Here is a 57,671-nt window from a genome sequence, read left to right as displayed (position 1 = left end):
GAAGGAATTAAACGTCGATATCGTATTAGAATGTACGGGTTTATTCACTTCACGTGAAGCAGCTGCAAAACACATTGAAGCCGGTGCTAAAAAAGTAATCGTTTCTGCGCCTGGTACTGATATGGATGCAACGGTTGTTCATGGTGTTAACAGCGAAGTTTTAAACGCTGACAGCAACATCATTTCAAACGCATCGTGTACAACAAACTGTTTAGCACCGATTGCAAAAGCAATCAACGACACAGTAGGTATCGAGCAAGGTAGCATGACAACCATTCATGCTTACACAAACGATCAAAACTTATCTGACGTTTATCACCCTGACTTATACCGTGCACGTAGCGCAACTCAGTCAATGATCCCAACTAAAACAGGTGCAGCTAAAGCGGTTGGCTTAGTGCTTCCTGAACTTGCGGGTAAACTTGACGGCATGGCAGTACGTGTGCCAACAATCAACGTTTCTTTAGTAGACTTAACGTTCGTTGCTAAGCGTGAAACAACTGCAGCAGAAATCAACGAAGTCGTTAAAGCTGCATCAGAAGGTGCAATGCAAGGTATTCTTGAATACAACGAACTACCGCTTGTTTCTATCGACTTTAACCACAACCCAGCGTCTTCAATCTTCGATTCTACACAAACGAAAGTAGATGGTAAGCTTGTTAAAGTGATGGCTTGGTACGATAACGAGTGGGGTTTCTCAAACCGCATGTTAGACCAAGTTAAAGCGCTAGGTCAGTTCTTATAATAGAACAGTAAAAGTTTAAGCTTTATCCAACAAAGCCACGTTTATCGTGGCTTTTTTGGTTTTTACTGGATAAAAGCATTTATTCACAGTATCTTGTCTTTAAACATTTTTAGGGACAGATGATGAATAAATTTTTAATACCTTTATGCCTCTTGTTAGTGTCTTGCTCATCAACACAAGATAAAAACCTACCAGATTTTAATATTCCCAAAGATGTGATAACAAAAGCAAAAGACGACTTCAGACGATCTGATGATAAAATTTTATTTATGATGATGGTTAATCAAGCGGGTGATGTTGTCAAAGTCAGTGTATTGGATAATAAGCTGCAAAATAAGCAATTCTTAAATATGTTTAAAAAGAATATGTATAACCTTAAATATCCAAAAGCTCAGCAAGGGGACCCTGAATTTAGAGAATTCATTTTACCATTTGGTGTAAAAACTGAAGTAGAATTCTATGGTTAATCCCAGTTTATGAGGAAAATAATGAAAAAAATCTTATTAACTACTTCATTCTTTGTAATGTCGTTACTGCCTAGTTATGCTTCAGCATCAGAAGAAGCTCAGCAACTTGCAGTGTGTTTAACTGATTCACTAAATGGCAAAGAGCGGAAAAATCTCGCTAAGTGGATTTATCTGGGTATGTCGACGCATAGTATAATTAAGCCTTTCGCGAACGTTACAGAGCAAGATCTGGATGACACTAATCGCTATGTTGGTGCGTTAGTTACGCGTTTATTAACTGAAGACTGTCCAAAGCAAGCTAAGGCGGCGATAGAAGTCGGCGGTCAGGGAGCAATGGAAAACGCATTCGGTATTGTCGGTGAAGTTGCAATTCAAGAGTTAATGGCTGAGCCAAGTGTGGGTAATGCTTTAGGTGCATTTGATAAATACCTTGATCAAGATAAGTTTGATAAAGCATTTCAGTAATATTAAAAAGCTTAACATTATATAAGCCTAAATTGTTTCATAGGGATATGGATGATCAATAAAATTAAACAGTTATTCGCTAATAAGGTATATAGGTCAATTGCATTGGTTTTAGTCATTCTCATTGCTGGACCTGAGTTAATGATGGGATATGAGCTCATGGCGCTACTTGAGTTTTTAGGTCCATCTACATTTGTGCTTATTCATTTGGCTGGAATAAAGCTTTATATGGTAAGGCTGATGAACGCTTTCATGAACTTTGAAAAACATAGTTTGTGCTATAGGCCAAAGGCTTCACACATTATTACAATGCCTGCATTGGTTATTCATTACCTACCTGAACGCATTATCGTTATGGGTTTTCTGAGCTTAATATCAATTTGTTGTATACACATGTTCGTGATGGCTTAGCGTATATTTGTTCCTAAATTCTTCTGTGTTATGCTGCAAAAAAATTGATAAATGGATTTTATATCATGACACGTCTTTATCATCGGCTATTTAGAGCTGAGCAGTTTCAAGTGGGTGAAGGTAATATTAGCGGTTATATTGCTTGTTTCTTAGCTGTTTTATCCTGTTTAGGGGTGTTAGCTTTTCATTTTCCTGAGTATTTAACCACCCCAGAGCTTAGGCAAAACTACAGTGTCGAGTTTTTACGCCAGCTGATGTTTGTGGCATTGATTATTTCAGGCAGTTTAGGATTGTTGAACTTTGTTCGTAATACTAAAAAGCGGCTCAGTGCAACGGCTTGGGTGTTTATAGTTGTGGCTATTGCATTTGGTGGGCCAAATGTCGAAGTGGGTGATTTTAGAGATAATACGCCGTACTTGGGGCTTGATTGGTTCATTCTTGATTTACTTGGCTCCACACTGATTTTTATTCTAATTGAGAAGCTACTGCCGCACCGTAAAGAGCAAAAAATCCTCCGCTCTGAGTGGCAGGGTGATTTAAATCATTTCTTTGTTAATCATTTAATTATTGGTTTTGTGTTGCTGGCAACCAATCAGTTTGTGCATCACGCATTTAGCTGGGCTGTGTCTGATACAGTGCAGGGCTTTATTATTCAAATGCCTTTTTTAGTGCAGCTATTTTTGATCATTTTAGTGGCCGATTTAATGCAGTACTTTGTGCATAGGGCTTATCACGAAGTGCCATTGCTTTGGCGTTTTCATGCCGTACATCACAGTGCAAAAGAGATGGATTGGCTTGCAGGCTCTCGTCAGCATATTTTAGAAATACTCGTGACGCGCAGCTTAGTGCTCACGCCTATTTTTGTGCTCGGCTTTCCATCGGATGTTATTAGCCTCTATGTCATTATTGTTGGCTTTCAGGCTGTGTTTAACCACGCAAATGTTCGGGTGAAATTTGGATGGTTAAAGTACGTGATGGTTACGCCTCAGTTTCATCATTGGCATCATTCATCTGATAAAGCGGCTATTGACCGTAACTATGCAGCGCATTTTTCTTTTTTAGATTATCTATTTGGCACTGCTGTGAAAGGTCAAGCAGAGTGGCCCGATAAATATGGTGTGGTTGGCGATTACATGCCCGAAGGTATGTTAAAGCAGCAGGTGTTCCCGTTTAAAAAGCAAAAATAAAGCCTCATAGAGGCTTTATTTATTATTACCTATACTCATAATCGCGAAACTAGCTCAGAAAGGCGAGGGCGTTTGTCTGAGTTGAGTACCAAGCACTCTTGAGCTATGTCAGAAAGTATCTTAGTAATGTCGTTTTGTTCACTCACGACAGTCAGTAGATCATCAATGAAATAACCAAGGGCGCGCACTTCAATGCCTTCTAATAGCTGCTGTTGATCAGGCGTCAACATTGATAAATCAGTTGCTGCACCAAAGTCACCAAATAATAACTCGCCCTGTGAATTGATCATGCTGTTATGGGCATAAATGTCACCATGGCTTACTTGCTTTTGATGCAAATGAGCGAGGGTACTGGCCATTTGCTTAACAATTTTTAGCACCATTTCTGGCGCGTACTGGCAGTTGTCTTCGAATGTGTCACGGGTACAAGTTGCAAGGGAAGGTGGCAAACCAAGATTACTAAACTCTTTACTGATAAGCTCCATCACTAAACCAAGTTGTGACTCTTCATCAACATAGCCTAATGCTTTAATGAGATTTGGATGCTCACTGGCTTTTAAACAGCAATTTAGCTCATCAAGTGGGTAGCCATCACTGGTGATCTCGCCTTTAAATAACTTAAGGGCAACAGGCTGTTGATGCCAATTGGCTAAGTGAATAACCCCAGATGCGCCTTGGCCAATCTGCTTTTTAACATCGATTTCATTCAGTGCAATTTGGCTAAACAGCTCACAGTGCAAGCTAGTTGAGCGATTTAAATCGTTACCAGAGAAGGCAAGCCAAGCAAGCTTCGGTAAAGCTAAAAGCCAATCTTCAATTTTTGTAAGCTTATTGGCACTTAAACGTATTAGTTCAAGCTCTTTACAATTAGCCATTGACTCTGGCAAATGTGTTAACTGATTACCTGCCAGTGCGAGCTTTTTAAGCTTGCTGTACTCACCAAATGTTTCAGGTAAAGCGGGAATTTGATTATCAGTTAAGATCAGCCATTCTATCTGTGTTGGCAAACAGTGCGCTTCAAATTCAGTTATTTTATTATCTTTAAATGCCACCATGATTAAGTTTGGGCATTGTCTTAGCACCTCTGGTATATGTTTAAACTGATTAAAAGATAAAAACAGCCGTTTTAGATTTTTTAACTTGTAAAAATCGTCAGGTAAATCACTTAGCTGGTTATTTGATAAATCAAGGATTTCTAACGTATCGGCTAGGGTATAAATTTCTTTTGGGAATTCGGTTAGTTCTGCAACAAGCTGAAGCCGGGTACAACCTTGTAAAGAACCGGCTCTTAACTTTTCGAGGGTATTCAATGTTGATTCCTTTGGGCTAAAAGGTAAAAGGCCAACTTGGTTGGCCTTTTTAATTAAAACTGTGCGTTGTGGTAAACGTTTTGTACGTCATCACAGTCTTCTAGCATGGCTAAAAAGCGTTCCATGACTTCAACGTCTTCACCTTCAATCGGTGCTTCTACTTGCGGCACAAAGGCAATTAGATCTTCATGGAAATCAGTAATTCCTATTTCTTCAAGTGCTGTACGCGTGTTGTTGTATTCAGTGTGTGGAGCAAATACGGTAATTTTACCGTCTTCAACTTCTACATCAGTTACATCTACATCAGCCATCATTAGTGCTTCTAAAACAGCTTCGTCATCATCACCATCAAACACAAAAATAGCAAGGTGATCAAATAAGTGTGAAACTGAGTTTTGCGCACCAATTTTGGCATTCGCTTTAGTAAAACAAACACGTACGTCAGCAAAGGTACGTTTGTTGTTGTCGGTTAAACAGTCAACAATAATCATACAGTTACCAGGTCCGTAACCTTCGTAGCGAGTTGCTACGTAATCTTCGCCGCCACCACCTTTGGCTTTATCGATTGCACGCTCGATTACATGCGTAGGTACTTGGTCTTTTTTAGCACGATCGATTAAGCGACGCAGCGCTAAGTTGCCATCGGGATCAACACCACCATTCTTAGCGCAGATATAAATTTCTTTTCCGTACTTTGAATAAACTTTGGTTTTTGCACCCGCAGTTTTTGCCATTGAGTCTTTTTTGTTTTGATAAGCTCTGCCCATCTGCGTGTTGCCTTTTTGTTATAGATAAAAATAAAGCGGTTATTCTAATCATTTAACCCACTAGTTAACAGTGTTTATTCATCGCTTTGCTGCAACTGCCACATTCGAGCGTATTCACCATTCGCAGCAAGTAGCTGTTGGTGCTGACCTTGTTCAACAACCTGTCCTTGTTTCATCACAATAATTTTGTCTGCGTCAGTAATTGTTGATAAACGATGTGCAATAACTAAGCTGGTGTGCCTTTGTGCGACTTCACGCATCGCACTAAGAATGGCTTGCTCTGAATGCGAATCTAGCGCCGATGTTGCCTCATCAAACAATAAAATCGGTGAACCTTTTAAAATGGCTCTGGCTATTGCAATGCGCTGCTTTTCACCGCCCGACACTTTTAAACCGCGCTCACCAACAAGGGTTTTATCGCCTTTGTCTAGGCTGGCAATAAATCCATCTAAATGGGCAAGGCTTATGGCTTTATCAATTTCATCTTCGCTTGCAGTTGGGTTTCCGTAGGCGATGTTTTCGCGAATGCTGGTATTAAATAGCACGGTATCTTGCGGTACGATGGCAATAGCTTGGCGCAAGCTCTCAAGTGTTACTGTGTTGATTGCTTGCTCATCGATATAAATTTTGCCCGCATCCACATCATAAAAGCGGTAGAGTAGGCGGCTTAGAGTGCTTTTACCTGCGCCACTGGCACCCACAATGGCCACCTTGCTGCCAGAAGTAACCTCAAAGCTTAAGTTATTTAAAATTGGCCGTTGTTTGTCGTAACTAAAAGAGACATTTTCAAATCGGATAGCTGCTTTGGTTGCTTTTAATGGTTTTGCATCTTTGCCATCGCTAATGGCGGCTTTTCGATTTAACAGCCCGAGCATGTTTTCAAGGTCAGTCAGCGCACGGCGTATCTCACGATAAACAAAACCTAAAAAGTTAAGTGGTAAAAATAGCTGGATCATGTAGGCATTAATCATCACAAGCTCACCTATGGTCAGCTCTTTATTGACCACTGAACTGGCACCTAGCCACATTAGCGCTGTAATAGCTGCGGCTATAATAAGTGCCTGCCCTGAATTAAGCGCCAGTAATGATAAACGATTTTTTAGCCTTGCTTGCTCCCATTTAGCTAAAAAGCTGTCGTAGGTGGTCGCTTCATATTGTTCATTGTTAAAGTACTTAACAGTTTCATAATTTAGTAAGCTGTCGATAGCACGGGTATTAGAGTTGTTATCGGCGGTATTTGCTTCACGAATAAATCGGTTACGCCACTGAGTTACTATCACAGTAAAAGCAATGTAAATAGCGACCGCGATAACGGTGACTAGTGCAAACCACGGCGAAAATAAGGTCGCAAAAATAATCGCTACTGTGATTATTTCAAATAAGGTTGGTACGATATTAAACATCAAAAAGCGCATTAAAAAACTAAGGCCACTTGTACCACGCTCTATATCGCGGCTAATTCCACCTGTTTGCCTATCAAGATGAAAGGCAAGCTCTAAACTATGCAAGTGTTTAAATACTTTTAAGCCAATATGGCGCATTGCGTGCTCTGTAACACGGCCAAATAATGCATCGCGAACTTCACCAAAAAACACACTGGCAAAGCGCAGCAAACCATAAGCGATCAGCAAGGCAACAGGAACGCTTAATAGCGGGTTTATACTTGCATCAACCGCGTCAATTATTTCTTTAAGTGCCCAAGGCATCAGCAATGTGGCGCCCTTTGCTGCAATCAGCGCCATTACGGCTAAAATAACTCGGCCTTTAAAGGTCATTAAATAGGGCCAGAGTGTTTTGATGCTTTGTGATAGGTTCATTGCATCAGGCGATCTCGTCACCTGTTCTTTGCGGCTCATTCCACGCATGGGGGTCTCTTAAAAATCAATTTGATAAAAATAGGCAAAAGCTTTCGTGTTTTAGGCAAGTGTATTTTGCAAATTTACCTCTATACTGAGTGCAGTATACACCAGCGCATTAGCAAATTTGTTAATTGCATGAGTTAAACACGAAGAAAATTAAGGAGTAAGCATGAAAACCGTCGGTTATGCAGCACATGATTCTGAAAAACCATTAGAGCCGTATCATTTTGAACGCCGTGCACTTCGTGATGAAGATGTATCAATTGAAATTCTGTATTGTGGCGTGTGCCATTCAGACTTGCACACAGCAGAAAACGATTGGGGCTGGACTCAGTACCCAGTCGTGCCAGGCCATGAAATTGTTGGTCGTGTTCTTGAAGTAGGCAGCGGCGTTACTAAATACAAAGTGGGCGATAATGTTGCTGTAGGTTGTATGGTTGATAGCTGCTTAAGCTGTGACCAATGTCATCACGGTGAAGAGCAGTTTTGTCGCGAAGGTATGGTAGGGACTTACTCAGGACAAGATCGCATTAGCGGTGAACTCACTCAAGGTGGCTATTCAAAACACATTGTGGTGCGTGAAGAATTTGTATTGAGCGTGCCTGAAGGCTTAGACCTTGCTAAATGTGCACCAATTCTATGTGCGGGTATCACAACGTATTCGCCATTACGTACCTGGAATGTCGGCCCAGGCAGCCGTGTTGGTGTGATTGGTTTAGGTGGTTTAGGCCACATGGCGATTAAAATCGCAGCTGCAATAGGCGCACATGTTACGGCAATTAGCCGTAGTGATAAGAAAAAACAGCAGGTTTTATCTTATGGCGCAAAAGATCTATTAGTATCAAGTGATGAAGCTGCCATGCAAGCGCATGCTAATCAATTTGATGTAATCATTAATACTATTCCGGTAAAACACGACTTTACGCCGTATATCCCGCTTTTAGATATTGATGGGACTCAAGTATTGGTTGGTCAAGTAGGTGCGCTTGCTGAGTCTAATTCAGTGCCGTTATTAATGGGGCGCCGCCGTGTTGCAGGCTCATTGATTGGCGGTATTGCGCAAACTCAAGAAATCCTCGACTTCTGTGCGCTACATAATATTTTGCCAGAAGTTGAAATGATCAAAATGGAACAAATTAATGATGCATTTGATAAGTTAAAGCAAGGTGATATGGCCTCACGCTTTGTTATCGACATGTCATCATTAGAGGTTTAACTCGTTTAATAAAGTTAAATTACTAAGCGGGCCAAAATGGGCTCGCTTTTATTTTAGTTATATTTATTTAAGTAATACCTTGTGTTTTATTTTTTTACCCTCATTATAGCCATGTTATCCGCTTAATTTATTGGTCAGTTTTTGTTACGGTTTTTCTCAGTCATTATCTTGCTATTTACTGTGTTCTTTAGTGCACAGAGCATGGCTATGCCTGACACTCACTCACACTTTGCTGCGACTAAATTGTTCCAAGTAGAGCTGACTAAAACCCCAGTTATTTCTCAAACTCATACAGCAGAACACCACAAACCGATAGAACCATCGGGGTTTGATACCCTTGTGCCGCGTTTAACTGCCAGTAATTCATCATTGTTTCTTTATCATAGTCAGGTTGACCCTGATTACGAGCTATTAATTGAATTCTTTGCTGAAGATTGGGGAAAAGAGCACTTTCTAGCGCCGCCAGGGGCTGTGCGTGAGATCCCATGGTTTGCCTTAGCAACCCAGCGTAAATCCCGCATTAGTGGCTGGAAAGACGCTAATCTTTTGTACAAAGCCAACACGACCTACCATAACTAAACGACTTCCTTCGTTACTTTTATATTTTTGGAATTAATTTTTACCGGCTGACAATGCCGGAAGGAAGTCATGTATGTCACATAAATCAAAGCCGGCGCTATGGCGTCGTCTAAAAATGAGTTATGTCGCTATGATAGCGGCGTGTATTTTACTAGCGGTAAGCGCATTACCTAATCTTTATCCTAATAAGTCTTGGTTGCACATTAGCTTGCCAGATCAAACTGTGACGCTGCAAAGTGTGACAACTTCTCTAAACCAACATGGTTTTGAAGTGATTGAAGCCAATGATAGCCAAGCACAACTGGCTATTTTATTAAGCGAGCCAACCCAAAGTGCCAATGCGCTGAGTTTTATCAAAACACAATACCCACAGTTAGACGCTAAAATTGTTGAGCATGCGACAAGCCCACAGTGGCTTCAGCAGCTTGGTCTTTCACCAATTAAATTGGGACTCGACTTAAATGGTGGGGTGTTATTTGTGCTTGATGTTGACTTAGATAAAGCAATGCAAGAGCACTTAAGCAGTGTGTATCAACAAACTAAATTGGCGCTTCGTAAAGATAAAATTCGTGGTATTCGGGCAAGTGAAGTAAAAGGAGGGGTTGAGCTACAAATTTTACCAAGCTCCGAGGAGCAACTCGCAGGGCTCGTCTCAACGTTACAAGGTCAATTCAAAGGCCTGATGCAAACTAAATCAACCACTAATAACCTAACCACGGTATTACTGCATTTTAATGAGCAAAGCCAAAGCGAATTCAATAAACAAGTTATGGCGCAAAGCTTAACAACCCTGCGAGGTCGTATTGAAGAGCTTGGCATCACAGAAGCGGTAACGCAACGACAAGGTAAGCAGCGCATTCGCATCGAGTTACCCGGTGTGCAAGACCCATCTGAAGCTAAGCGTATTATTGGTGCAACAGCGACCCTCGATTTTTATCAAGTCGTCGAAGTAGGTGGTAAAGCGTTTAATGTGCAAGGCGGTGGTGTTGTTAATTTAAATCCTATAGCAATTTTTTCAGGTGATCACATCAATAATGCCAGTGTTGGTAAAGATGAGTGGGGCAAGCCTTTAGTTCAGCTCAGTTTAGACTCGCAAGGTGGTGATGCAATGTCTGCTTTTTCTAAGCACAATATTGGTAAGCCAATGGCCACTGTGTATTCTGAATACTCACGGGGTGAGAATGGCGAAGTTGTGAAAAAAAGCGAAGTGATCAATGTGGCAAACATTGCCCAGCACTTAAGCTCTCGTTTTAGCATTACCAATATGAAAAGCCCACAAGCTGCTTACGATTTAGCGCTTCTACTACGGGCAGGGTCGCTCACAGCACCAGTGACCATTGTACAAGAGCAAACCATAGGCCCAAGCTTAGGCAGTGAAAACATTGAGCATGGCTTAGCTGCGTTAATGCTGGGTATCGGTATTACCCTTGCATTTATGGCGCTTTGGTATCGTCGCTTAGGGCTGATTGCCAATATTGCTTTGCTACTAAATTTAACTGCTTTAGTTGGTTTAATGTCGTTATTGCCGGGTGTTGTACTGACCTTACCGGGCATTGCAGGTCTTGTTCTGACGATAGGTATGGCTGTTGATACGAATGTGATTATCTTTGAGCGAATAAAAGAAGAGAAACGCAAGGGTCGACCTACATATCAAGCGATTGAGCAAGGTTATAACCAAGCATTTACGACCATTTTTGATGCCAATGTAACAACCATGATCACGGCGATTATTTTATATGCCATAGGTTATGGGCCTGTGAAAGGCTTTGCTATCACGTTAGCGCTCGGCCTATTAACTAGCGTATTTACTGGCGTTTATATTTCAAAAGCGCTTAGCCAAACGCTCTACATTAAACTAACCAATTTAACGGGGGCAAAAGCATGAGTTGGTCTACTTTAACGCCAGCGAGTAAAGCACGCTTTTTAGGGCTATTGCTAAGTTGTATTTTAGTCATCGCGAGCTTGGGTGTTTTATCTGTTAAGGGGCTTAACTTTGGCCTTGATTTTACAGGTGGCTACATTACTGAAATTAATACAACGTCAGTCACCACAATTACTGATTTAAAAGCAAAGTTAAGCTCTGAGGTTGCGAGAAAATTAACTATAAGTAAAGCGGGTGAATATCATTTTGTTTTAAGAGAAGCACCAGAGGCTAGCAAAGCCAGTACTTGGCAAGCAGAGCTGAATGAGCAAGGCGTAGAATATACCGTACTATCAAGTTCATTTTTAGGCTCGCAAGTCGGTGATGAGCTATTTGAACAAGGCTGTTTAGCTTTATTTGCGGCACTGATTGCCATTATGGTTTATCTAGCCGTGCGCTTTGAATGGCGACTCGCTGTGGGTTCAGTGGTTGCACTGTTGCATGATTTAATCTTAGTGCTAGGTTTGTTTTCCTTGCTAGGGCTTGAGTTTAATTTAACCGTGCTGGCGAGTTTACTGGCTATTATTGGTTATTCATTAAATGATTCAATTATTGTTGGCGACAGAGTCAGAGAGCTTTTACGGATTCAGCCAGATAATCAACGGATTAACACCCATGTTGTGATTAACGATGCAATTGGTTCAACCTTAACGCGTACATTGATCACCTCAGGTACAACACTTGCGACCATTGCTTGCATTTGGCTGCTTGCAGGGGCTGCATTAACCGGCTTTGCTATCGCGCTATTTGTGGGCATAGTGGTGGGAACATTTTCATCGATTTGTATCGCCGCTACCTTACCGCAGCTATTAGGGTTAAGTTCAGACAATTATACCCAAACACTGGATGATAAAACTAAAGCCTATATGGAGTTGCCATAAGTCAGTTTTATAACTTACTTTCATCAGCCGCTATTTTTCCATAGAATAGCGGCTTTTCTGTTTTAACTGCTTTGATATGAATAAAACACACGTAATTGAACATTTACGCTTTGCGCTAGAGGCACAACTGCATAACGCCAAAGAAGCGGCAAAAGCGGCCCATGATGCTGCAACTCACGAAGAAAGTGTAGCTGAAACTCAATACGATACCTTGGGTTTAGAAGCCGCTTATTTAGCGCAAGGGCAAGCTGAGCGAGTCAATGAGTGCTATCGTGACATTCAAGCATTTAATACAGTGTTTAAAGAAAGCGAATTTAATAAGGTTCGTGAAGGTGCATTAGTGTGTCTTATCGATGAGCACGATAACTCAAAGTGGTTCTTTATAGGCCCAAGTGCAGGTGGCTTAATGGTCACCGTAAAACAGCAGCCCATTTATGTTGTAACCCGAGAAGCACCGCTAGGTAAACAACTGATTGGTAAGCAAGTCGATGATGAAGTAACACTGACAATTGCAGGTAATAAGCAGTTTTACAGCATTGCAGAAATATGCTGACCAAGAAAATTTATTAATCAATAAATTTCATCTTAAGGTAAAAAATAACTCGTTGGTCACAAAGCTAAAAACCCTCTATAAATCACATCAAGCTTAAGGCTTATACCAATACGCGCAATTACCAATTCTCGGGTATTGGTATTTTAAGCACCCATCTAGTTAAGTGAAGTTTAGCCTCATGCGTTCACTTAATTGGTTGGGTGTTTTCATTTTTTTTCATAAGACTTAATTTAGGAAAAGTCGTGTTTAAAACCTTGATTGTGGTTGATAACAATGAGCAACGTATTGCTCAAAATTTCGAAAATGTCATTACTTTTGACACCTACTTACGTGATTACCCAAAACATAATGAGCCAAAAACGCGCATTTTAAACTTGTGTGATACTGGGCAGTATTTAAGTAAAGGTTATTATTGTTCTTTGCTTGCTGAAGCAAGAAAGCATCAGGTTTTACCGAGTGTAAAAACAATTAATGCGCTACGTAGCGATGAGCACAGCACGCGTCATAAAGAGCTCGCTGGTGGCACTGTATTTTTTGGTCACACAGATCAAGAGCAGCAAAGCAAAGCAACCAAAGCATTATTCTCGCAATATCCTGCGCCTATTTTGGTGTGTGATGAGCAAGGTGTTGTGAAGCAAGGCACGATTGCATCATTAGATGACACTGCCTTTACAGAGTTTGTAAAGCAACTAAGCAGTTTTACCGAGTCAGTGTGGCGCATTCACGATAAAAAACGTCGTTACCGTTGGGATATGGCTATATTGGTTGATCACCAAGAAAAAGTGCCACCAAGCGATAAAGATGCCATTGCAAAATTTATTAAAGCTGCCGCTAAACATGGTATTTATGCTCAAGCTCTGACATTTGATGAAATTACCAGTATTGCGCAATTTGATGCGCTATTTATTCGTCAAACAACGGCTATCGACCATCCAACTTACCGCTTAGCAAGTAAAGCACAAAGCTTAGGGTTAGTGGTCATTGATGATGCAGAGTCAATATTGCGTTGTTGTAATAAAGTGTATTTACACGATGCCTTTAATTATCAAAAAGTGCCGAGTTTAAAAACTCATGTTGTGGCTGATACAAACGAAGAGACAATCGAAAGTTTAGAAGCAAACTTTAGCTACCCACTGGTATTAAAAATGCCAGAAGGCTCTTTCTCTAAAGGTGTATTTAAAGTTGCTAATCGTGATGAGTTAGTTGCTAAGTTAACTGAGCTGTTTGAGTTCAGTGCACTTGTGCTAGCGCAAGAGTATATGTACACCGAATATGATTGGCGTGTCGGGGTGTTAAATGGCCGTGCAATTTATGCGTGTCGTTATTTAATGGCGCGTAATCACTGGCAAATTTACAACCATGATGCAAAACGTTTTTTCTCTGGTGGCTTTGAAACCTTGCCAACATTTGAACTACCTAAAGTGGTACTTGATGCAGCATTAAAAGCCTGCAAAACGGTGGGTAAAGGTTTGTATGGCGTTGATGTTAAAGAGCATCAAGGTAAAGCATACGTGTTAGAAGTGAATGACAACCCTAGTATCGACCATAAAGTCGAAGATGCTTATTTAGGTGATGAGCTTTATATGATCATTATGGATGAGTTTAAACAACGCCTAGAAGCACGAGGCCGCGGTTAATGAACGCATCTGTTTGCCAAATCCGTTTTGCTCAGGCAACGGATTTGGCGGCCCTTGTAGCGATTGAAGAACAAAGCTTTAGTCAAGATAGGTTAAGTAGCCGTAGCTTAAAACGCTGGATCAGCGCAACCCATGGTTTACTGATGGTGGCAGAGGTAGATAACCAACTCGTTGGTTATGGTTTAGTGTGGTGTCACAAAGGGACGCGCCTTGCTCGGTTATATTCACTGGCTGTTTTGCAATCTCAGCAAGGCAAAGGCATTGCCTCAAAGTTACTGCTTGCGCTTGAAAACGAAACGGCTAAACGGGGCCGTTTATACATGCGTTTAGAGGTTGCGGTAAACAACCATTCAGCAATTCGCTTATATGAAAAACTGGGTTATCAGGTCTTTGGTCATTACAGTGATTATTATGATGACCATAGTGATGCCCATCGAATGCAAAAAAACATTCGTCGTAATATCGAATTTAATGCCGATAAACACACGCCTTGGTATCAGCAAACAACCGAGTTTACCTGTGGTCCTGCGGCGCTATTAATGGCAATGTCATCCTTGAATGATAGCGCAATGAGCCAACTGAAAGAGTTGGATATATGGCGTGAAGCGACGACTATTTTCATGACATCAGGGCATGGCGGTTGCCATCCTCTAGGGTTAGCACTTGCGGCAATGAAGCGAGGTTTTAAAGCTGATGTTGTTTTAAATACCCGCGATACTTTGTTTATTGACGGGGTAAGAAGCGAAAAGAAAAAAGCCATTTTGCATACGGTACATAATCAATTTGTGGCCGAAGCAATAGCTGCCAAGTTGCCAGTACGATATCAAGAGTTAACCTTGGCAGCTATTGAGACTTGGCTTGCTGAGGGTAAAGCGGTGGTGTTATTGATCAGCACCTATCGATTTGATGGAAAAAAATCACCGCATTGGGTGTGTGTAACCCATATTGATGAGCACTGCTTGTATGTTCATGATCCATTCTGTGAAAACGAAAAGCAATTGGCGATTGACTGTCAGCACGTGCCAATAGCCAAAGCCGATTTTAGCAAAATGGCGAGTTTTGGTTCATCACGACTCAGCACTGCGATGGCCTTTTATTTATAATTTTGATTGTTAGTTTAATTTGGAAGTACAGTGACACTGAGTAGTTTATTTGATATTGCCCCTTATTCTTGGTCAGCAATTGGTAGCGCCGCTTTTTGCGGCGCAATTATTGGTATGGAGCGCCAATTACGCGGCAAACCTGTTGGCATACGTACCTCAGCACTCATTGTGTTGGGTACCTATTTATTTCTGGCTACTGCATTTATGTTACATGGCGATGTGATAGACCATTCACGTGTAGTGGGGCAAATTATCACCGGTATTGGCTTTTTAGGTGCCGGAGTAATGCTTGCAAAAGATGGCGCGGTTGTAGGAGTAACGTCCGCAGCAACTATCTGGGTGCTAGCCTCTATTGGTGTTGTGATTGCCACCGATAACTTGTTAGCTGCAATTAAACTTTCAGTATTAGTGGTCGTTATTTTGTATGGCGTTGATGTACTCGAAGCTAAATTTAAAAGTTTAGGTCGCGGTGTACATGCGCGTGTAAAACGCTATTCAAAGTTGTATTATCGAAAAGAAAAGTGAAACAAGAAATTAGAGTGGAATAATCCATGGAACCTTGCTACACAATAAAGCCTGCTAATCTACAAGATTTACTGCTCGTGGATAGTCAAATCCCTGAGTTTGATGGTAGAAATACGCTCGGTAAATTACAAGCAAGGATAGCAGATGTTGAGTATTTAATTTTAGTAGCCTTTATCGATAATGAGCCTGTGGCCTACAAACTGGGTTATGCATTAGATTCAAATACTTTCTATAGCTGGCTTGGCGCAGTAGCGCCAAAGTGCAGAGGAAAGAGGATCGCACAGGCATTATTAAACGCACAAGAAACATGGGTTCAAGAGCACAATTACCGAGCTATTAAAGTTAAGTCGATGAACCGTTTTCCTGCAATGCTGAGTATGCTGATTAAAAATAGTTATGCAATAGTGGGTTATGAAGACAGAGGCTGCCCACAAGCTAGCAAAATTTTATTCTCCAAAGTCTTTGATTAGCCTACTAAATTCTAGACTACTCATACTCGGTGTGATGCCATTTTTAAACGTTTGACCATGAATATTGGCCATCTCGCCTGTTGTTAAAACAAGAATACTTCCGTCACTGAGCTCAAACGGAGTATTGACGGTAGCTAAGCCACACGTTTTCTCGCCAACGAGTGTTACATTTTCAAGCGATGATAGGCCAATTGCTAAAGCTTCAGCAGAACTTGCGACACTAGAATCAATCAAAACATAAATCCCAATAGGCTGATGTTTTAAATGATAGGTATCTGGTTGGAAATTGATTTTTTGTAGCGAGCTTTCATGGGCTATTCCATCTTTAAAACCAAATCTAGTAATGCTTCCAGATGACAAATGGAATTCACCTAATGTTTGTGTAGTGTCAAAAAAAGGGGAAAGTGCTTGTAACATAGGCCACATATTACCGCCGCTATTTTTTCTTAAATCAATAATCCAGTATCGAGAGTTCTCGTTGTCTTGAGATCTTATCTTATTGATTGAATTACGAACATATTGAGATTTTTCTTCCGTGGTTGTTGTGCCAATACTGGAAATTTTTAGATAAGAAAGTTTACCTTTTTGAAAATTCAGCTTAATTTTACTGTTATTAACACAGCGTTTTTTAGCGCTAAAAAAAGTTGTATTTAAACCTTTAACTTTTAGGTAAGAATGCGGCTCATTAAGTGATTTTATGAGTGATTTTAGGTTTAAGTTACCATATTCGAGATAAGCTGCTTTATTAGCATAATCAGTTTTATGGATAAAATGTAGGTCAATTAACTGTTTTACTTCTTGATAATTTGGTTCTGCAAATAAAGTTAAACTGCAAAAAGAAATATGGGCTAAAAGGCACCCTTTGAAAATAGTCATTTTCTGCAATTTACTACTCACTATTTTGGCAGGCTTAATAAAAAGTGTACTCCCTCGTTGCTATCTATTACTGAGATATTACCTTGTAGTTGCTGCGTTACAATTTTTTTAGCAATACTGAGACCTAACCCCATTCCTGTATGGTTGTTTTTTCCTTTATAGAAAGGTGTAAAAATAGCGTTGATCTGATCATCTTCGATTCCGATGCCATTGTCAGTGTAATGAATTTTCAATATACCATTGTAATCTTGCATATCAATTTTGATTCGTGGTTTTTCAACGCCTAAAAATGCGTGCTCCATAGAGTTTTGTAGCAAGATAAACAGCACTTGTTTTAGTAAATCTATTTCAATTTCACATTCTGACTTGGAAGGCGAGTAACTAACCTCAAGCTTGGCATTCGTATCTTTAAGTGGTTGTGTTAAATGGTTAGTTAATGTATCAGCTAACTGTTTGAGGCTAAAGGGAGACTTTGACGATTGAGCTTTTGTGTATAGCAAGTCTTGTAAAATACGTATTTTATTGGCACAGGTGGAGAGGTTTCGTGTTAATAACTCATTAGTATTAGCCATTGTTCCAAGTGCCTTATATAAAGCTTTTTGGCCTAAACTTTTATTTGCAAGACTTTGCTGTGTGTTAGTAATTGATAAATTAGCCACATCAACTGCGGTTATGCAATTACCGAGTGGGGTGTTGAGTTCATGGGCAACCCCTCTTATTAGAGTAGCCAACTCCTCGAACTGTAGTTGTTCAAATGCTTGTTTTTGCTGATGAAGTAATTTTAGTTGGGCTTCAAAACTATGCTTGATGGTTTCAAGTAATTTAATAACAGGTTCACTGTAACTATGCGGTTTATTATCTAAAATACATATCGTACCAAAAGGGGTCGTATCGCCGGCTGATATAGGTAGCCCCAAGTAAGAAATCATATTTAATTTTAAATCTGGGTTATCTTTCCAATTTTCATCAACCAGTGCGTTAGATATTGATAATAGTTTTTGCGTTTTTATGACATGCTCGCAATATAGGCCAGAACCATCTAAGCTTTCACGATCACCGATGTTATAGGGATTTTCGAGATGATCATTTTTTGAAAAAACACTGATAGCGTTGTCTTCAACTTTCATAATTAAAGCAACGGGCACTTTTGCAAACATCGCTAAAACCTCAAGGGTTTTATTCCAACTTTCTACTAATTCATTATAATCAGGTTGATACATTATTTCCGACTCAGAGAAAAAATTACTGCTATCTGAAAGCTTAGTTACAAATTTAATTTCGGCAAATTAATGCTTGACTTAAATGATATTTTCAAAAATTTCTGAGTTTATCTTAATCGTTATCCGAATAACTTACGTCGCACAACTGTTCTGTATTCACTAGGAGTTTGTGATAGTACTTTCTTAAATACCCGTGTTAAATGACCTTGGTCGTTATACCCGACTTCAAGAGCAACTTCTTGAATCGATAAGTTTGAAGAGGCGAGTAATTCTTTTGCTGTTTGCACGCGAAGTTTTTGCCAGTATTCAATAGGGGTTTGGCTGGTGGCTTGGCGAAAGCGTCGAGTAAAGGTGCGATAGCTAAGGTTGAATTGTGCTGCAATCTCTTGCAAAGACAACTCTGATGTTAGGTTGTTTTTTAACCAAAATTGTATTTGAGCAATGAGTTCATCAGGATGCTTATCGACAGCTCCCTCAAGATAACGTTGATCTTCATATGGCTTACGGATTTCATGGGAAAAATTACGCTCAACATGTTGTGCAGCTTCTCGGCCGTAATATTGACTAATAATATGCACAATAACATCGGCAAGCGCATTTAAACTCGCAACCGTGTACATGCGCTCAGATTGCGTGATGAAAAAGTCAGGCTTGAGCTGGACTTTAGGGTAGTCACGTTTAAATTGCTCTGCGTAATGCCAGTGAGTGGTAGCAGGGTGACCATCCAGTAGTCCTGCTTCTGCAACTAAACAATTACCTGTGCCTACACCAATAATATGACTTCCTTGCTGCCATGAATCCTTTAACCATTGCACTAATTTTTTTTGTTTATTGACGACAGGACGCGGATTACGCCAGATGCCAGGTACAATTATTAAATCACTTGTAGGGGCGGTGACTGTTTCACAGTCAGGTATGATTGCCAGGCCCGTTCTGTTGGGTATAGGCGCCAAGTTACTGGCTACTAAGTTGATATTTAGAGGGCAAAACTGTTGAGACTGATGATGGCTTTTGGCAAACGCTTCGCCAGCCCTCAACATCTCAATTGGTAGCGTGAGGCTGGTAATTAATAAATGGGGATAAACCAAGATACTGATTTCGGTGGCTTTAGTTTGTTGAAGTTTTGTCACTTTAATTGCTCCGACCAGTTATTTTTGGCATTTCATGCATAATATTTGGCTATTTAAGCACAAAGAAGCGTTGGTAATCCATTTAAACTTAAGCGAATTATCGTAACACGTTTTCTCAAGGTAAATTATGACAGCATTACCCGTTATTGTTGGTATGGGTGGTATTAATGCCGCTGGCCGCACTTCTTTTCATCAAGGTTATCGTCGTATCGTGTTAGACAGCTTGGACGCAAAAGCCCGTCAGGAGACATTTTTAGGCTTAGCGACTTTAATGAATTTAGTTACATTGACAGACGGTGTTTTAAAAGATGCAAATGGTAATACCGTCAATGAAGCAGATATTGAAACACAATTTGGCGAGCAAATTTTAGCTGGCACACTTATTCGTAAAATTGAAAAAAATCACTTCGATGTAGATGCAACGCCATGGCAGCAAAAAATGACGTTAACAGCGTCTGATGAACAACAGATTGTTTTTGAAACGCGTCGTCGTGATTTACCATCTCCAGTGCCAGCAAGTTGGCAGGTCGAAGACCTTAGTGATAAAAAAGTGAAAGTCACTATTAGTGCTGATCTTGCTATCAAACATGACAGTACGCGTGACAACCCAATTAAAGCGGCAGGTCAATTACCGACAGGTTTTGAACCTTCAGCTATGTATAACAGCCGTTATCAACCAAGAGGCTTACAAGCAACTATCTTTGCAGCAACTGATGCTATTCGTTCAACAGGTCTGCTGTGGCAGCAGGTAATGAACAGTGTTGAGCCTGATCAAATTGGTACATACTCAGCCTCTGTGGCAGGTCAAGTTGATGATGAGGGGTTTGGTGGATTGATACGTGCGCGTCAACAGGGCGATCGCGTAAGCACTAAACAGCTTGCACTTGGCTTAAACACCATGTCGACTGACTTTATCAATGCCTATGTAACAGGTAATGTGGGTACAACTTTTACCACATCAGGCGCGTGCGCCACGTTTTTATATAACCTGCGTGCCGCAGTAAACGATATTCAAGCGGGTCGTACACGAGTAGCTATCGTAGCGTCTGTTGAGTGTGCTATTACACCAGAAATCGTTGAAGGTTTTGGTAATATGAGTGCACTTGCAAATGAAGAAGGTTTAAAGCGTCTTGATAATACTGATGTGGTTGATCATCGCCGCACAAGTCGTCCATTCGGTGAAAACTGTGGCTTTACTATTGGTGAAGGTGCACAGGTTGCAATTTTAATGGATGATGCACTGGCATTAGAGTTAGGTGCTGATGTGTTAGGCAGCGTTGCTGATGTGTTTGTCAATGCAGATGGTATTAAAAAATCAATCACAGCGCCGGGTCCTGGTAACTATATTACAATGGCTAAATCTGTTGCATTGGCGAGCAGTATTGTTGGTCAAGAAGCGGTACAAAAACGAAGCTTTATTTTGGCACATGGCTCGAGCACGCCACAAAATCGCGTAACAGAATCATTAATTTATCATAAAGTAGCACAGACATTTGCGATTGATAATTGGAAGGTTGCAGCACCTAAGGCGTATGTGGGTCATACTATAGCGCCAGCTAGTGGAGATCAGTTAGCTATGGCGTTAGGTGTGTTCAGTCATAATATTATGCCGGGTATCACGACAATCGATAAAGTGGCGGATGACGTTTATAGCGAGCATTTAGATATTCGTACTCAACATTACCAATGCGATGCAATGGACATTGCATTTATTAACTCTAAAGGATTTGGTGGTAATAACGCAACGGCAACAGTACTTTCACCAACAATCACATTAAAAATGCTAGCAAAGCGTCATGGTGATGCGGTTATGGCGCAATATCAAGACCGTCATACTCAAGTTGCACAAGCCCAAGCTGACTACCAAAAACAGGCTGATTTAGGTCATTATGAGCTTATATATCGTTTTGGTGATGGACTAATTGACGAAAATGACATTGAAATTTGTGAAGATTCAATGACAATCCCTGGTTTTGATAAGAAGGTTTTGTTAACAAAATCAAACCCATACCAGGATATGTTTTAAGATCAAGACATGTTTAAGCACATTCTTGACAGCAAGGCGCTTTTAAAGCGCCTTTTTTAGTGCTATAAATGTTCCTATCTAAGGGAATTGGAGCAATTACTCATGATCAAACTTACTAAATTTGCTGTACTTTGTTCACTAATCGGATTACCAACACATACTTTAGCACGAGACGTTAATGACTTAGGTATTGACGTACAAGCTGCTACATCGGCCTATATCGTTAAAAATCAAAATCCGCGTTTTGCTGGTAGCTACAATGGCTCTCGATTAGAAGGGTGGGCGTTAATGTCGTATGTACTTGACACACAAGGTAAAGCGAAAGACATTGAAGTGATCATGGCCTCCGATACCCGTGGTAGTGAAGAAAACGCAGAGAAATATTTAACTAATTTAGAGTTTGCACCAGCCACTAAAGAGGGTAAAACAGTTGAAGGTGGGTATCTATTTTCATTTGAAGTAGGGAAATATTTTAACGGTTACTCAAATGATAAAGCGAGCCGTGGTTTTATTAATGAATACGATGAAATTAATAAAATGCTTCAAGCCAAAGAGTTTAAAAAAGCTGAGCAGGCATTGGCTAAGTTATATAAAGATCACACCAAAAACACCTCTGAGCAGGCGTTATTTGCTTGGTTAAAAAGTCAATTTTATTACTACCAACAGCAATGGTTTGGCTTTGATGAGCAATTGTCGATAGCCTATTTATTGCGAGCAAAATTACCAACAGATATTCAGTATTTAGTCGCTAAAAGTGCTCTGCAGTGGTATAGCTTTAAGGGCGATTTTAACCTCGCTTACAATGCTATTTATGCACTTGATAATATCGAAGGTAAAGAATTCTCAGAAGAAAATAAGCTTGCTACAATTAAGCAAATTGATGACTTGTTAGCCCGCACACCGCAAATCAATTCACAAATTAATGTTTCAAAAGATAAGCTGTCTTATTTATCTTTGTCTCGCGGTTCTATCAAGATAGAGGGCGCAAGTGATGTATCTAAATTACAGATCCGTTGTGCTGATCAAGTCATTGATCTTGAAGCCAGTGAGTTAGTTAACTATGTCATTGATGAGCAAAGCAGACGCTGCGGTTTATTAGTTAAATCTGCAAACCCAGCTGAAATTAAAGTTAAACAAACAGGGTATGCCATTGTTAACTCTAAATACGATGCTAGTTAGCTGTTTACTTTAAGCGTTTAACATACCTTAGCGTTACGAAATTAATTAATGCCATTAAAAAGGCAATTTCGTAGCGACTGAATGCCACAGCTATGCCAATAAGTCCCATATTCCAAATACTGGCTGCTGTGGCTGTTCCATAAGTTGAATTTTTGTTCTTCAAAATGGCACCGCCACCGATAAAGCCAATACCTGTGATAATCCCTTCTAGTACTTTTGATTCAGCCTCAGAGCTTGTCAAAACAGACATGCCCACTAATGCATAACCACAAGATGCAACGGCTACTAACGGAAAAGTTCGAAGACCAGCGCCATTACTGGTTTTTTCACGGTCAAATGCCATGGGCAAGGCAAGTAAATAGGCAATACCTAAGTGAATTAAATTATCGAGAATTTCATACCAATCAAAATTAAAGTCCATACTTAGCTCCTTGCGATGTTAATTTTGACTGAGCTGCAATTTCAATACCCGATCAACAAATTAAATAAAATGAGGAAACTAGGGACATGTAGCCGGGTTTTAAAAAGTAAGGCTTGGTATACTTTGCGCTTTTTACGCATTGCTATGTCATTTTTCAGTCTTTTGGCTGTTTGAATTTCAGCCATGCTAACAGTATGCTAATCACGCTGAATAAATAGGCTTCACTTTGAAACATTCCACCTCACCTCTTGAAAAGACCGCGCTTGCACTGTGTATGTTTGGTGCTCTCATTGCTGTTGTATTGCCGGACATTATCACTGAGCAAGTACAACCGTTTGTACAAATGGTTTTAAAGTGGATAGGTAGTAGCTTTTTCTTGATGATCAATTTTTTATTGTTTGCCATCATAATATTAGCCGTAAGTCCATTAGGAAGCCGCAAAGTTGGTGGCGAACATGCTGTTGTTGAGTATTCAAACTTTGGTTGGTTTGCTATGCTGTTTGCTGCTGGAATGGGCTCAGGGTTGGTTTTTTGGGGTGTAGCAGAGCCTGCATTACACTCCCTTGACCCACCACTTAAACAAAGCTTATACCCAGACAGACTAGCAAGTAGCTTGGCTTTAACCTTGGTCAATTGGGGCGCTCATGCTTGGGCTCTTTATGCAGTCTTTGCATTAGTTCTTGGCGGGTTAACACAGTACAGTGGTAAGTCAGGAGATATATGTGCTCCTGTTTTAACGGCACTTGGCAATCGGTTTGATAGATCTGCAAAATATACAGTCTCGTTTATTGTAAAATTAACTGCGGTGCTCTCGATATTTTTTGGTGTAGTGGGGACCATAGCAAATTCAACTTTACTGATCAGTAAAGGTGTTGAGATCGAGTTGGGTGTTACTTCAACATTATTAGTTGGGTCTTTAATCGTTTGTTTGTTAGCAGTTATTTATTCTCTGTCGGTTAAGTTTGGTTTACGCCGCGGTGTGCAATCACTGAGCATATTTAATGTGCTTTTGGCATTTAGTTTGCTCGTTTGGTTGCTAATAGTGGTGCCGATTGCGCCCATTATTAAAATTGCATTAGATGGAACCGGCTACTATTTACAGTTACTTGCGACCGGCACTTGGCAATTTGATAGCCAATTAAAAACACCAGATTGGGCCAATCATTGGACATATAACTACTACTTTTGGTGGTTAGCATGGGGACCATTCGTCGGCGTGTTCCTAGCCAAAATTAGTCAGGGGCGTAAGGTTTGGCAATTTATTATGGCGGTTGTGTGCATTCCAACTTTAGTCACAATTATCTGGTTTGCGACTTTTTCAGGCGCAGCGATTGAATGGGATAGACTCAATCAAGCAGGCATTTTAGCTGCAATTAGACAAGATTACAGCCAAGGCCTATTTGTATTTTTTCATCAATTAGGTTGGCAAGGGACCGTGTTTATTTGGTCAAGTTTGTTATTACTATTGGTATTTGTGGCAACCTCAGCTGACTCTGCAATTTTAGTGATAAGAGAGCTTGTTGGAGCTAAAAATAATCGTGTGACCCTCTACGCATGGTGTTTTGCTTTATTTATATGCAGCTTTTCATTATTGCTGTTACAAGATGAGCCCTTAAATCGTAGCGTTGCAATTTTAGGCGCTTTACCTTTCTTACTAATATTTTTATTACAGCTGGTCGGTTTTTTAAAAGAGTTTATTCGCGATATTTGTGATTAATACCAACCCAAGAACAATTACCTCAAAGTAGATCACTTAATTAAGCGAGTTGGTATCACTACATTTTCTTACAGTAAAATTAAGCGTTTGCTATTATGCTCATAAAATAAGCTTAAGTATATTGGAAGACCCATGCTTAATTGTTGTCAAATAAACCATGTCATAAAAGAATGTGTTGTGTTAAAGCTGAACCGAAAAAAGACCTACAATGATGGATAGCTTTAACAATGAAGATTAACTTCTCAAAACTTGTTATCTACTCACTAATTTATCAATTAACGGGGTGTACCTTGGCGGGAGCTTTTATTGATGGTTCTGCAAAAAACTCACCATCAACTAAGCTTGGAAGTACAAATGCAAATCATGCTGAGACTACAATAAAAGATCCCGAGGGTTTCTCATTCGCAAAGCTAGGTTTTGAAATTGACAGTGCTGTGATTGGCTTATTAAAAGCGAAAGACAAAGAACCGCAACTGGTTTGCAGGCAAATCAGTCAAAGTATCAAAGAGTGTGAGGAAATAAAGCCCTCACACTAGTCATTACTTATTAAAAATACTTTTGATGAAACATTAGGTGTTCATCAATAAAGCTGCTGATAAAGAAGTAACTATGATCATAACCAGCGTGCATGTTAATTTCAGCGGGGTAATCTTTTTCGTTCACGACAGCAAATAAGTTCTCGGTTTTGAGTTGCTCAGTTAAGAAGTTATCGGCTTCACCTTGATCAATACGCATCGGTAAATAATCGTCAGCAATTGCTTTTTTCATTAACTCACAGCTATCGTATTCGAGCCAATTTGCTTTATCACTGCCAAGGTAATTGCTAAACGCCTTTTCACCCCAAGGGCAATTCATCGGGTTCACAATCGGGCTAAAAGCACTGGCGCTAACGTACTGCTTAGGGTTTTTAAGTGCAATCATTAGCGCGCCATGACCACCCATAGAGTGTCCGGCAATGGCTTTTTTGTTAGTAACAGGGAAGTGTGCCTCAATCAGTGCTGGTAACTCAGCAACAACATAATCGTACATGTTGTAATGCACATTATAAGGTGCTTGGGTTGCATTAACATAAAAGCCTGCACCTTGACCAAAATCGTAGTTTTCGTCGTCAGGAACATTATCACCGCGCGGGCTAGTATCTGGGGCGACGATAGCAATACCTAGTTCAGCCGCTTTTTTAAAAGCTCCCGCTTTTTGCATAAAGTTTTCATCAGTGCAGGTTAAACCTGATAACCAATACATTACAGGTACTTTATTCGTTTCGCTGGCACCAGGCGGTAAAAATATAGCAAAGCGCATGGCACAATGTGTACTGTTAGCTTGGTGGGTATATTGTTTATGCCAGCCACCGCTGACTTTTGTTGAGCTTATGTTTTCTAGCATAACCACATCCTTGAAACAAAAGCGCTAGGTAGTAACCTAGCGCAAAATTAAAAGATTAATAATGAATAACTGAGCGAATACTCTTACCTTCGTGCATTAAGTCGAAAGCTTCATTGATATCTTCCAGTTTCATGGTGTGTGTGATGAAATCATTCAACGCAAATTCACCATTCATATAGCGCTCAACAATCTCTGGTAGCTCAGAGCGACCTTTAACGCCACCAAATGCACTACCACGCCATACACGGCCTGTTACTAGTTGGAATGGACGGGTAGAGATCTCTTGACCTGCGCCTGCAACACCGATAATTACTGATTCGCCCCAACCTTTGTGACAACACTCAAGGGCAGAGCGCATAACATTAACGTTGCCGATACATTCAAATGAGAAATCAACACCGCCGTCAGTCATTTCAACAATGACTTCTTGGATTGGTTTGTCGTAGTCATTTGGATTAATTAAATCAGTTGCGCCTAATTTAGTAGCTAATTCGAACTTGCTGGTATTAATATCAACACCAATAATACGGCTTGCGCCAGCCATAGTTGCACCAATGATGGCAGATAAACCAATACCACCTAGACCAAAAATAGCAACAGTATCACCTTTTTGAACTTTTGCTGTTTTAGTCACAGCACCCATACCCGTTGTTACACCACAACCAAGTAAACAAATTTCTTCAAGAGGTGCTTCTTTGCTCACTTTAGCAAGTGAAATCTCAGGTAATACAGTGTATTCAGAGAAAGTAGAGCAACCCATGTAGTGATAAATTGGTTGACCATCTTTATAGAAACGCGTTGTGCCATCTGGCATTAAACCTTTACCTTGCGTTTCACGTACCGCAGAGCATAAGTTTGTTTTGCCAGACTTACACATCTTACACTCGCCACATTCAGCAGTGTAAAGAGGAATAACATGATCGCCTACTTCAACGTGCGTTACGCCTTCACCAACAGCTTCAACAATACCACCGCCTTCATGGCCAAGGATTGCTGGGAAAATACCTTCAGGGTCTTCACCAGACAAAGTGAATGCATCGGTATGACAAACACCTGTAGCAACAATCTTTACCAGTACTTCGCCTTTTTTAGGCATCATTACATCCACTTCTTCAATTGAGAGTGGTTGATTTGGACCCCAAGCGATAGCCGCTTTTGATTTAATAAAATCAGTCATAACGTTCCCTTATAGTTGTTGGAAGTAAGTAATAAACTTAGTCTATTTTATTTATTTCTCAATGAATGATAATCTTAGTTTTATTAAAACACTTTTACAGTATGGTAATAATGAATCGTTGGCACGGAATTGATGAATTTTTAGCGGTAGCCGAAACCGGTAGTTTTACAAAAGCAAGTAAACTGCTGGGTATGTCAGTGGCGCACGTAAGCCGTTATGTGAGTCAATTAGAAGAACGATTAAACACACAATTGCTAACCCGAACGACCCGTAAAGTAGTGCTAACGCAAGAGGGACAAGTGTTTGCGCATCAAACAAAACAGTTACAGCATGCTATGGATGATGCCACGGCACTGCTTGCCGAGCAGCAACTGACACCTAAAGGCAGCATCAAACTGACAGCCCCTGTCATGTATGGTGAAAGCTACATAATGCCTGCGGTGCATACATTTATGCAAAAGCACCCAGATATTGAAGTAATCAGTCATTTAAGTAATGAGCAAGTCAATCTATTAGAAGAAGGGTATGACTTAGCTATTCGGCTAGGTCATCTAAAGGATTCATCTTTAAAAGCTCGGCGCATTAGCCAACGCAGGCTGGTTATATGTTGTAGTCCCGAATACATAAATAATTATGGGCAACCGCACAGTGTCAGTGAATTAAGTCAGCACCATTGCCTCATCGGTAATAACAGCTACTGGCGGGTAAAAGAGCAGGGCCAAGATAAGCATATTAAAGTGGCTGGGCGTTTAGCATGTAATAGTGGTTGGGCATTGGTGGATGCAGCTATTAAAGGGTTAGGCATCGTGCAATTACCGGATTATTATGTCAATGAGCACCTAGCCAATGGCAAGTTGACCGCTGTACTTTCGAATGTTGCACCTGCACCTGAAGGTGTATGGGGGGTGTACCCACCTAGGCAATTTATAGCAACCAATGTAAAAGCATTACTTGACCATTTGGTCGCTACTGTTCAAGTATCAGATTTATAATTATTTTTTACAATTTCGCGCATCCCATGCTGGCTAAATCTATGCTAACATGAGCGCATATTTAGCCCTTGGAATATTCATAACTTATTATGTTTCAACCTGTTAGCCTTTTTATAGGGCTGAGATATAGTCGCTCCTCAAAGGGCAATGCTTTTATCTCATTCATTTCATTTTTCTCAATTGCGGGCATTGCTATAGGCTTAATGGCCTTGTTTACAGTCAGTTCTGTAATGAATGGCTTTGAAAATAACCTCAAAACAAACATGCTTGGTTTAATTCCCCATATCGAAGTATCAGCTGAAGATAATTCGAAAGAAACCATGTTGCAGTTAAAGCAGCAACTAGAAAATTCTCAAGATATTAAACAAGTTAACCTGTATCGTCATGGTGAAGCCATTTTACAAACTAACCAAGATTTGCATGGTGTGTTGTTACAAGGGCTCTATGATGAAGGAAGCTCCCTTTATAACGTAAAAGATAAAATTGTTGCCGGTAATTGGTCTTTGGTAATGGACAGCAATTACCACATTGCAATTAGCCGCTATTTGAGCCGCAAATTGGGTATTTCGCTTGGGGATAAAGTACGGGTGATCATGCCTAATGCCAGTTCGTATACACCGCTTGGTCGAGTACCTAGCCAACGTTTGTTTACCGTTGCTGCACTGTATGAAACACAATCTGAAATTGATATGTCATTGGCATTTACCAGTGGTTATTCGTTAGGCCGAGTTTTAAAACTGGCAAAATCAGCAGCACCCAACTTGAGTATCTCTTTGTACGAACCTTTTTCCGTAGAGCAAGTATTGCAATCTAAAACAGCAATTTTAAATGATTACACAGTAACTGATTGGCGAGCTAGTCAAGGGACGTTATTTGCCGCTGTGGCGATGGAAAAGCGTATTATGTCTATGTTACTTGGTTTAATTGTGCTTGTTGCGGTGTTTAATATAGTTTCTGCATTAACCATGATGGTAAGTGAAAAACAAAGTGAAGTGGCTATCTTACAAACGCTGGGTTTAACTCCTTTGCAAGTTCAGCATGTATTTATGATCCAAGGTTTATACAATGGTGTTATTGGCACCAGCATTGGTGCGTTACTTGGCGTGCTATTGAGTAGCAATATAAATGAGTTATTGAATATGTTAGGCATTAATTTATTAGCGGGTGTGAGTTTACCCATTAAATTTGATGTTATGAGTTTGAGCCTAATTGCCGCAGGGAGTATTGCTATGAGCTTTTTAGCTACTTTGTATCCTGCCCGCAAAGCTGCAAAAGTGAATCCAGCAGAGGTATTACGTTATGAGTGATTTAGTGATTAATTGTCAGCAGCTTAATAAAGTGTATCAAGATGGCGATAATCAGGTTGCAGTCTTAAAAGGGGTTGATTTAACGCTCAATCAGGGCGAAATGTTAGCCGTTGTAGGTAGTTCTGGTTCTGGTAAAAGTACTTTATTACATATATTAGGCACCTTAGATAATGCGACAGATGGAACCGTTGAAATCAAAGGTCAACAGGTTGCTAAATTAAACCGAAAACAACAAGCGAGTTTCCGCAACGAAAATTTGGGCTTTATTTATCAATTCCATCATTTATTAATGGAATTTACTGCCATTGAAAATGTTGCTATGCCACTTTTAATTAAAGGTTTAAGCGCAAAAGCGGCAAACGAAAAAGCCCTCAACATGCTAGATAAAGTAGGGTTATCTCATCGTTGCGAACATAAACCATCGGCGTTGTCAGGCGGTGAGAGACAGCGGGTTGCAATAGCACGTGCATTGGTAACAGAGCCTGCGTTGGTGCTAGCCGATGAACCAACGGGTAACTTAGATAAACAAAACGCAATTAAGATTTATGACTTGATTAAAGAGTTAAATACCAGCTTAAAAACTAGTTTTGTTGTGGTAACCCATGATTTAGAGCTTGCAGATAAACTAGGCAAAATTGCCTATTTAGATGATGGTAAGCTTGCAATTAAAGAGTCTCAGCATGTTGCTTAGTGCCTTTATTTCAAAACGATTTCGCGCTCACAGTGGCCAAAAAGAGGGGCAAAATGGTTTTGTAAGCTTTATTGCTAAAGCATCGACAATCGGCATACTTTTGGGAGTCGCCGTATTAATTGTTGCTCTATCAGTGATTAATGGCTTTGAGCAACAACTAGTGCATCGGCTTTTATCGGTTGTACCGCAAGTTGAATACGTTGCTCCTAATAAACCAATCAATAATTGGAAGTCAAAAGTTGCTTTATTGCGCTCTCAAGCCGGTGTAACAGGTGCAGCACCTTTTATTAGTGTCAACGGCATGGCGCAGTTTAAAAGTGAGTTAAAAGCGGTTGAAGTGCGTGGCGTTAGCCCAGAGTTTGAAAACCAAGTATCGGCGTTAAACCAATTTACAGAAGGGCGCTTAGTTAGTCAGTTACAACAAGAAGATGTACTTTTAGGACAACAAATAGTCAACCGGTTAGGTCTTAAAATTGGCGACCCAGTTACCTTATTAATCCCACAGATAAACCAGCAAAGTAACACCTTACTTGCTCCAAAGCGAGTGAGTTTGAATCTTGCGGGTATTATTAAAATGGGCGGCCCAATTGATGAAACAGCGGCTTTTATTCGCCTCGACAAAGCGCAAAGTGTACTGAGTTTCGATGAAAACCAAGTAACCGGTTTACGGTTACAAGTAGCTGATGTATTTGCTGCTCATCAAACCGCTATGCGGGTGGGGCAAGTTATCCCAGATTATGTCTATGTCTCTAGTTGGTTCAGAACGCAAGGCAGCTTATATCAAGATATTCAAATGGTTCGAACTATTGTGTATATCGTGGTGTTTCTAATTATTGCCGTAGCTAGTTTTAATATTGTTTCATCACTTGTTATGGAAGTACGCGAAAAACAGGCAAATATTGCGATTTTGAAAACCATGGGAGCACAAGACAGTACGATTTTAGCCACCTTTGTTATGCAAGGATTTACGCAAGCACTTATTGGCGTAATACTTGGAACGATTATAGGTGTTATGCTTGCATTAAATATTAGTGAATTATTCTCGTGGATCAGTCATTTGTTAGGTGACAATCCATTACAAGGTGTTTATTTCATTGAGTTTTTACCTAGTAAACTCGTTTGGCAAGATATCGTTATCACGGTGATTGTTACCTTTGTCCTCGCTATTTTGGCAACATTATACCCTGCGTGGCAAGCAACCCGAGTAGACCCAGCAAAAGTACTGGGTAATTAAGGAATGTTAATGGATAAGCAAAGGATTATCGATTTTTGGTTTAATGAATTAGGCTCAGATGCTTGGTATAAGCAATCTGATGACACTGATGCATTAATTACGGTTAAGTTTTCAGAATGTCTATTGCAAGTTATCGCTGGCGAGCATGCTGACTGGCGAGTGGATGCCCTAGGCTCTTTAGCTGAAATTATCGTGTTAGATCAGTTTTCACGCAATATTTATCGAAATACTGCACAGGCTTTTAGCCAAGATCCACAAGCATTAAGCTTAGCGCAAAGAGCAATTGAACTTGGCTTTGATAAAAAGTTGCCCAGCTCTCAAGCTGCGTTTATTTATATGCCGTTTATGCATAGTGAATCCAAAGTTATTCATCAGCAGGCTGAGCAATTGTTTAAAGGCATGAGTAATTATGAATTTGAACTAAAGCACAAAGTTATTATTGATAGGTTTGGTCGCTATCCACACCGCAACGCAATTTTAGGTCGTGAATCAACACCTGAAGAGCTGCAATTTTTAACTCAACCTAACTCTTCTTTTTGAGTTGACTGAATAGTAGGCAAGTAAATTAAAATGCCCTTTGATTGCCCGTAAACACTTGCACAGCGCCATTTTAAACCTTAAAGTGTCAGAAATGTTGTAAAAGAGTAACCACCATGGAACAAAAACAAGCAAGACCATTAACACCAGAAGAACAAGCCGAAGCGCAAAAACAAAGTGTTATGTGGCAAAGAGAATGTTTCCAGAATGCACAAAAGCATTTAGCTGAAAAAGGCGTTATCCCGCAAACAGTTGTTGAGAAAGAAAGCCGTTTCATTGCGCCATTAGTGGCTATTTGGAAGTTTAAAGCACAAAATGGTAAAAGCTATTGGGTTATCACAGGGCGTTTACCAACCGATCACGCAGAAGCGAGTGCAGCAACCAATGCCCGTGAAGTACTTAGATATTTCTCAATGCAATGGCAACTAAAGGCTGATCAACTAATGCAGTCAGGCGCTGTAGATAAGACCAAAGTAGATTTTGCTAATTTACTCATTAACCGCGCTCATGGTTTATATGAGTTATTCGAAAAAGATGACATGTGGCAAAATGAGCCAGCTTAACTTTAAATAAAAAAGCTGAATAATTATATTCAGCTTTTTAAACCATCTAGTGCACCAAAGTGAATGGCCGCGTATCAAATTGCTTGATAGGGCAGAGCATCCGTTGTCTTGGAATTCCTGCCTCCATAAATACTAAGCCATCAGCCGAAAACCCATTTCGTTTAAATCGATCAACTTCATTTAATATGCAATTGATACTAACGCAATCACAGCCTTGTTTTTCAGCTAAACCTACTAAGTAATTCAATAATGATTTGTAAACCGATCGGTTACGGTGTTCAGGTAATACAGCAATCCGCCCAATTAAGCCATCATTACACAAGCGCCCAGTCGCAACTGGACATTTATTACTTTCATCAGTAACAAGTACGTGATGAGCCGTTTTATCTAAATGGTCAAATTCGACGTGTTTTGGAATATGTAATTCGCAAACAAATACCCTCTCTCGGATTTGTTGCAATAGTTCCTTGTCGATACTCCATTCAACTTCATCTATCATGTAGCCCATATAAACACGCTCCTAACAAAACCAAATACCCTCATTTAATAGTGTAGTAAAAGTTTTTAGGAAAATGTGGTTATTTTTTGAACTATTTATGTCGCTAGCGGTCAGTGATGTTTGGTCTGTTAATCTTTTTATTAGAGAAAGATCTTCTAGATCATGCATATAATTGACCCCATTAACACTAAAAAGTACTTTATCATCGATAATTTGATAAATTGCACGTGTGCCGCCTAAGCGTTCAAAAATGAGCATATCATCATCTAACAGTGCTTTTACATCATCAAGCGTGTATGGTTCTTCTAGTGGTGCTAGGTCCATTTCATGTTTTGGCTGGCTCATACTATTGCCAAGCCATGTCTTAAATACTGAGTCATCATTGATTGCAGCAATCATTAATTGCTTCACTTTTTCGGCTTCAGTTTGGCTTAGTTCACCTTTTGAGGCACGTAATTTTAGCTCTGGATCACCATATCGTTGATTACCAAGCTCAGTATCAATCAGGTGATCTGCAAATTGGGATAACAAGTCGCGTTGGTTTGGTGCTCTAAAACCTACAGAATAATTAAGTGCATTTTCAACAGCGTAACCCTCGTGCGGGCAGCCTGGTGGAATATAAAGAATATCACCCGGTTCTAACACACAATCGATCACGGCAGGAAATTGCTCAACTTGTAATAAGCTTTTATTTTGCGCAAATTGTTTTAAGTTCGCATCAGGTAAACCAACGCGCCAATGGCGTTTACCTTCGCCCTGAATAATAAACACATCGTATTGATCTAAATGCGGACCCACGCCACCACCCGGCGTAGAGTAGCTGATCATCAAGTCATCGATACGCCAGTTAGGAATAAAGCGAAATGGTTCCAGTAGTTGCGCTGCATCGTTATGCCAATGGTCAACCGCTTGTACGAGTAACGTAGCGTGCTTCTCAGTTAGCAAGCTAAAGTCTTCAAATGGACCATGGTATGCTTGCCAATCATCTGAGTGATTGGTCACAATACGTGATTCAATGCTTTCTTCCATGGCAAGCCCAGCAAGTTCTTCGGGCTCAATAGGATCAGCAAAATCTTTGAAGCCTTGCTTAATAAGTAATGGTTTTTTTTGCCAATACTCAGCTAAAAATTGCTCTTGGGTTAATGAATTGATGGTTAATTGATACATAACATGACCTAAGCGAATTGATATAAAAAAAGCGAAAGGAAGGCCTTTCGCTTTTTTAAGTCTTAATTTGAATTTAAGCTAAGTTGTCGATGAACTCAACAGCACGACCAATGTAATTAGCCGGTGTTAATTTTTTCATTTCTACTTTTGCTTCTTCAGGTAACTCAAGACCATCGATGAAATCAGCCATGATTTCTTGGTTTACGCGCTTACCACGAGTAAGGTCTTTAAGTTTTTCGTATGGCTTTTCGATACCATATTTACGCATTACCGTTTGAATTGGCTCTGCTAGTAATTCCCAGTTTTGGTCTAGCTCTTCTAGTAAACGCGCTTCGTTTACTTCAAGTTTGCTTACACCTTTTAATGTCGCTTGGTAAGCGATCAAAGTATAGCCCATACCAACACCTAGGTTACGTAACACTGTTGAGTCAGTTAAGTCACGTTGCCAGCGAGAAACAGGTAGTTTTTGCGCAAGGTGAGTAAAGATAGCGTTAGCAATACCTAAGTTACCTTCAGAGTTTTCAAAATCAATCGGGTTTACTTTGTGAGGCATAGTAGATGAACCAATCTCACCTGCGATTGTTTTTTGTTTAAAGTGGTTTAGTGCAATGTAGCCCCAAACGTCACGGTCAAAATCAAGTAATACAGTGTTGAAACGTGCAACTGCATCGAATAACTCTGCAATGTAATCATGCGGCTCGATTTGTGTTGTGAATGGGTTAAATGTTAAACCTAGGCTTGTTACAAATTGCTCAGCGTGGCTGTGCCAATCGTAATCTGGGTAAGCACTAAGGTGAGCGTTGTAGTTACCTACAGCACCGTTGATTTTACCTAACATTTCTACCTTGGCAATTTGGTCACGTTGACGCTTTAAGCGCATGTATACGTTTGCAAACTCTTTGCCCATTGTAGATGGCGTAGCAGGTTGACCGTGGGTACGCGTCATCATCGCAACTGACTTGTACTCAACTGCTTTTTCTTTCAATGCATTTAGAAGTTGGTCACAGTATGGAAGTAATACTTTATCACGCGCTTCTGTAAGCATTAAACCGTGAGACAGGTTATTGATGTCTTCTGAAGTACAGGCAAAGTGAATGAATTCGTTAACTGCGTTAAGCTCTGCGTTGTCAGCTACTTTCTCTTTAAGTAGGTATTCAACTGCTTTTACGTCATGGTTAGTTGTGCGCTCGATCTCTTTAACGCGTGCAGCATCCGCTTCGCTAAAGTTATCAACAATGGCATTAAGTAAAGCATTAGCCTCGTCGCTAAATGCCGGTACTTCTGTGATTGCGCTTGCTGCAGACAAAGCTTGTAACCAACGAACTTCAACAGTTACACGGTATTTGATTAAACCAAATTCGCTGAAAATGCTGCGTAGTTCCGTGGTCTTGCTGCCATAGCGACCATCTACCGGAGAGATAGCGGTTAACGCTGAAAGCTCCATAATGACTCCTAAATTGTCTAGTTTGAACGATAATTAAATTGATTGTTTAGCAATAGCGAGGATTTTTCTTTTTGCAAAGAAAAAATGACGGCGCTTACCGCCCATTTGTCGCCATAACACGGCACTACGAATTCCGGCCAATAATAGGGCACGAATTTTGTTTTGCGTGAGCTGCTGTTTTAATAACTCTGGCTTGCCGTACACTTGAATACGATGCCCAAGGGGGCTTAGCACCGATGAGTAAATATCAGCAAGCGCTGCTACAACAGTGTCATCTGTGATAGCAAAATGGTCGAGGCGACGTTTAACATCATCAATGCGACGACCTAATTCATTTAAGCTGTTTTGTTTTGAACTTAATGCACGTTCTAATTGCATTAAACCACCCACATATTTCACGATTTCGACGTCTTTGTCTGCGCCGGCAGAAAGCTGTGCAATCAAAATGCGATAGCCTTCACGTAAATTATGTTTACCCTGATACACATCTTCAGGGCTATTTGGTGATGTTTCAATTATACAGTTTAATAACTTTTCTAATTCGTGGTCGCTACCTTGGCCATATTGCGCAACTTTTTGTACTTGTTTAGCAACTTGACACATGGCAGCTAACGCCATGACTTGGTGTTCTGTCATTATTTGATCACCGAATCAATAATCCCACCGCCTAAGCAGACTTCGTCAGCATAGAAAACGGCTGATTGACCAGGAGTCACGGCTTTTTGTGGCTCATCAAATAACACGCGTGCCATACCATCTTCACCAACGAGTAATGTACAACTGATATCTTCTTGGCGATAACGGGTTTTAACCGTACAGCGCGTAGTCCCTTTAGGGCCTTCGCGGTCAACCCAGTGAAGTTGATTTGCATTTAAGCCATTACTGTATAGGCGAGGGTGGTCTTTACCTTGGCCAACTACTAGTACGTTGCGCTCAACGTCTTTATCTACAACGTACCAAGGTTCACCTGAGCCTTCTTTCATGCCACCAATTAATAGGCCTTTACGTTGACCCAGCGTGTGGTACATCAAACCTTCGTGCTCACCCACTTCATTGCCATCGGTATCTTCGATTTTACCTGGCTGAGCTGGTAAGAATTTTTGTAAAAAGTCTTTAAATTTACGCTCACCGATAAAGCAAATACCAGTGCTGTCTTTTTTATCATGCGTAATTAAATCTTGCTCTTCAGCAATACGGCGTACTTCTGGTTTTGCAATGTCGCCAACAGGGAAAAGTGTTTGTGCAATATGCTCATGGCTTAATGTGTACAAGAAATAGCTTTGATCTTTGTTGTCATCAAGACCACGACACATGACAAATTTATCACCACGTTTTTCGCGGCGTACATAGTGACCAGTCGCGATATAATCTGCACCCAGTGCTTGCGCTGCAAATTCTAAAAATGCTTTGAATTTGATTTCTTTATTACACATGATGTCTGGGTTTGGTGTACGGCCTGCTTTGTACTCAGCTAAAAAGTACTCAAATACGTTGTCCCAGTATTCGGCTGCAAAATTTACAGTGTGAAGCTCAATGCCTAGCTTGTCGCACACAGCTTGTGCGTCTTTTAGGTCTTCAGCTGCAGCGCAATATTCATCATTATCGTCTTCTTCCCAGTTTTTCATGAACAGGCCTTCAACTTGATAGCCTTGCTGCTTTAATAAATACGCTGATACAGAAGAATCAACACCGCCGGACATACCCACGATGACTTTAATGTGACTATTTTCGCTCATAATATTCGCTGTCATTTTTAACTGCTATGGAAAGGGCGGTATTATATACCCAAACCACCTCAAGATGCGAGTTTCAGTTGGAATTAAAAGCGATTTAGGCAAGGCATTGATTGCAAGTAATAGTGGGTTGGATATAGCATACTTTTAGACGCCCAAACCAGCCAAAATTACAGCGGTTATTGGTAAATCAAACTTAAGGGGTAGGCTTGGCCAGCTAAATGATCTTCAATGCATTTTAAAACCAGCGGGCTTCTAAGTGGTAAGTTTCTTATTTGCTCAATGCTAAACCAATCGGCACTGAGAATGTCATTATCTTGGGGGGATGGTAAATATAGCTCTGGGCAAGTAAAAGCAAAGCTAAAACGCATATAATGGACGCCATTAGCCGCATGTAAATTGTAAATACCAACCAGATGGCTGGCATTAAGGCTAATACCTGTCTCTTCAATAAGCTCACGACAAGCAGCTTCAGCTAAGGTTTCATTTGCCTCCAAATGACCGGCAGGCTGGTTATAACAGATCTCACCTGTGTGTTTATCGCGTTCTTTAACAAGTAAAAACTTATCTTCGCATGTAACGATAGCCGCGACTGTGACATTAGGTTTATGCATCTGGATTGTTCACGACTTTAAACTGACCACTATCCAAACCATTGAGAGTATAGTTACCAATGCTGTAACGAATTAATCGTAAAGTAGGAAAGCCAACATGAGCAGTCATGCGACGAACTTGGCGATTGCGTCCCTCAGTGATAGAGATTTCCAACCAGCTGGTAGGTATGTTTTTTCGCTCGCGAACGGGCGGGGTGCGCGGCCAAATTGATGGTTCGTTAATGCGTTTAACCTTGGCAGGCTTGGTCATGCCATCTTTAAGCTCTACGCCTTTGTTTAGGGCAAAAATAGCCTCATCACTGACATCGCCTTCTACTTGAACCCAATACGTTTTAGCTGTTTTTTTATTGGGTTCAGTGAGTGTATGTTGTAACTTGCCGCAGTTTGTAAGTAGCAAAAGCCCTTCGCTATCTCTGTCTAAGCGTCCTGCTGCATACACGTTTTTAATACTAATAAAGTCGGCAAGCGTTTTGCGGTTTTGATCATCAGTAAATTGGCAAAGCACATCAAATGGTTTGTTAAACAGCACTACTTTGCGCTGCTCTGGGCTGATTGCTTTTTTAACTTGGCGTTTTTGCGTGGGCCTTGAATACGTTCGACCGCTACTACGACGTGGTTTGCTATTGGCTTTGTTTACCATTAAATGCACCTAGCCGGTTTAGGCAAACCTGCAATTTTAGTTGCTTGTTTAGCTGGGCCTTTGGGAAATAGTTTATATAAGTACATACTATTACCTTTTTCTTCACCTAGTTTTTGGGCCATGGCTTTGACCAGCATACGGATTGCTGGGCTGGTGTTGTATTCTAAGTAAAAATCACGCACAAAGTGCACAACTTCCCAGTGCTGTTCACTTAACGTAATATTCTCTTGCTCAGCAATGATTGGTGCAAGCTCTTCACACCAATCATTTGAGTCAAGTAAATAACCTTGTTTGTCAGTTTCTATTTGTTTGTTATTAAATTCAAGCATGGTTTACCAAGTAATCGTGTTCTTTGTGTTTAAAGTCATTTCTACAAATTGCGTGTAGTCGATTGCGATGTCGCCCAAGCTTATAGAGATATTTCGTGCTGTGGCATCTTCATTGAGTAAATATAAAGCGGATGAAAATTGCTTAAATTGCGTGCTGCTGTAGCAAGCGTCGCTAACTAATAGAATAGTATCCTCTGCGGCTATTAAATTTGCTAGCGTATTGGTGCAATAATGAGAAAGTGGTTTAGCAAATATATGAAGTGTGCTCATAATGTTACCACCTGATCTTGTTGGCTTATTAAATGACGTTGCTGCTCAAAACTGGCTACCTTCACATCAATAATTAATTTATCTTTTGTTAAATTAAAGTCTATTAATGATTTTTCACACACATAAATATTTTCTACATCATATAACTCAAGCGTCTTAATGGTTTTAAAATAGTTTTTGATACCAAGTTGTTCTGGCTGTTGATTCTTTTTTAGAGCTAAAACTGCCTCACTACTGAGCAACCAGCTAATGTTTTGTTCAATAGCAGCGAAAATTAGCGTTGTGTCGAGTGAGTCACGAATATGCTGGTCATCAAACGGGCTGTGTTGGCTAATAACTAAAACGTTTTTCATTTAAATTGCACCCATTTATCAGCATCACTTGCAAGCATTGCAAACTCAGCTAACCCCGCCACTGTGAAAACACCCGTCTGGTTAATATCTAATCCTCGTTTTTCTGCAGCTGTAACGCATAATAAAAGCGGAATAGCTTGTTCATGTAAACCTTGCCACAAACGACTTATTGGTAGCTCGTCACTGGCAAGTTCTAAATGTTGGCTGGCATGAAAAACACCTGCTTGGTATAAAAATACAGCTGAGATAGTGTGACCTGACTCAATGCATGCCTGTGAAAATTTAATCAGACGTTGTGTAGTATCGTGGTCAGTCGGTGCAGTGTGAAGAGAAAGTACAAATTTTGCCAAAACGCATCCAATAAAAAAGCCCCTAGAAAGGGGCTATTTTAACAGAACTATTTAATTAGTCATCACTTGCACCAAGTAGGTGTAGAAGAGATGTAAATAAGTTATAGACGTTCAGGTATAAAGATACTGTGGCACGAATATAGTTAGTCTCGCCACCATTTATGATACGGCTTGTATCGAATAAGATTAAACCAGACATAATCAATACTACAGCTGCATTAATAACCATAAAGGTGATAGAGCTACCAATAAAGAGGTTTACTAAGCTTGCAATGATAACCACGATTAAACCAACAGTTAAAAAGCCGCCCATAAATGAGAAGTCTTTTTTAGTGGTAAGTGCATACGCAGACAAACCAAAGAAGATCAACGCAGTAGAACCAAGCGCTTGCATTATTAGCATTGGACCGTTCGGCATTGCTGCATAGTAGTTAAGCATAGGGCCAAGGCCCGCGCCCATCAAACCAGTAAATACAAACACCCATGCAACACCTGATGCACTGTCAGCCTTTTTGTTAACTACAAAAAGAACACCAAATGCAATCAAGCTAAATACTAACCCCATAAAATAAGGTAGATTCATCGCCATTGAAATACCTGCAGTTACTGCGCTAAAAGCAAGTGTCATAGCCAGTAAAAAGTAAGTATTTTTTAATACTTTATTTGTTTCAATAGTCGACATTACCGGTCTAGTGGTATTGTACGATTGATTAAACGCCATTGTTAGAGCTCCTTTGAATGAACTTAATTCGTTCGTTAGTTCCAATATTAAACTGAAACTAAGCCTATCAAGAGTTATATGTTTGGGCAAACCTTTGTAGATCAATAGACATGTAAAATAATCAAAAAGTTCAAATCGATTATATTTTGACTTTAATTGTGTTAATGCTGAGCGATTTAGTTGTTTTTTAATCACTTAAACAGATTTTTGAAAAAAAAGCTTCACAAACACAGCTGCCTTATCTATTATGCACGCCGTCGGAGAGATGGCAGAGTGGTCGAATGCACCGGTCTTGAAAACCGGCAGGGGTTTGTAGCCCCTCTAGGGTTCAAATCCCTATCTCTCCACCATTATTTTTACTACTTGCGTTAGCGAGTAGGTTTTTCGCATTCGGAGAGATGGCAGAGTGGTCGAATGCACCGGTCTTGAAAACCGGCAGGGGTTTGTAGCCCCTCTAGGGTTCAAATCCCTATCTCTCCACCATCATTGAAGCCGCTGAATTTATTCAGCGGCTTTTTTGTTTCTACAGCCTTTCCTCAGTCTTACAAATTACGACTATTGTCGATATTTCGCATTTCAACCACTTAGTCCATGCTTTACGTATCTCGTATTATCTTTGTGAAATTAGGGAATTTATGAAACATCGTTTAGCAAAGAGTGTAGGACTTTCATTATTATCGCCCGTTATCGTAGGTTGTATCCTCGGCCTTTATTATGCTTTTACCTTAGATGGTAATGGGCTGAGTATTTTTTTTAATCTACTTGTCAGTGCAATCGCTAATGCGCACATTGTGGGTCTTACAATGGCGGCGTTTGTAGTGCCGGGTTATTTACTTATGTATAAATATGCAAAAGTAAACTATTCGGGCGTTTTGACACTGGGATTATTAGGTGGGGCAATTTTTAGTTACTTGTTAAGTGCAACTACAGGGATGGCATTTGTAATCAATGCAGTAATGTCTGCCTTAGCAGCAGGGCTGTTTTTATTTGGTTTAAGACAGGGGTTAGCAACCCAATCTCGACATCAATAGCAGAATATTTAATCAAGCTAGCTTATTTTAAGGGCAAATTGTTTTTTTTTGCCCTTAAAAGGTTTCATTTATTGCTTACAAAGAGTACCTTTAGCTACTGTATGTTTAATAAGAAGTAGTTTGGTATGCAAAAGCAGGATTTTTACCAGTCATTAGTTAAACAAGCTGAATCACTAATTGCAGGTGAATCAAATGTCATTGCAAATATGGCAAATTTAAGTGCGTTGTTGTTTACCTCTTTAGAGGATATAAACTGGGCGGGCTTTTATCTAATGGATTCTCCCGAAGAATTAGTGTTAGGGCCGTTTCAAGGCAATCCAGCATGCATCCGTATTCCAGTAGGTAAAGGAGTATGTGGGACTGCTGCACAAACACAACAAACACAATTAGTTGAAGATGTTCACGCATTTGCAGGTCATATTGCATGTGATGCAGCATCAAATTCTGAAATTGTTGTACCTGTTTTTAAAGATGGTAAAGTGTTTGCTGTACTTGATATTGATAGCCCGAGCATTGGCCGTTTTGATACTGATGATCAAGCTGGTTTAGAAGCATTGGTAAAATGCTTTGAGGCAAATCTAAAATGAAAGATCTGCTAAATGTGCAAGATTACCTTTTTGCGATTCACGATGTAGGTGATTGGGAAGGGGAAGAAGAAGTTGTTGCTGAAAGGCTCAACGACTTGATTCACATGGCTTGGGATCGTCTACCTGATGACCTTGACTGTGAATCAATTGATGAAATTATTAATGGTATTTGGGAACACCTTCGCGGTGATTTAGCGCTTATTGAAGCGGACTTCGAAGAGTTGACCGACTGGGTAACACACTATGTCGATTCATCACTTGATGAAAAGATGTAATAAAAGGTTCTAACATGGAAACCACAAACAAGCTAAAAGATATTAATGAAGTACTGGATTTCTTATACCAAGAATTTCCACAATGTTTTAAACAAAAAGACGGCATTCAACCGCTAAAAGTAGGTATTTTTAAAGATATCGCTGAGCGCATTGAAGGTTCTGAGAAAGTAAGTAAAACTCAGGTTCGTCAAGCGCTAAGAAAATACACCTCTAATTGGCGTTATTTAGAAGCAGTAACTAAATCTGAGTTTCGTATCGATCTTGATGGTAATCAAGACGAAAAAGTGGAACAAGAACACGTTGAACATGCACAAAAAGCGTTAGAAGAAAGCCGTGCAAAAATGGCTAAACGCAAAAAGCAACAACGTCCACGCAAAGACGGTGACACAAAATCTTACAAAAAGAATACGGGTCATCATGCAAAATCAGCTGAAAAAGGCGCTAAAGTTAGCAATAAGCCTGCAAAAGCTGCACCTGCAAAACGTTCTGGAAAAGTTGAACCTTTACCTGCCTCTGAGGTCAAGGTAAATAGCAAAGTTAAAGTTAAACTTGGCCAAGCACTTGTTAATGCGGTTATTACTGAAGTGAACAAAGATGAGGTTCATGTTGAGTTAGTAACAGGGATGCAAGTTAAGACCAAAGCAGACAGCCTGTATATCATTTAATAGCTGTAAAAAATTAAGGAGTTGTGTATGAGTAATAAGTTTACGCTCATTCCGTTAGTCGCTGCCCTGTTTTCAGGTTCATTATTGGCATCTACAGACAATCTTACTGTTGAAGATTTGCCTATTCTTAAGCAAGAAAGCCAGCATAGTACGGCTAGTAAACGGGTGACAAACTTATTTACTCGTGCACACTACAAACCTATTCGTTTTAACGACGAATTATCTGAGCAAGTTTTTGATCGTTACATCGAATCCCTTGATTTCAACAAAAGTGTTTTTTTAGCTTCAGATATTGCATCATTCTCGCAATATAAAGACCAGTTTGATAATGCACTTTCGACAGGGAAGCTTGGGTTTGCTTTTGATATTTTTAACTTAAGCTTAAAACGACGTTTTGAGCGTTATGATTATTCATTGTCATTACTTGATAAAGAAATGACTTTTGATAAAGAAGATGAATACATGTTCGACCGCGAGGACGCGAGTTGGGCAACAACTCAGGCTGAGTTAGATGAGTTATGGCGTCAACGAGTTAAATATGATGCGTTACGCTTAAAAATGACAGGTAAAGATTGGCAAGGCATTAAAGATGTTTTAACCAAGCGTTACCACAATGCGCAAAAACGCTTAGTACAAACAAATAGTGAAGATGCGTTTCAAATTGTAATGAACTCGTTTGCACGAAGCATCGAAGCGCATACTTCTTATTTATCTCCACGACGTGCTGAACAATTCAAGATGGATATGGACCTTGAGTTAGAAGGTATCGGCGCAGTCCTTAGTTATGATGAAGATTACACAGTAATTCGTAGCCTAGTACCGGGTGGTCCAGCAGATAAGTCAGAGCAAATTAAAGCTGATGACCGTATTATTGGTGTTGCCCAAGAAGGTGAAGACTTTGTTGATGTTATCGGTTGGCGCTTAGATGATGTTGTTGAGCTTATAAAAGGTCCAAAAGGCACCAAAGTACGTTTACAATATCTAAAAGGTGCAGATGCTCACGGCACTCCTAAAGTGGTTGAAATAACCCGTGATAAAATTCGCTTAGAAGACCGTGCTGCCAAATCAAATGTGTTTGAAGCAAAGTATTCAGATTTAACCAGTAAAATCGGTGTGATTGAAATACCAGGCTTTTACAATAACCTATCACAAGATGTAAAAGTTGAGCTTGCTAAATTAAAAGAAGCTAAAGTTGATGGTATTATCATCGACTTACGTCAAAATGGTGGTGGTTCTTTATATGAAGCGACACAACTTTCTGGTTTATTTATAGATCAAGGCCCGGTCGTTCAAATCCATACACTAAATAATCGTATTGAAGAGCAAAAAGACCGTGATGGTGTGACTTTTTATGATGGCCCATTAACGGTATTAGTTGACCGTTATAGTGCCTCTGCCTCAGAAATTTTTGCTGCGGCAATGCAAGATTATGGTCGTGCAATAGTGATTGGTGAGCAAACATTTGGTAAAGGCACTGTACAGCAGCATAAACCGCTTGGCCGTGCTTACGATTTATATGATCATCCATTAGGTAGCGTGCAATATACGATTGCAAAATTCTACCGTATCAATGGCGGCAGTACACAGCACAAAGGCGTGATACCAGACGTATCTTTCCCTTCAGCTATCGATCCTGCAGAGTGGGGCGAAAGCCAGCAAGATAATGCACTACCTTGGGACAGCATCATCCGTGCTAAATACAACTCAGTTGATAACCTAAAACCAGCTATCTCTTACGTTAATAAGCTTCATGATGCACGTATTGCAAGTGAACCTGAGTTTGGCTATGTGTTTGATGACATTAAGCGCTATCAAGAAGAGAAAGATCGTAAGACTATCTCACTAGTTGAAGCTGACCGCTTAAAAGAGAAAGACGAAGGTGAAGAGCGTGCGTTAGAGCGTGCAAATGAACGTTTGGTTCGTCTGGGTGAAAAGCCAGTTGAGAAACTAGACGACTTACCTGATGTCCTTGATGATTTAGACCCATTCTTAGAAGAAGCGGCTCTGATCACTCAGGACTATATTAAATATGGTCGTATCGCGAAAAAATAATTAGCAATTTTTTAGCAAAATTGTTCAATAAAAAGGCGCTTAGGCGCCTTTTTTGCTACCTAAAACAGGTCATCTTGTTATAATGAAAAATCTGATAGCCTTAAACTATAAGGGTTTGAGGCTTATGAACAATAATAATTAAACACGCCATATAAGACGTGTAGGAGACTATCTTTTGAATTCAGTTGAAGATAAACCTGTTAAACAGGCCAGCTTTTTGGACGCCCTGATCCCAATTTCAGTGCTGGTTTGCCTACTAGGTGCAGCAGTTTACTTATTCGGTGATAACTCATCATCGGGTCCAAATCAAATCGCATTATTATTTGCCACCTTTACTGCCGCATTAATTGGCTTAAAAAATGGTTATACCTGGAAGAAACTAGAACAAGCCATGATAGAAGGGATCACTTTGTCTCTTGGTGCAATCATCATTCTTTTGATGGTCGGTGCTTTAATTGGTACTTGGCTACTTTCAGGCACTGTACCAACCTTAATTTACTATGGTTTACAGATCATTAATCCAAGCTGGTTTTACGCAGCAAGTTGCTTAATTTGTGGCATTGTTGCGATGAGTATCGGTAGCTCATGGACTACAGCTGCGACCATTGGTGTTGCACTGCTTGGTGTCGCAACAGGCCTTGGCCTTGAACAAGTTGTTACTGCGGGTGCGGTTATTTCTGGTGCTTACTTTGGTGATAAGTTAAGTCCATTATCAGAAACCACTAATTTGGCTCCTGCTGTTGCGGGAGCTGACTTATTTGAACATATTCATCATATGCTCTGGACAACAGTGCCAAGCTTTATTATTGCGTTAATTATTTTTATTTTTATGGGTTTTAATGCAGGTGGTTCGACAGAAGCAGGCCGTATTGATGAAATCGTTAATTTATTAGAGCAAAACTTCAATATTGGCTTTGAGATGCTAGTGCCGTTAGCTGTATTACTTTTCTTAGCAATCCGTAAGATGCCAGCATTTCCTGCGATTTCTATCGGGGCAGTATTAGGTGCGATTTGGGCGATGTTATTTCAATCAGATTTAATAAATAGCCAAATTGATGCATCACAAGGCCACGCGATTGGCTATTTTAAACTAGTTTGGACAACCTTCTTCGACGGTTTCAGTATCGATACTGGCGATGAAAAAATGGACTCACTATTAAGTGGTGGCGGTATGGCAGGCATGCTAACAACAACTTGGCTGATTATGACAGCCTTGATGTTCGGCGCTATTATGGAAAAAACCGGTTTACTTGATATGTTCGTAAAGAGCATTTTAAAAATAGCAAAAAGCACAGGCTCGCTTATTACTGCCACTATCGCAACCTGTATTGGTACCAATGCGGTAGCAGCTGACCAATATATTGCGATTGTTGTTCCAGGTCGAATGTTTAAAGACGAGTACGAAAAGCGCGGTTTGAAGCCAGTTAACTTATCTCGCACATTAGAAGATGGCGGTACTATTACAAGCCCACTTATACCTTGGAATACCTGTGGTGCTTACATGCAGAGTGTTTTATTAATAAATCCATTTGATTACGCTATGTATGCATTCTTTAATTTAATTAATCCATTCTTAGCGGTTGTTTACGCCTATTTAGGTATTAAGATTTTACGTATTACACCAAAACACGTTAAACAAGAAGCTAGCGCTGAATAATAAACTTAGGCCCTGTATAGTTGCAGGGCCATTTTGGAGCCAGTTATGTCTGCTACGAGTAAACCTCAAGCTCAATACTTAAAAGATTATCAAGCCCCTCAATTTTCAATTCAACATATCGATTTACGCTTCGAATTAGCGCCTTTACAAACGTCAGTACAGTCTACAATGACAATCAATCGTACTGATGAAAGTAATTCGGACCTTGCTCTTGATGGTGTTGATTTAACGCTCATCTCAGTAGTGGTTGATGATAAAGCCTATGATGATTATACACTCGAAGATGAAAAACTAATCATTCATAACCTACCTGAAAACTTTATTCTGAAAATAGAAAACCATATTGATCCGCAAACGAATACTTCACTAGAAGGTTTGTATTTGTCGGGTGGTGCTTACTGTACGCAATGTGAAGCCGAAGGTTTTCGAAAAATTACCTATTACCTCGACCGCCCAGACGTACTTGCCAGTTTTGATGTGACTATTGTTGCTGACAAAAAATATACTCACCTGCTCTCAAATGGTAACCAAATTGAGGCTGGTAACTTAGATGACGGTCGGCACTTTGTAAAATGGCAAGACCCATTTAAAAAGCCTAGCTACTTATTTGCATTAGTCGCTGGTGACTTTGATGTGCTACGTGATCATTATACAACCAAGTCAGGTCGCAATGTTGAATTAGCTTTATTTGTTGATAAAGGAAATTTATCAAAAACACCTCATGCTATGACATCTCTCAAAAAATCAATGAGATGGGATGAAGAGCGCTTTAACCTTGAATACGATTTAGATATTTACATGATTGTCGCTGTTGATTTCTTCAACATGGGCGCGATGGAAAATAAAGGTTTAAATATCTTTAACTCTAAATGTGTTCTGGCGAATCAAGAAACAGCCACAGATAAAGATTACCATACAATTGAATCCATAGTCGGACATGAGTACTTCCACAACTGGACAGGAAACCGAGTTACATGTCGTGATTGGTTCCAATTGTCTTTAAAAGAGGGATTGACTGTTTTCCGCGATCAAGAGTTTAGTAGTGATATGGGGTCGCGAGCACTCAATCGAATTGATGCGGTTAAAGTGATGCGAACGCACCAATTTAGTGAAGATGCGGGGCCAATGGCACACCCAATTCGCCCAGAAAAAGTCATCGAAATGAACAATTTTTACACGGTTACTGTGTATGACAAAGGGGCTGAAGTTATTCGTATGATGCATACCTTACTGGGAGAAGAAAAGTTCCAACAAGGTATGTCATTGTATTTTGAGCGTCATGACGGACAAGCTGTTACCTGTGATGATTTTGTTGCTGCTATGAGTGATGCATCAGGTATCGATTTAACGCAATTTAAGCGTTGGTATAGTCAAGCTGGTACGCCAAAACTTAATGTAGAACAAGTTTACGATGAACAAAAGCAGACCTTCACACTGAGCATTGAACAGTTTGCTCCTGATAATCAACCTGACAATGCCTTATTGCATATTCCGTTTGCTATTGAGCTTTTAGACAGTGTAGGGCAGTCACTACCTCTTGTGATTAATAACCAGCCACAAGATTCGGTATTAAATGTCACTGAAAAAACGCAGCAGTTTGTTTTTGAAGGGATTAAACAGCGTCCAGTCGCAGTGCTGTTAGAGGACTTCTCTGCGCCATGCATTGTTAATCAAAACACTTCTGCTGCTGATCTTTTACATATTATGCGTTTTGCCCGTAGTGACTTTTCGCGCTGGGATGCTCAACAACGCTTATTTACTAATGAGATGAAACAAGCTGTTGCATCTGGTGATGCTAACTTATCAGATGAAATAATTAATGCGCTTAAAACACTTATTGATGAGCGAGATGGTGATCTTGCACTAATTGCAGAGCTGTTAAAACTACCCAGTTACGATACTTTAGCCGCGGAATACTCAATCATTCCTGTGGATGACATCATCGCAGTGCAAAATACCTTTGAAGCACAAATTGCAAGCAGTTTAGCTGACTCTTTTGTTAATTGTTATAACGCTCTGTTGGATGATGGATCAACCTCTGCAACTGCTGTAGCCATACGTGCTCTTAAACAAGTTTGCTTGTACTATTTAGCTAAAACAAATCACAACTCAGTAAATAGCTTAATTAATGAGTCTGCTCACAGTAGTAATATGACGAATGTATTGGCAGCATTAAGTGCTGTTGTGAAAGCTAACCACCCATTATGTGACACATTACTTGATGAATTTGATGCAAAATGGCGTCATGATGTACTTGTGATGGATAAATGGTTTGCACTGCAAGCGATGAAAGAGACAGCGAGCAGTATTGAAGATATTAAAGCTCTTTATAATCATCCAAGCTTCGATTTTGGAAACCCAAATCGTGTACGGGCATTAGTTGGCAGCTTTAGTCATTTTAATATTACCCAATTCCATCGTGCAGATGGTAAAGGTTATGAACTTTTGGGTGACTTATTAGTTAAATTAAATGATATTAACCCTCAAAATGCATCGCGAATGCTAACCCCATTTATGTCATGGCGACGTTACGACGAAAATCGTTCAGCAGCTATAAAAGCGCAGTTAATGCGTTTAGCAAATTTAGATGGGTTAAGCGATGATTTATTTGAAAAGGTTGAGAAAGCACTTGAAAGCTAATGAGAGAATACTATTTTGCTTTGTACCTTAGTTATGCTGAATGTCTTGATTACTATCATGGTAAATATAAGTCTGTTCAGGTAACAGAAGACGGCGGTAAAATCGTACGATTCGATGCTCGTTATTTACGCCCGCACATTTCTTCTTTAGGAATAAGAGGGCGCTTTCGGCTAACATTAACCGATGAAAATCAGTTTATAAAATTAGAGAAAGTGAGTTAAAAAGCAGCTATAGCTGCTTTTTTATTGCTCAGTACCCAGTAAAAAAGCCTCATTTGTAGTTATTTTCTTGCTCTTCAAAACAGTAATTTTATTATATTTTTGTTAATTCGATTTGTTCTATTGTTAATTTACGTGTATAAAATATCTGGTATGACGTCTTACCAATACGTAAACGTCACATTTTTAAATAAATATTAACCGATTGAACGCGTTCTATATTGTATTTTTATTGTTTCGCTTCTATCGTTAGAAAGATACTAAAAACAACAATTTGATCACAGAACAACCCGTTACAGGGGGATGAACACAATGATAAAACGATCGCTTTTTGTTAAAAACAAAATAGCTTTGGGACTCGCGGCGGCTACACTCGGAATCTCAAGTACATCTTTGCATGCAGCAAACTTCGAGTTAGGGGACTTTGACGTACGTTTTGACTCTAACTTTTCTTATGGTCAAAGCATTCGTGTTGAAGACCGAGATTTTAAACATATAGGTAAAAGTAATAATCCTTCATTTGATTGGACGGGTTATCATTCTGCGTTAAATCCTATTTATTCTTCTGCGGATGTTTGGAACCAACCTGGTGCCTACTCTAATAATGGTGATGCGGGGAATTTAAATTTTGATAGTGGTGATTCATTCTCAAAATTATTAAAGGGCAACCACGAGTTATCAATTAGTAAAGATAACTATGGTTTCTTTACACGCTTTATGTATTTTTACGACTTTGCATTGATGGATGGCGATTTTGCATATAGCAATCCTACATCAGGTAACAAAGTAGACCCATGTGACGATGATGACACTAAAGAACAAGTATGTGCTGATTTACGTTTATTAGATGCGTACGTTTGGGCAAACTTCGATTTAAATGAAGGTCGTAATCCTCTGTCTATTCGCTTAGGTCAGCAAGTTGTGAACTGGGGTGAAAGTACCTTGATTTCTCATGGTATAAACGTTAACCCAGTTGATATCGATCGTTTAAAAGCGCCAGGCGCTGAGTTAAAAGAAGCCTTTATCCCTGTGGGTATGCTTTGGGCATCACTTGGCATTACAGATAACTTAACACTGGAAGGCTTTTACCAATATGAATGGCATGAAACACGTCTTCCAGCTGCTGGGACGTACTTCTCGACTAACGATTTCGCGTCAGAAAATGGTTATCAGCAAAATATTCAACTAGGTTTTACATCAAACCCAGATATCGATTTAGCATTCTTAACAGAAAGCTTAAACAGCTTAGACGATATTGTGCGTTCGCAAGGTGTTGATCCAACATCTGCGCAAGGTCAAGCTATGATGGCGCAAATGTATTTAGCTTATCCGACTAAAGTAGCTCTTAAAGGTAAGGGCAGTGCGGGTAAAAATGAGCCAGATGATGGTGGTCAATATGGTTTACGTTTAGGTATGTTTTTACCTGAATTAAACGATACTGAAGCGGCTTTATACCACATCAATTACCATAGCCGACGCCCAGTAATTTCTGGTCAAGTGTCTAATTTTACAGCTGGTGCTATCGCGGCTGATATTGGTATGTTGTTATCTACAGAAATCACTGAAGATAATGTAACTAGCTTACAAGCATTCACTAAAGGCCAATTAGAATACCCTGAAGATATTAAGCTTTATGGTATCAGCTTTAATACATCATTAGGCGAAACTGCTTTCGCTGGTGAATTTGCATTCCGTCAAGATGAGCCACTACAAATTGATGACGTAGAGCTTCTTTATGCGGGTATGCCAGAACAACTAGCCGTGGCTGGAATTCGACCTGACTTTGCGGGTATTTCGCAAATGAGTCTGGGTGATGCTACAAGTGTTGTAGGTCCTGGTGAAGTGGCGCAAGGCTTTATATTACGCAACACAGCACAATTACAATTTACAGCAACACATCTATTTGGCCCATCATTAGGTGCAGACAGCTGGGCGGTTGTTGGTGAAATCGGTGGTGTGCGCATTAATAATATGCCTGAGTACGATGAGCTGCGTTTAAACGTTGCTGGTACGGGTCGAAGCGGCATTATGCAGGGGCCACTGAGCGATGATTATTCAACCCTTCATATGGGTTTATCGAATGGTCCTGAAACGAATCCGTTCCCAACAGCATCGGCATGGGGTTATCGTTTAATCGCTAAAGGTGATTACTATAACATTTTCAACGGTGTTAACTTCTCGCCACGTTTTGTGTTCTCACATGATGTGAATGGTATTACACCTGATCCGATGTTCTTATTTGTTGAAGACCGTAAATCACTCGGTGTAACGATGAACTTCAACTATCAAAATGCGTGGTCATTCGACTTTAGCTATAACTCTTTCTGGGGTGGTGGCGCGACGAATACATTCTCTGACCGCGATTATGTTTCATTTAATATTAAATATTCAATCTAAGGGTAAATTATGATTATTAGAAAACCTACCCTCATTGCTGCAGCTTTTTGTAGCGTTTTCGCAAGCTCTAGTGTACTTGCAAAAATTACTGCTGATGAAGCAGCACGTTTAGGTAATGACTTAACGCCAATTGGCGCAGAAAAAGCAGCTAACAAAGATGGTTCTATTCCAGCTTGGACGGGTGGTATCACAACCCCTCCTGCAGACTATAAACCAGGCATGCACCACCCAGACCCATTCGCTGATGATAAAGTGTTGTTCACCATCGATAAGTCAAACGTTGATAAATATAAAGAGTACTTGAGCCCTGGTCAGGTTGAATTATTCAACACTTATCCAGACACGTTTAAGATGAACATTTATCCAACGCGTCGTAGCGCGTCTTATCCGCAGTTTGTTTATGATGCGACTAAAAAATACGCTACGACAGCCGAGTTAGTTGAAGGTGGTAACGGTATTAAAAACACAGCTGTGGGTGTACCTTTCCCAATTCCTAAAGATGGTTTAGAAGCAATTTGGAATCACCTTTTACGTTTCCGTGGTTTATCAATTGAACGCTCTGGTGGTCAAGCAGCACCAACAGCGTCAGGCTCATATAATTATGTTGGTTTTGAAGAGCAACTTTTAGTTGAATATTCATCACCAGATGCAACGCCAGAAAAACTGCAAGAATCTAATATCTTGTTTAAGTTTAAGCAAAAAGTAACTGAGCCAGCTCGTCTAGCAGGTACTGCGTTATTAGTTCATGAAACTATGGACCAGATCTTAACGCCACGCCAAGCATGGACATACAACTCAGGTCAGCGTCGAGTTCGTCGCGCACCTAATGTTGCATATGATGCACCAGGAACAGCGGCTGATAGCTTACGTACCACTGATGACTTTGATATGTTCAACGGTTCTCCTAACCGTTACAACTGGACATTAAAAGGTAAACAAGAGCTTTATATTCCATATAACAGCTATAAACTTCACAGCGATAAGTTAAGCTATGATGATATCTTGCAAGCTGGTCACATTAACCCTGAATATGTTCGTTACGAAAAGCACCGTGTTTGGGTTGTAGAAGCAAACCTGAAAGAAGGTACGCGTCATATTTATAAGAAACGTGTTTTCTATATTGATGAAGATAGCTGGCAAGTACATGTAACGGATATTTATGATAACCGTGACCAAATGTATCGTGTAGCAATGGCACATGGTCTTAACTACTATGAAGTACCGACTCATTGGAGTACGTTAGAAGTTTATCATGACCTTAACTCACGTCGTTACCTAGCAATTGGTTTAGATAACCAAGAAAAAATGTATGATTTCTCACAATCATTCAATGATAACGAGTTCACTTCAAGCGCTTTACGCCGCGAAGGTCGTTAAACAATCTAAGGCACCTGACTTCAGGTGCCTTTTGCAATTCGCGTAAGTCATCAAGACACGCAATTGGTTTTCCCAGTGGCTTTTTTGACTTCTCTTTTTATCTTTTCGAAGGCGATTTATCTTTATGAAGTATTTGCTTTATGCCTGTCTTGCTTATAGTGCTTCATGTTTTTCTCTAGACATGCCCACACCGCAACAAGCGATTAGTGCCGTTAATGCAAACAAAACTCTACTCACTGACATCGAATTGGTCGGTGAAAAACTGGTTGCTGTTGGTAAACATGGTGTGGTTATCACTAGTACTGACGCACAAACATGGCAGCAAGCCAGTGTACCAACACAAGTATTACTCACCGCGGTTGATTTTTATAATGACGAATTAGGCTGGGCTTGTGGCCACGATGCCACTATTATCAACACCGTGGATGCTGCTAAAACATGGCAGTTACAACAATCTTTACCAAACATGGATAAACCATGTTTAGATATTCTTTTTATATCTGAAAGCCATGGTTATGCAGTGGGTGCATACGGCATGTTTTTTGAAACCACTGATGGTGGCCAAACATGGCAGAAACGTTTTTTAGATAGCTTGTTATTTGAAGATGATCGCGACTATTTGAATGATTTAAAAGAAACAGATCCTGAAGGATATGAGCTTGAGACGGCATCAATTTTGCCGCATTTTAATCGTATAGTGAAAACTAAAGACCGATTAATCTTAGCAGGTGAAATGGGGCTAATGGCCGAAAGTGTTGATAATGGCCAAACATGGCAACGTCTTGAAGAGATTTATATGGGCTCTTTCTTTACGTTTGCGTCAACTGCAGATCAGGGTGGTGAAGACCTAGTTGCAGGTCTGCGTGGCAATATATTTACTCGTCAAGCAAATAGTGAACAGTGGTTACCAATTCAAAACACTAATTATGCCACCGTCAACAGCGCAATAAACCACAATAACGAATGGCTTTTATTTGCCAATAGTGGGGTTATTTTTCATGTTAAGGGTGATCAATTATCAGAAGAGCAAATGGCCGATGGCAAATCATTGCTCGACGGTGTTGTGTTTCAAGACAAACTAATTATGGCTTCAGAAAATGGCATTAAAGTGAAGGAGTTGAATCCGTAATGCGTGGTTTATTAGACTTTTTAGAAAGAACGGTGTTTCGTCATCGCTTGTTCGCAATTATTTCCTTTGCTTTGATCACCTGTTTTTTATTATTCAAAGCAACACAAATTCAATTAGACGCCTCGTTTAATAAAAATATCCCTCTTAATCATGAATACATGAAAGTATACACCAAACACGAAAAGCAATTTGGTGGTGCAAATAGTATTTTAATTTCGGTGTGTGATGCAGACGGTGATATTTTCAATGAAGAATTTTTTACCCAACTAAAAGCAGTTCATGACCAGCTTTATTTTATTCCAGGTGTTAACCGTCCATTAGTTAATTCAATTTTCGCACCGAGTGCACGTTTTGTTGAAGTTGTTGAAGATGGCTTCGCTGGTGGTCCAATTATTCCGGCTAACTTCACAGCTGATAAACGTGGTCTTGCAGTTGTAAAAGAAAACATCGAAAAAGCAAAAGTAGTCGGCCGTATGATCGCTAGTGACTACTCGTGTGCAATGGTAACAGCCCAGTTACTCGAAACTGATCCGCAAACACAAGAAAAACTTGATACATTAGCCTTTGCTGAAAAACTAGAAACACAAGTTCGTGAACCGTTAAGTACTGATAAAGTCAGTATCCATATTATTGGTTTTGCAAAGATGGCAGGGGATGTAGCAGAGGGTGCTAAAGGCGTACTGTTATTTTTTGCAATCGCGATTGCTTTTACTTTTGTGATGGTTTGGCTGTTCTGCCACTCTTTAAAACTGACAATTTTACCGATTGCCTGTTCAATCATTGCCGTTGTTTGGCAGTTAGGTTTGTTATCAACCTTGGGCTTTGGCTTAGACCCTATGTCAATTTTGGTGCCGTTTTTAGTGTTTGCGATTGGCGTAAGTCATGGTGTGCAAATGATCAATGACATCGGTAAAAAAGTGACGTCAGGAAGCTCAACCCGGGTGTGTTGTCAGGCAAGCTTTAGAGCACTTTTGATCCCAGGTGGTATCGCGTTGCTATCAGACACAATTGGCTTCTTAACCTTACTCACCATTGATATTGGTATTATTCGTGAACTTGCCATCACCGCAAGTTTAGGTGTGGCTGTGATTATTTTCACAAACCTCGTATTGTTACCAGTGTGGGCATCGTATATGCGCTTTGAAGGCTCTGTACATATTCAAGCAGGAACACACTCAGACAAACCGAATTTCTTAGATAAATTGCGTGAACTGTTAGTAAAAGCGACGGACCGTAGAACCGCCGGTTTAATTATTGTGCTTACAGCGATATTATTTGCAGTGGGTTATTGGCAAGCTGACAAAATGCGCATTGGTGATTTACACGCAGGTGCGCCGTCTTTGCACCAAGATGCCCGCTATAACCAAGACACCTTCTTAATTTCAGATAAATACACCATTTCATCAGATATTCTTAAAGTAATTGTTGAAGCATACCCAGCTGCTTGTACTGAGCATGATGTGATGGAGCGTATTAGTCGTTTTCAGTGGCAGATGGAAAATGTCGCAGGGGTGCAATCAGCAGTGAGTTTAAGCTCAGTTGCACAATCTGTGAATGCCGGCTTTAACGAGGGCAACTTAAAATGGCAAAGCCTGCCGCGCAATACGGCTAGTTTAGTGCAAGCTACTTCGCGCGTTGAAACAAGCTCAGGCTTACTTGATGGTAACTGCTCTGTAATGCCAGTGATTATTTTCTTAAATGACCACAAAGCAGAAACTATTGACCATGTAGTAGCGAAAGTTAAAGAGTTTGCTAAGGCTGAAGAAACGGATGAGTTGAAGTTTAAGTTAGCGTCAGGGCCTGTGGGTGTAATGGCTGCAACCAACGAATCTGTATCAGCTGCACAGCTACCTATGATGCTTTACGTTTACGGCGCCGTAATCCTGCTATGCTTAATTAGCTTTAGAAGTGTTAAGGCAACGGTTGCGGTTGTATTACCTCTGTATATCGTATCAACTTTAGCGCAAGCCTTGATGGTACAACTTGAAATAGGTTTAACGGTATCGACACTACCAGTTATCGCTTTAGGTGTTGGTATTGGTGTTGATTATGGGATTTATATACTCTCATCAATGATGGGGCAGCTAAAACAAGGTGTGGCACTCGAAGTGGCTTATCGCAATGCATTAGCAGAGCGTGGCAGTGCAGTGTTATTCACGGGTATTACCTTAGCCATTGGTGTTAGCACATGGATTTTCTCTGATCTGAAGTTCCAAGTAGATATGGGTATTCTTTTGACCTTCATGTTTTTGGTTAACATGCTGGGCGCAGTACTACTTTTACCTGCAATTGGTAGCTTCCTCTGGACTGACCAGAAAAAATAATGTGAATAATTGTGCTCCAATATGGCCAGTAATGGCCATTTATATCTATATTTTGTGAATAGATGACCAAATAGCTGAAAAGCTTAAAATGATTTCATCGAAAAGGCTGTTTATTAGCTGCAAAAGAGTTAGAATTTACCTGACTCCACGCTAATAAATGGCTGTACAAATATTCTACTAATCGATAAGTAGTATAGATTAAGGAACATACAATGACACGAAATGAAGGGCAAGCCTCGGTTATCTTAGATAATGTCTGTAAGCTGATCCAGAAAAAAGTTCACGCTGATAATGTGTTACTCGTTGAGAAATTCGCCAAAGCCTTGTACAGCAATATGTCTAAAGAGGATTTGGCACATCGCAACGATAGTGACTTATATGGCGCTGCACTAAGCCTATGGAACTCGCTAGAAAAAAATAACTCTGATGACGCGGTTGTCCGTGTCTTCAATCCAGAAGTAGCAAAAGATGGCTGGCAGTCATCGCACACTATTGTTGAAATCATCGCGAAAGACATGCCTTTCTTAGTTGATTCTGTGCGTATGGCCATGACTCGCGAAAACATCTCTTCTCACTTATTACTTCACTCTCCACTGAAAATCCAACGTGACAAAAATGCTAAAATCACAGGTATTTCAAGTTTAAAAGCA

The 57,671-nt window shown here is 40.1% G+C and carries 58 protein-coding genes and 2 tRNA genes (2 of these 60 cut by a window edge); 39 read left to right on the top strand and 21 right to left on the bottom strand.

Annotated features, from left to right (window positions below):
• From gap to AAEU31_RS09405, 5 genes are all read left to right on the top strand, one after another.
• Positions 1-745: the 3' portion of a type I glyceraldehyde-3-phosphate dehydrogenase gene (gene gap, locus AAEU31_RS09425; protein ID WP_135924922.1), read on the top strand. It extends 260 nt beyond the left edge of the window; only the last 745 of its 1,005 coding nucleotides appear in the window; its start codon lies off the left edge, out of view; its stop codon occupies positions 743-745.
• A gap of 122 nt (positions 746-867) precedes the next feature.
• Entirely contained in the window at positions 868-1,212 is a 345-nt protein-coding gene (locus AAEU31_RS09420) for a hypothetical protein (RefSeq protein ID WP_138600582.1), read from the top strand.
• A gap of 21 nt (positions 1,213-1,233) precedes the next feature.
• Positions 1,234-1,677, top strand: coding sequence for a hypothetical protein (locus AAEU31_RS09415; RefSeq protein WP_421967072.1), 444 nt, complete (start codon positions 1,234-1,236; stop codon positions 1,675-1,677).
• A gap of 51 nt (positions 1,678-1,728) precedes the next feature.
• The gene (locus AAEU31_RS09410) at positions 1,729-2,088 is read left to right on the top strand and encodes a hypothetical protein (protein WP_421967071.1); all 360 of its coding nucleotides are present in this window, start codon (positions 1,729-1,731) and stop codon (positions 2,086-2,088) included.
• A gap of 65 nt (positions 2,089-2,153) precedes the next feature.
• Positions 2,154-3,275, top strand: coding sequence for a sterol desaturase family protein (locus AAEU31_RS09405; protein WP_421967070.1), 1,122 nt, complete (start codon positions 2,154-2,156; stop codon positions 3,273-3,275).
• A 35-nt stretch (positions 3,276-3,310) separates the two neighbouring features.
• Here the strand turns inward: AAEU31_RS09405 and AAEU31_RS09400 are convergent, their stop codons facing one another.
• The 3 genes from AAEU31_RS09400 to AAEU31_RS09390 form a co-directional block, all read right to left on the bottom strand.
• The gene (locus AAEU31_RS09400; RefSeq protein WP_421967069.1) at positions 3,311-4,585 is read right to left on the bottom strand and encodes a protein kinase; all 1,275 of its coding nucleotides are present in this window, start codon (positions 4,583-4,585) and stop codon (positions 3,311-3,313) included.
• A 53-nt stretch (positions 4,586-4,638) separates the two neighbouring features.
• Positions 4,639-5,352 (bottom strand): YebC/PmpR family DNA-binding transcriptional regulator, encoded by a 714-nt coding sequence (locus AAEU31_RS09395; RefSeq protein WP_421967068.1) that lies wholly within the window; start codon positions 5,350-5,352, stop codon positions 4,639-4,641.
• A 74-nt stretch (positions 5,353-5,426) separates the two neighbouring features.
• Entirely contained in the window at positions 5,427-7,169 is a 1,743-nt protein-coding gene (locus AAEU31_RS09390) for an ABCB family ABC transporter ATP-binding protein/permease (RefSeq protein ID WP_421967125.1), read from the bottom strand.
• A gap of 211 nt (positions 7,170-7,380) precedes the next feature.
• Between AAEU31_RS09390 and AAEU31_RS09385 the strand changes: the two genes are divergently transcribed.
• The 9 genes from AAEU31_RS09385 (at position 7,381) to AAEU31_RS09345 (ending at position 16,096) form a co-directional block, all read left to right on the top strand.
• Complete coding sequence (locus AAEU31_RS09385; protein WP_421967067.1) at positions 7,381-8,427, top strand: NAD(P)-dependent alcohol dehydrogenase; 1,047 nt, start codon at positions 7,381-7,383, stop codon at positions 8,425-8,427.
• 207 nt (positions 8,428-8,634) lie between these two features.
• Positions 8,635-9,006 (top strand): hypothetical protein, encoded by a 372-nt coding sequence (locus AAEU31_RS09380; RefSeq protein ID WP_421967066.1) that lies wholly within the window; start codon positions 8,635-8,637, stop codon positions 9,004-9,006.
• Positions 9,007-9,079: 73 nt separating this feature from the next.
• Positions 9,080-10,891: a protein translocase subunit SecD gene (gene secD, locus AAEU31_RS09375; protein ID WP_421967065.1), complete on the top strand. Its 1,812-nt coding sequence runs from the start codon at positions 9,080-9,082 to the stop codon at positions 10,889-10,891.
• The gene (gene secF / locus AAEU31_RS09370) at positions 10,888-11,808 is read left to right on the top strand and encodes a protein translocase subunit SecF (RefSeq protein ID WP_421967064.1); all 921 of its coding nucleotides are present in this window, start codon (positions 10,888-10,890) and stop codon (positions 11,806-11,808) included. The genes secD and secF overlap by 4 nt, the downstream gene beginning before the upstream one ends.
• A gap of 76 nt (positions 11,809-11,884) precedes the next feature.
• Positions 11,885-12,361, top strand: a complete 477-nt coding sequence (locus AAEU31_RS09365) for a transcription elongation factor GreAB (RefSeq protein ID WP_421967063.1) — start codon at positions 11,885-11,887, stop codon at positions 12,359-12,361.
• Between the two features lie 242 nt (positions 12,362-12,603).
• Positions 12,604-13,998: a RimK family ATP-grasp domain-containing protein gene (locus AAEU31_RS09360; protein ID WP_235382725.1), complete on the top strand. Its 1,395-nt coding sequence runs from the start codon at positions 12,604-12,606 to the stop codon at positions 13,996-13,998.
• Positions 13,998-15,101 (top strand): peptidase C39 family protein, encoded by a 1,104-nt coding sequence (locus tag AAEU31_RS09355; protein WP_421967062.1) that lies wholly within the window; start codon positions 13,998-14,000, stop codon positions 15,099-15,101. The genes AAEU31_RS09360 and AAEU31_RS09355 overlap by 1 nt, the downstream gene beginning before the upstream one ends.
• A 30-nt stretch (positions 15,102-15,131) precedes the next feature.
• Positions 15,132-15,626 carry an MgtC/SapB family protein gene (locus tag AAEU31_RS09350; RefSeq protein WP_235382727.1) on the top strand — a complete coding sequence of 165 codons (495 nt, stop codon included), beginning with the start codon at positions 15,132-15,134 and terminating at the stop codon, positions 15,624-15,626.
• A 26-nt stretch (positions 15,627-15,652) separates the two neighbouring features.
• Positions 15,653-16,096, top strand: a complete 444-nt coding sequence (locus AAEU31_RS09345; RefSeq protein WP_421967061.1) for a GNAT family N-acetyltransferase — start codon at positions 15,653-15,655, stop codon at positions 16,094-16,096.
• Here the strand turns inward: AAEU31_RS09345 and AAEU31_RS09340 are convergent.
• The 3 genes from AAEU31_RS09340 to AAEU31_RS09330 all read right to left on the bottom strand — a co-directional run bounded on the left by AAEU31_RS09340 (position 16,073) and on the right by AAEU31_RS09330 (position 19,322).
• Positions 16,073-16,972: a S41 family peptidase gene (locus AAEU31_RS09340; protein ID WP_421967124.1), complete on the bottom strand. Its 900-nt coding sequence runs from the start codon at positions 16,970-16,972 to the stop codon at positions 16,073-16,075. The two genes, AAEU31_RS09345 and AAEU31_RS09340, sit on opposite strands and share 24 nt — an antisense overlap.
• Positions 16,973-16,992: 20 nt before the next feature.
• Positions 16,993-18,192: a GAF domain-containing sensor histidine kinase gene (locus AAEU31_RS09335; protein WP_421967060.1), complete on the bottom strand. Its 1,200-nt coding sequence runs from the start codon at positions 18,190-18,192 to the stop codon at positions 16,993-16,995.
• 119 nt (positions 18,193-18,311) lie between these two features.
• The gene (locus tag AAEU31_RS09330; RefSeq protein WP_421967059.1) at positions 18,312-19,322 is read right to left on the bottom strand and encodes a GlxA family transcriptional regulator; all 1,011 of its coding nucleotides are present in this window, start codon (positions 19,320-19,322) and stop codon (positions 18,312-18,314) included.
• A 127-nt stretch (positions 19,323-19,449) separates the two neighbouring features.
• On the opposite strand from AAEU31_RS09330, the gene AAEU31_RS09325 reads away from it, so the two are divergent.
• Both AAEU31_RS09325 and AAEU31_RS09320 read left to right on the top strand, forming a co-directional pair.
• The gene (locus AAEU31_RS09325; protein ID WP_421967058.1) at positions 19,450-21,348 is read left to right on the top strand and encodes a beta-ketoacyl synthase; all 1,899 of its coding nucleotides are present in this window, start codon (positions 19,450-19,452) and stop codon (positions 21,346-21,348) included.
• Positions 21,349-21,450: 102 nt separating this feature from the next.
• The gene (locus tag AAEU31_RS09320; RefSeq protein WP_421967057.1) at positions 21,451-22,527 is read left to right on the top strand and encodes an energy transducer TonB; all 1,077 of its coding nucleotides are present in this window, start codon (positions 21,451-21,453) and stop codon (positions 22,525-22,527) included.
• A 4-nt stretch (positions 22,528-22,531) separates the two neighbouring features.
• On the opposite strand, the gene AAEU31_RS09315 is transcribed toward AAEU31_RS09320, so the two are convergent.
• Positions 22,532-22,948: an MgtC/SapB family protein gene (locus AAEU31_RS09315; protein ID WP_135924881.1), complete on the bottom strand. Its 417-nt coding sequence runs from the start codon at positions 22,946-22,948 to the stop codon at positions 22,532-22,534.
• A gap of 226 nt (positions 22,949-23,174) precedes the next feature.
• On the opposite strand from AAEU31_RS09315, the gene AAEU31_RS09310 reads away from it, so the two are divergent.
• Positions 23,175-24,665 (top strand): BCCT family transporter, encoded by a 1,491-nt coding sequence (locus AAEU31_RS09310; protein WP_235382733.1) that lies wholly within the window; start codon positions 23,175-23,177, stop codon positions 24,663-24,665.
• A 227-nt stretch (positions 24,666-24,892) separates the two neighbouring features.
• The gene (locus AAEU31_RS09305; protein WP_421967056.1) at positions 24,893-25,201 is read left to right on the top strand and encodes a hypothetical protein; all 309 of its coding nucleotides are present in this window, start codon (positions 24,893-24,895) and stop codon (positions 25,199-25,201) included.
• Between the two features lie 10 nt (positions 25,202-25,211).
• Here the strand turns inward: AAEU31_RS09305 and fghA are convergent, their stop codons facing one another.
• Positions 25,212-26,048, bottom strand: coding sequence for an S-formylglutathione hydrolase (gene fghA / locus AAEU31_RS09300; RefSeq protein ID WP_421967055.1), 837 nt, complete (start codon positions 26,046-26,048; stop codon positions 25,212-25,214).
• A gap of 55 nt (positions 26,049-26,103) precedes the next feature.
• Positions 26,104-27,225 (bottom strand): S-(hydroxymethyl)glutathione dehydrogenase/class III alcohol dehydrogenase, encoded by a 1,122-nt coding sequence (locus AAEU31_RS09295; protein ID WP_138557591.1) that lies wholly within the window; start codon positions 27,223-27,225, stop codon positions 26,104-26,106.
• 110 nt (positions 27,226-27,335) lie between these two features.
• Here AAEU31_RS09295 and AAEU31_RS09290 point away from each other — a divergent pair, with 110 nt between their 5' ends.
• From AAEU31_RS09290 to AAEU31_RS09265, 6 genes are all read left to right on the top strand, one after another.
• A complete protein-coding gene (locus tag AAEU31_RS09290) occupies positions 27,336-28,217 on the top strand; it encodes a LysR family transcriptional regulator (RefSeq protein ID WP_138557590.1) in 882 nt (293 codons plus the stop codon).
• Between the two features lie 89 nt (positions 28,218-28,306).
• A complete protein-coding gene (locus AAEU31_RS09285; RefSeq protein ID WP_421967054.1) occupies positions 28,307-29,524 on the top strand; it encodes a lipoprotein-releasing ABC transporter permease subunit in 1,218 nt (405 codons plus the stop codon).
• Complete coding sequence (gene lolD / locus AAEU31_RS09280; protein ID WP_135924863.1) at positions 29,517-30,215, top strand: lipoprotein-releasing ABC transporter ATP-binding protein LolD; 699 nt, start codon at positions 29,517-29,519, stop codon at positions 30,213-30,215. Before AAEU31_RS09285 ends, lolD begins: the two co-directional genes overlap by 8 nt.
• A complete protein-coding gene (locus AAEU31_RS09275) occupies positions 30,205-31,449 on the top strand; it encodes a lipoprotein-releasing ABC transporter permease subunit (protein ID WP_421967053.1) in 1,245 nt (414 codons plus the stop codon). The genes lolD and AAEU31_RS09275 overlap by 11 nt, the downstream gene beginning before the upstream one ends.
• 9 nt (positions 31,450-31,458) lie before the next feature.
• Positions 31,459-31,989, top strand: a complete 531-nt coding sequence (locus AAEU31_RS09270) for a DUF924 family protein (RefSeq protein ID WP_421967052.1) — start codon at positions 31,459-31,461, stop codon at positions 31,987-31,989.
• A 113-nt stretch (positions 31,990-32,102) separates the two neighbouring features.
• Positions 32,103-32,549: a DUF4826 family protein gene (locus AAEU31_RS09265; RefSeq protein WP_135924855.1), complete on the top strand. Its 447-nt coding sequence runs from the start codon at positions 32,103-32,105 to the stop codon at positions 32,547-32,549.
• A gap of 46 nt (positions 32,550-32,595) precedes the next feature.
• On the opposite strand, the gene AAEU31_RS09260 is transcribed toward AAEU31_RS09265, so the two are convergent.
• From AAEU31_RS09260 to AAEU31_RS09205, 12 genes are all read right to left on the bottom strand, one after another.
• Positions 32,596-33,057, bottom strand: a complete 462-nt coding sequence (locus tag AAEU31_RS09260; protein WP_135924853.1) for a GNAT family N-acetyltransferase — start codon at positions 33,055-33,057, stop codon at positions 32,596-32,598.
• Positions 33,058-33,069: 12 nt separating this feature from the next.
• Positions 33,070-34,215, bottom strand: coding sequence for a cupin domain-containing protein (locus AAEU31_RS09255; protein WP_135924851.1), 1,146 nt, complete (start codon positions 34,213-34,215; stop codon positions 33,070-33,072).
• A 73-nt stretch (positions 34,216-34,288) separates the two neighbouring features.
• A complete protein-coding gene (gene purB / locus AAEU31_RS09250) occupies positions 34,289-35,659 on the bottom strand; it encodes an adenylosuccinate lyase (RefSeq protein ID WP_135924849.1) in 1,371 nt (456 codons plus the stop codon).
• Positions 35,660-35,692: 33 nt separating this feature from the next.
• Complete coding sequence (hflD, locus tag AAEU31_RS09245; protein ID WP_138557585.1) at positions 35,693-36,295, bottom strand: high frequency lysogenization protein HflD; 603 nt, start codon at positions 36,293-36,295, stop codon at positions 35,693-35,695.
• On the bottom strand, positions 36,295-37,395 hold the full coding sequence (gene mnmA / locus AAEU31_RS09240; RefSeq protein WP_119852693.1) for a tRNA 2-thiouridine(34) synthase MnmA: 1,101 nt from the start codon (positions 37,393-37,395) through the stop codon (positions 36,295-36,297). The genes hflD and mnmA overlap by 1 nt, the downstream gene beginning before the upstream one ends.
• Before the next feature lie 176 nt (positions 37,396-37,571).
• Positions 37,572-38,006 carry an NUDIX hydrolase gene (locus tag AAEU31_RS09235; protein WP_199526424.1) on the bottom strand — a complete coding sequence of 145 codons (435 nt, stop codon included), beginning with the start codon at positions 38,004-38,006 and terminating at the stop codon, positions 37,572-37,574.
• Positions 37,999-38,646, bottom strand: coding sequence for a pseudouridine synthase (locus AAEU31_RS09230; protein ID WP_421967051.1), 648 nt, complete (start codon positions 38,644-38,646; stop codon positions 37,999-38,001). The genes AAEU31_RS09235 and AAEU31_RS09230 overlap by 8 nt, the downstream gene beginning before the upstream one ends.
• Entirely contained in the window at positions 38,646-38,975 is a 330-nt protein-coding gene (locus AAEU31_RS09225; RefSeq protein ID WP_135924837.1) for a TusE/DsrC/DsvC family sulfur relay protein, read from the bottom strand. The genes AAEU31_RS09230 and AAEU31_RS09225 overlap by 1 nt, the downstream gene beginning before the upstream one ends.
• A gap of 3 nt (positions 38,976-38,978) precedes the next feature.
• Complete coding sequence (gene tusB, locus AAEU31_RS09220) at positions 38,979-39,245, bottom strand: sulfurtransferase complex subunit TusB (protein WP_135924835.1); 267 nt, start codon at positions 39,243-39,245, stop codon at positions 38,979-38,981.
• Complete coding sequence (gene tusC, locus AAEU31_RS09215) at positions 39,242-39,598, bottom strand: sulfurtransferase complex subunit TusC (RefSeq protein ID WP_421967050.1); 357 nt, start codon at positions 39,596-39,598, stop codon at positions 39,242-39,244. Before tusC ends, tusB begins: the two co-directional genes overlap by 4 nt.
• Complete coding sequence (gene tusD, locus AAEU31_RS09210) at positions 39,595-39,948, bottom strand: sulfurtransferase complex subunit TusD (protein ID WP_135924830.1); 354 nt, start codon at positions 39,946-39,948, stop codon at positions 39,595-39,597. The genes tusC and tusD overlap by 4 nt, the downstream gene beginning before the upstream one ends.
• A gap of 55 nt (positions 39,949-40,003) precedes the next feature.
• A complete protein-coding gene (locus AAEU31_RS09205) occupies positions 40,004-40,669 on the bottom strand; it encodes a Bax inhibitor-1/YccA family protein (protein WP_135924827.1) in 666 nt (221 codons plus the stop codon).
• Between the two features lie 259 nt (positions 40,670-40,928).
• Between AAEU31_RS09205 and AAEU31_RS09200 the strand changes: the two genes are divergently transcribed.
• The 15 genes from AAEU31_RS09200 to AAEU31_RS09130 form a co-directional block, all read left to right on the top strand.
• Positions 40,929-41,019: transfer RNA gene (locus AAEU31_RS09200), tRNA-Ser, on the top strand.
• 42 nt (positions 41,020-41,061) lie between these two features.
• Positions 41,062-41,152, top strand: a tRNA-Ser gene (locus AAEU31_RS09195).
• Positions 41,153-41,304: 152 nt separating this feature from the next.
• On the top strand, positions 41,305-41,700 hold the full coding sequence (locus AAEU31_RS09190) for a hypothetical protein (protein ID WP_421967049.1): 396 nt from the start codon (positions 41,305-41,307) through the stop codon (positions 41,698-41,700).
• A gap of 125 nt (positions 41,701-41,825) precedes the next feature.
• Positions 41,826-42,287 (top strand): free L-methionine (R)-S-oxide reductase MsrC, encoded by a 462-nt coding sequence (locus AAEU31_RS09185; RefSeq protein WP_135924823.1) that lies wholly within the window; start codon positions 41,826-41,828, stop codon positions 42,285-42,287.
• Positions 42,284-42,562 (top strand): hypothetical protein, encoded by a 279-nt coding sequence (locus AAEU31_RS09180; RefSeq protein WP_135924820.1) that lies wholly within the window; start codon positions 42,284-42,286, stop codon positions 42,560-42,562. Before AAEU31_RS09185 ends, AAEU31_RS09180 begins: the two co-directional genes overlap by 4 nt.
• 14 nt (positions 42,563-42,576) lie before the next feature.
• Positions 42,577-43,227 (top strand): RNA chaperone ProQ, encoded by a 651-nt coding sequence (proQ, locus tag AAEU31_RS09175; RefSeq protein ID WP_138557580.1) that lies wholly within the window; start codon positions 42,577-42,579, stop codon positions 43,225-43,227.
• A gap of 27 nt (positions 43,228-43,254) precedes the next feature.
• A complete protein-coding gene (gene prc, locus AAEU31_RS09170) occupies positions 43,255-45,279 on the top strand; it encodes a carboxy terminal-processing peptidase (RefSeq protein WP_135924815.1) in 2,025 nt (674 codons plus the stop codon).
• A 175-nt stretch (positions 45,280-45,454) separates the two neighbouring features.
• Positions 45,455-46,936 carry a Na+/H+ antiporter NhaC gene (nhaC, locus tag AAEU31_RS09165; RefSeq protein ID WP_135924812.1) on the top strand — a complete coding sequence of 494 codons (1,482 nt, stop codon included), beginning with the start codon at positions 45,455-45,457 and terminating at the stop codon, positions 46,934-46,936.
• Positions 46,937-46,981: 45 nt separating this feature from the next.
• Positions 46,982-49,576, top strand: a complete 2,595-nt coding sequence (gene pepN / locus AAEU31_RS09160) for an aminopeptidase N (RefSeq protein ID WP_421967048.1) — start codon at positions 46,982-46,984, stop codon at positions 49,574-49,576.
• Positions 49,576-49,797, top strand: a complete 222-nt coding sequence (locus tag AAEU31_RS09155; RefSeq protein ID WP_135924807.1) for a DUF2835 family protein — start codon at positions 49,576-49,578, stop codon at positions 49,795-49,797. The genes pepN and AAEU31_RS09155 overlap by 1 nt, the downstream gene beginning before the upstream one ends.
• A gap of 309 nt (positions 49,798-50,106) precedes the next feature.
• Positions 50,107-52,191: a DUF1302 domain-containing protein gene (locus AAEU31_RS09150; protein ID WP_421967047.1), complete on the top strand. Its 2,085-nt coding sequence runs from the start codon at positions 50,107-50,109 to the stop codon at positions 52,189-52,191.
• 12 nt (positions 52,192-52,203) lie between these two features.
• Entirely contained in the window at positions 52,204-53,568 is a 1,365-nt protein-coding gene (locus tag AAEU31_RS09145; RefSeq protein WP_135926279.1) for a DUF1329 domain-containing protein, read from the top strand.
• A 124-nt stretch (positions 53,569-53,692) separates the two neighbouring features.
• Positions 53,693-54,697 carry a WD40/YVTN/BNR-like repeat-containing protein gene (locus AAEU31_RS09140; protein WP_421967046.1) on the top strand — a complete coding sequence of 335 codons (1,005 nt, stop codon included), beginning with the start codon at positions 53,693-53,695 and terminating at the stop codon, positions 54,695-54,697.
• Positions 54,697-57,021, top strand: coding sequence for an efflux RND transporter permease subunit (locus AAEU31_RS09135; RefSeq protein ID WP_421967045.1), 2,325 nt, complete (start codon positions 54,697-54,699; stop codon positions 57,019-57,021). The genes AAEU31_RS09140 and AAEU31_RS09135 overlap by 1 nt, the downstream gene beginning before the upstream one ends.
• Before the next feature lie 212 nt (positions 57,022-57,233).
• A protein-coding gene (locus AAEU31_RS09130; protein WP_421967044.1) for an NAD-glutamate dehydrogenase crosses the window boundary here: on the top strand, positions 57,234-57,671 show its start. It continues 4,401 nt past the right edge of the window; the window shows 438 of its 4,839 coding nt (coding positions 1-438); its start codon is at positions 57,234-57,236; its stop codon lies beyond the right edge, outside the window.

The sequence above is a fragment of the Pseudoalteromonas thalassia genome (assembly GCF_049257215.1).
Taxonomy (GTDB): Bacteria; Pseudomonadota; Gammaproteobacteria; order Enterobacterales; family Alteromonadaceae; genus Pseudoalteromonas; species Pseudoalteromonas lipolytica_C.
The sequence above is the reverse complement of the archived record's forward strand: the minus strand, read 5'-3'. Positions and strand labels throughout refer to the sequence as shown.

Excerpts from the sequence above, each read along its gene's own strand:
- AAEU31_RS09420 (WP_138600582.1), top strand. The coding sequence starts at position 868 with ATGAATAAATTTTTAATACCTTTATGCCTCTTGTTAGTGTCTTGCTCA.
- AAEU31_RS09415 (WP_421967072.1), top strand. The coding sequence starts at position 1,234 with ATGAAAAAAATCTTATTAACTACTTCATTCTTTGTAATGTCGTTACTG.
- AAEU31_RS09410 (WP_421967071.1), top strand. The coding sequence starts at position 1,729 with ATGATCAATAAAATTAAACAGTTATTCGCTAATAAGGTATATAGGTCA.
- AAEU31_RS09405 (WP_421967070.1), top strand. The coding sequence starts at position 2,154 with ATGACACGTCTTTATCATCGGCTATTTAGAGCTGAGCAGTTTCAAGTG.
- AAEU31_RS09395 (WP_421967068.1), bottom strand. The coding sequence starts at position 5,352 with ATGGGCAGAGCTTATCAAAACAAAAAAGACTCAATGGCAAAAACTGCG.
- AAEU31_RS09390 (WP_421967125.1), bottom strand. The coding sequence starts at position 7,169 with ATGAACCTATCACAAAGCATCAAAACACTCTGGCCCTATTTAATGACC.
- AAEU31_RS09385 (WP_421967067.1), top strand. The coding sequence starts at position 7,381 with ATGAAAACCGTCGGTTATGCAGCACATGATTCTGAAAAACCATTAGAG.
- AAEU31_RS09380 (WP_421967066.1), top strand. The coding sequence starts at position 8,635 with ATGCCTGACACTCACTCACACTTTGCTGCGACTAAATTGTTCCAAGTA.
- secD (WP_421967065.1), top strand. The coding sequence starts at position 9,080 with ATGTCACATAAATCAAAGCCGGCGCTATGGCGTCGTCTAAAAATGAGT.
- secF (WP_421967064.1), top strand. The coding sequence starts at position 10,888 with ATGAGTTGGTCTACTTTAACGCCAGCGAGTAAAGCACGCTTTTTAGGG.
- AAEU31_RS09365 (WP_421967063.1), top strand. The coding sequence starts at position 11,885 with ATGAATAAAACACACGTAATTGAACATTTACGCTTTGCGCTAGAGGCA.
- AAEU31_RS09355 (WP_421967062.1), top strand. The coding sequence starts at position 13,998 with ATGAACGCATCTGTTTGCCAAATCCGTTTTGCTCAGGCAACGGATTTG.
- AAEU31_RS09345 (WP_421967061.1), top strand. The coding sequence starts at position 15,653 with ATGGAACCTTGCTACACAATAAAGCCTGCTAATCTACAAGATTTACTG.
- AAEU31_RS09340 (WP_421967124.1), bottom strand. The coding sequence starts at position 16,972 with ATGACTATTTTCAAAGGGTGCCTTTTAGCCCATATTTCTTTTTGCAGT.
- AAEU31_RS09335 (WP_421967060.1), bottom strand. The coding sequence starts at position 18,192 with ATGTATCAACCTGATTATAATGAATTAGTAGAAAGTTGGAATAAAACC.
- AAEU31_RS09325 (WP_421967058.1), top strand. The coding sequence starts at position 19,450 with ATGACAGCATTACCCGTTATTGTTGGTATGGGTGGTATTAATGCCGCT.
- AAEU31_RS09320 (WP_421967057.1), top strand. The coding sequence starts at position 21,451 with ATGATCAAACTTACTAAATTTGCTGTACTTTGTTCACTAATCGGATTA.
- AAEU31_RS09315 (WP_135924881.1), bottom strand. The coding sequence starts at position 22,948 with ATGGACTTTAATTTTGATTGGTATGAAATTCTCGATAATTTAATTCAC.
- AAEU31_RS09305 (WP_421967056.1), top strand. The coding sequence starts at position 24,893 with ATGAAGATTAACTTCTCAAAACTTGTTATCTACTCACTAATTTATCAA.
- fghA (WP_421967055.1), bottom strand. The coding sequence starts at position 26,048 with ATGCTAGAAAACATAAGCTCAACAAAAGTCAGCGGTGGCTGGCATAAA.
- AAEU31_RS09295 (WP_138557591.1), bottom strand. The coding sequence starts at position 27,225 with ATGACTGATTTTATTAAATCAAAAGCGGCTATCGCTTGGGGTCCAAAT.
- AAEU31_RS09290 (WP_138557590.1), top strand. The coding sequence starts at position 27,336 with ATGAATCGTTGGCACGGAATTGATGAATTTTTAGCGGTAGCCGAAACC.
- AAEU31_RS09285 (WP_421967054.1), top strand. The coding sequence starts at position 28,307 with ATGTTTCAACCTGTTAGCCTTTTTATAGGGCTGAGATATAGTCGCTCC.
- lolD (WP_135924863.1), top strand. The coding sequence starts at position 29,517 with ATGAGTGATTTAGTGATTAATTGTCAGCAGCTTAATAAAGTGTATCAA.
- AAEU31_RS09275 (WP_421967053.1), top strand. The coding sequence starts at position 30,205 with ATGTTGCTTAGTGCCTTTATTTCAAAACGATTTCGCGCTCACAGTGGC.
- AAEU31_RS09270 (WP_421967052.1), top strand. The coding sequence starts at position 31,459 with ATGGATAAGCAAAGGATTATCGATTTTTGGTTTAATGAATTAGGCTCA.
- AAEU31_RS09265 (WP_135924855.1), top strand. The coding sequence starts at position 32,103 with ATGGAACAAAAACAAGCAAGACCATTAACACCAGAAGAACAAGCCGAA.
- AAEU31_RS09260 (WP_135924853.1), bottom strand. The coding sequence starts at position 33,057 with ATGGGCTACATGATAGATGAAGTTGAATGGAGTATCGACAAGGAACTA.
- AAEU31_RS09255 (WP_135924851.1), bottom strand. The coding sequence starts at position 34,215 with ATGTATCAATTAACCATCAATTCATTAACCCAAGAGCAATTTTTAGCT.
- purB (WP_135924849.1), bottom strand. The coding sequence starts at position 35,659 with ATGGAGCTTTCAGCGTTAACCGCTATCTCTCCGGTAGATGGTCGCTAT.
- hflD (WP_138557585.1), bottom strand. The coding sequence starts at position 36,295 with ATGACAGAACACCAAGTCATGGCGTTAGCTGCCATGTGTCAAGTTGCT.
- mnmA (WP_119852693.1), bottom strand. The coding sequence starts at position 37,395 with ATGAGCGAAAATAGTCACATTAAAGTCATCGTGGGTATGTCCGGCGGT.
- AAEU31_RS09235 (WP_199526424.1), bottom strand. The coding sequence starts at position 38,006 with ATGCATAAACCTAATGTCACAGTCGCGGCTATCGTTACATGCGAAGAT.
- AAEU31_RS09230 (WP_421967051.1), bottom strand. The coding sequence starts at position 38,646 with ATGGTAAACAAAGCCAATAGCAAACCACGTCGTAGTAGCGGTCGAACG.
- AAEU31_RS09225 (WP_135924837.1), bottom strand. The coding sequence starts at position 38,975 with ATGCTTGAATTTAATAACAAACAAATAGAAACTGACAAACAAGGTTAT.
- tusB (WP_135924835.1), bottom strand. The coding sequence starts at position 39,245 with ATGAGCACACTTCATATATTTGCTAAACCACTTTCTCATTATTGCACC.
- tusC (WP_421967050.1), bottom strand. The coding sequence starts at position 39,598 with ATGAAAAACGTTTTAGTTATTAGCCAACACAGCCCGTTTGATGACCAG.
- AAEU31_RS09205 (WP_135924827.1), bottom strand. The coding sequence starts at position 40,669 with ATGGCGTTTAATCAATCGTACAATACCACTAGACCGGTAATGTCGACT.
- AAEU31_RS09190 (WP_421967049.1), top strand. The coding sequence starts at position 41,305 with ATGAAACATCGTTTAGCAAAGAGTGTAGGACTTTCATTATTATCGCCC.
- AAEU31_RS09185 (WP_135924823.1), top strand. The coding sequence starts at position 41,826 with ATGCAAAAGCAGGATTTTTACCAGTCATTAGTTAAACAAGCTGAATCA.
- AAEU31_RS09180 (WP_135924820.1), top strand. The coding sequence starts at position 42,284 with ATGAAAGATCTGCTAAATGTGCAAGATTACCTTTTTGCGATTCACGAT.
- proQ (WP_138557580.1), top strand. The coding sequence starts at position 42,577 with ATGGAAACCACAAACAAGCTAAAAGATATTAATGAAGTACTGGATTTC.
- prc (WP_135924815.1), top strand. The coding sequence starts at position 43,255 with ATGAGTAATAAGTTTACGCTCATTCCGTTAGTCGCTGCCCTGTTTTCA.
- pepN (WP_421967048.1), top strand. The coding sequence starts at position 46,982 with ATGTCTGCTACGAGTAAACCTCAAGCTCAATACTTAAAAGATTATCAA.
- AAEU31_RS09155 (WP_135924807.1), top strand. The coding sequence starts at position 49,576 with ATGAGAGAATACTATTTTGCTTTGTACCTTAGTTATGCTGAATGTCTT.
- AAEU31_RS09150 (WP_421967047.1), top strand. The coding sequence starts at position 50,107 with ATGATAAAACGATCGCTTTTTGTTAAAAACAAAATAGCTTTGGGACTC.
- AAEU31_RS09140 (WP_421967046.1), top strand. The coding sequence starts at position 53,693 with ATGAAGTATTTGCTTTATGCCTGTCTTGCTTATAGTGCTTCATGTTTT.
- AAEU31_RS09135 (WP_421967045.1), top strand. The coding sequence starts at position 54,697 with ATGCGTGGTTTATTAGACTTTTTAGAAAGAACGGTGTTTCGTCATCGC.